Below are 57,671 nucleotides of genomic sequence, written 5' to 3'. Positions count from 1 at the left end.
ATATGAAGCGACCGGCTGGAGCAGATCCCTACGATCCATTTTTCTCTCAATTGAATAAATATAACTTTTGCCAACCGGAAACCTTGGAATTTCTTAAACCAATTCGGGAATTGATGGATCAATATCCCGGAACAATGACGTTGGCGGAAATTAGTTCGGCGGAAGATACGATTATCACCTCCAGTGAATATGTTAAAGGCGAGAAACGTTTACATACAGCCTATAACTCAGTCTTGATGCATGATGAACCTTTGAGTTATGAGCGAGTGCGCGAAATGATCGAGCAGGTAGAGACCCATTTTCAAGAGGGGGTGATTTGCTGGACAGGGGGTACCCATGATTTTCCCCGACTCAAAAGCCGCTGGCTGAAGTTTCTCATTGATGATAAATTCACTCATGCCATCTTTGACCATCTGTTTATCGCGCTACAGCTTTCGCTACGGGGAAGTTGCTGTATTTATCAAGGGGATGAACTAGGTTTAACCCAAGCCACGATTCCCTTTGAAAAAATGCAAGACCCCTTTGGACTAGCCGGGTATCCATCAATTGTAGGTCGAGATGGCTCACGCACCCCCCTACCCTGGCTCAAAGATGCGCCTAATGCTGGCTTTACCGCAGCAGCAGAACCCTGGCTACCCATTGCAGAGGAACATCGCGATCAGGCGATTGACCAGCAGGATCATGAAGCCATGTCTCTTTTGAATAAATATCGCCGTTTGATTCATTGGCGCAAGCAACAACCGGCTTTACTTAAAGGGAATTTAACGCTGCTGGATACAGATGAACCGCTAGTGGGATTTACCCGCCAATGTGAGGAACAAAACCTCCTTTGTCTGTTTAATTTGAGTCCACTACCTGTTCATTTTGATTTATCGCCCTACCCCAATTGTTTGAGAGCCGATGAGTCTGATTTTATCAACAGACGGTATAATGGCGTTGTAGAAGTTCCCGGCTATGGCGTTTATTTTGGAAATTATTCAACTGAATAACGTTTAATTTTCAAAGCCTAGAGGTTTGGGCATCATTGATTAACAAAGGGGGGATTTGGTAGGATTCTCCCTTTGTCCTAAGCCCCCCTTGAGATCGGGCGATTTTAATCGCGGTTACACAAACCAAGTCCGCCTGCGCGGACTGGATGATAAAGGGGTTAGTCAACCCGGATTTAGTTCACAGAATCTGGACTTCAGCGACTTCTAATCACACTTATGATGCAGTACAGACGATTTGGGCGTACCGAACTACAAATGCCAGTACTCTCCTGCGGCGGAATGCGGTATCAATTTAAATGGAAAGATATGCCCGCCTGGTTAATTCCTCAAGATAATCAACACAACTTAGACGCAACGATTCGTCGAGGGATTGAAGTCGGCATTAATCATATTGAAACGGCGCGGGGTTACGGCACGTCAGAAATGCAGTTAGGCAAGATTTTGCCTACATTTCTCCGTGACCAATTAATTGTCCAGACAAAAGTTAGTCCTAAATCAGACCCCAAAGAATTTCGGCGTCAGTTTGAACAATCATTGAAATTCCTGAAACTGGACTATGTTGATTTACTCGGACTTCATGGAATAAACACGCCTCAATTACTCCATGATAGCATTCGTCCTGGGGGCTGTCTGGATGTGGCTCATCAGTTGCAAGCCCAAGGAAAAGTGCGGTTTATTGGCTTTTCTACCCACGGCGCTACTGATTTAATTATCAAAACTATTGAAACGGATCAATTTGATTATGTAAATCTGCACTGGTACTACATCAATCAGTTTAATTGGTCGGCGATTGAAGCCGCCACCCGTCACGATATGGGCGTTTTTATTATTAGTCCGTCGGATAAAGGAGGAATGCTGTATAAACCGCCGCAACGGTTAGTTGAACTCTGTCAACCGTTGAGTCCAATGGTATTTAATGACTTATTTTGCCTTTCCCATCCCCAGGTACATACCTTAAGTTTAGGTGCATCCCGCCCCAGTGATTTTGATGAACACCTGAAAGCGGTTGAATTATTGGATCAGGTTGATGAACTATTACCCCCCATTGTCGCACGATTAGAAGAAGCCGCGATCGCACGACTCGGTGAAGACTGGTTCAAAACCTGGCACATCGGTTTACCCAGCCACGAGGAAACCCCTGGTGGAGTGAATATCCCGGTAATTTTGTGGCTGAGAAATTTAGCGTTCGCCTATGATATGGTTGAATACGCTAAAATGCGTTACAACCTCTTAACCAATGCGGGACACTGGTTTCCGGGTGCTAAAGCCGATAAAATCGGAAAATTCGATCTTCAGCCATGTTTACACCGGAGTCCCCATGCTGATACAATTCCTACTTTACTCGAAGATGCGGATCAGCGCTTAGGAGGTGCAACTGTTAAACGCTTATCCCAACAATAACCTATAGCGATTCGACTGGAGTCGGAAGCATTTCGGTGAGTCAAACGAACTCTTAACTGGCAACAGAAGATTTCCTAACTCATTTAGGATTGCGACATCAGTTTGTTTCTCCCCTCATTCACGCTTAATTGTTATCCCTATCACCTGTTCTATAACCACCTTTCTGGTAGCATTGGGGTAAACAGAAGCAGGTGGCAAATTGGAGGTGAAAAATGTGCGAGAAAATCTCTGTCAAGAATCAACCAGTAGTCAAGCATTACGAACTGCCCTTATAGAAGATCGTTTTTGCTTATACTTTCAACCGATTTTCCCTCTCCGTCAGGGTGAAAACGAGGGTCATGTTCACAAGGAAATTTTAATCCGAATGGTGGGACAAGATGGCAGGATCATCCTACCCAACTATTTTCTTCCCTGTGCCGAAAAATCAGGATTAATGCCATCTATTGATCGTTGGGTTCTGGAATCATTTTTCAATGGCATTTACCACCCTAGCAAATGTATGGGCTGTTGGGCAAGGGATTATTATTGTGGGTGTATTATTGCATTTAACCTTTCCGGTTCCAGTGTTAACGATGACAGCTTTCTGAACTTTCTCGAAAATGCCGTCATCAACCATCCTGTTCCCCCCAGCAGTTTAGTCTTTGAGATTACCGAAACGGTAGCATTAACCAGCTTGGACAAAACCCGGAAATTTATCCAGCGCTTGCAAAACCTAGGTTGTCAGTTTGCCTTGGATGATTTTGGTACAGGTATGTCGAGTTTAGCCTATCTCAAGGAATTACCCTTAGATTTTGTCAAAATCGACGGTATGTTTGTGCGGGATGTAGTGTACAATCCCATCTCTGAAGCCATTGTCTGTGCTATTGTACAAATGGCTAAGGCGAAGCAAATTAAGACCATTGCCGAATACGTCGAAAATGTAGCGATTCTGGAACGATTGCAGGTGTTAGGTGTAGATTATGCCCAAGGGTTTTACTTAGGTAAACCTACCCCTATTCTCAAGAGAACGCCTATTTTTTAGGTAAATCATAAAATAGAGGAACTTCTATTTTATGTTCCCTGTTCCCTGTTCCTGACTTTCGCCCTGAAGTTGACGAAGTAACTTATAATGATTGGATAGCATTGTTTCTACATTCGGCGGTAAAAACGTAAAGTGAATATAAAACGAATTATCATCACTGGGTTTATCTAACACTTTGGCATAGATATCCTCATTCACCGAAATTAACCGATCATCAACAAGTAAATTAATCTTGATATTTGTCAAAGGAGCCATGACTTGTTCTGAGCAAATCTCGCCACCTTTGGCAGAAAGTTTTACTAAAGTTCCCCTAAAAAATAGATCACTGACATGCTTGCCATCCAAAAAAGTGTAGTGTAAAGGAATCGGCTCGACCAACGGCATAAATTGTTCTTCAGGTTTAGTCAAAAACAAGGAGTAAGGTTTGCCGATTCCCCCCACTTCATAAATCGGAATGGGCTTGGGCAATCCCTTGGGTTGAACCCGCATCTTTCCATCAATTCTCACCCCAGATCCAGCCGCATTTAGAGTAGACTGAGAAATCAGAATTTGACTGTCTGTCGTATAGGATTCGATGCGATAGGCTAAATTAACCTGAGAGCCCACCACTCCATATTTCGTCCGTTTCGATGACCCAATATTGCCAACGATAACCTCCCCCGTATTAATACCAATGCCCATAGTCAACGGCGGTAAACCCAGAAGCTTCATTCGTTCATTGACAGATGTCATTGCCAACTGCATCGCCACTGCACAAGCAATCGCGCGGCGGGCGTCATCTTCACGAAGCGTCGGCGCACCAAACAGAACTAAAATTCCATCCCCAAGAAACTCATCAATTGTGCCTTGGTATTGAGTAATCACATCCGTCATCGTGCCAAAATAAAAGTTGAGAATGTTCACCACCTCTTCTGGCGTTAAACGTTCAGTCAGGGCAGTAAACCCCCTTAAATCCGACGTTAAAATAGTAACCGTGCGCCGTTCACCACCGAGTTTAGCCCCTGAAGGGTTTTCTAAGACATTCGCAACAACTTCAGTAGTGAGATAGCGTCCAAAGGTTTCGCGGATTTTAGCCACTTGATGGGCAAGGTAACTGGTGATAGCCATCACTGAACCCGATAAAGCCAGCAGAGGCGGAACCACGGGAATCCACCATCCGATTAAAAACGCTCCATAACTACTACCCGCCACGATACCCCCTGCCAGGATCAGTCCCGAAAATCGTTGTACAGATGCCCGTCGCCGGTTCACCTGATACCGTCCCTGCCAGGTTAAAATAGCGCCTACAGTAGACCAGAAAAAAATCCACAGGTTTTCTTTGAGTTGGGAGAATGTTTGAATTAGAGGACGCCCTTGTAGCGCCGCACTCAGGATTTGACTGGTAAGATTGGCATGCAACTCTACTCCAGACATACGTTCGGGCAAAGCGAACCAACTGCTACTGTAGGGTGTAAAAATCCAGTCTTGGAAACTCTCACCCACAAAGCCGATCAGAATAATGCGATCGCGTCCCCAATCTGGAGGGATACGATCCTCAAGCAGATCATGCAATGAGATAGTCTCAAAGTGTTCCTTGCTACCTCGATAATTCAATAAGATTTGGTAGCCACCGTCATCCGTGCGGACATAACCCCCATCATTTTTTTTGAAGCGAGAAAACGTGCTTTTTCCTAACTGCCAGGTATTGGGTTCGCCTGGTATTGGTTGGGGGCTAATTCCTTGAGCATCAAGATAGAGAAGTGCTAGATAGAATCCGAAACTGGGAATCACATTTCCATTGGCATTTTCAACTTGTAAGAGTGCGCGTCGGACTTTAGTATCGGCATCAAAGATGACATCATTAGCGCCCACTTGCCCTTTCGCTTTCAACACTGGGGGGGCGGCGACAGCATCCTGACGCTTATCCCCAACCACTTTCTCAATCCCCACCAGATTGGGGGTTGTTTCAAAGATGCGAACTAATTCCTGATGACCCGGTTGTACGGGTAAATCCCGATAAACATCCAGACCAATAGCTTTAGGGTTATGGGTTTTGAGTTTAGCAATAGCTTGGGCATAAATCTGATCCGGAAGAATCGATCGAGAAAGTTGCCCAATTTTTTTCAAATCCGCCTCATCAATCCCCACGATCGCAATTCGTTGATCCAAGGGTGCGGAAGGACGCCAACGCATATATTGGTCATAGCATGCCCATTCCCAAGTTTGCAGCATCCCAATCCACCGCAGGAGAATGATCAAAGCTGTAACCGTTGGGCTAACTATCCAAACGCCACGCCATTGCCAAAGCCACCGCTTACAGGATTTGTACATCTAAACTAATAGATTCTGAGTGGGATATATTCGACTAGCTGGAATTTAGAGGCTTAAATAACTGGTAGGGAATCCCCCGTGCTTTCAGCTGGGGGAGGATGTCAATCTTTGAACTCTCTCATCGCCTCAGCATCTTGAGTTTCCTGAGCATCTTGAGTTTCAACCGCACAGGAGTGAACCAAACACTCAATGGGAATATTGTCCAACTCCACCGATGTTAACAATTCTTGTATCTCATCTGCGATCGCGGAGTCATTGGGAAATTGTTGATAGAGTCGAGCTAAAATCATCAGCGTTTCTGCCCAAATCATTTCTTTGGCATAGTTAGAGGCTTCGTCTTGAAGATGTTGTTTGATCCGTTCGGGTTGATTTACGAGTGCATCAAGAAGGGTTTGCAGTTCTGCGGGTGGGGTGGTTCCGTTCTGAATCGGTTGACGCTGGATTAAACCTCGAACAACATGATCCTTACTGCGATCATCAGGGTTACACACTAATGCCAATGTCCAACTATACCTTGTGTCAGTTGCCAGAGAGATGTGATCAGGAAGCTTGAATTCTAAAATACCGGGAATTTGGGTTAGGGGTATTTGTGTATAGTAGTAAACTTCCTGGTTTTCCTCGTCCACAAGCAGAAAATCGGCTGACTGCGCTTGTGTGGGGGGAATATACCAAAACAAGCTGGGGTTGGAAGATATGGTAGTCGTTAGATTATTCATTGGCGTTAGCGCCGTTAATCGTGTCTTTCCGGTAACACAAGCTATACCCCGTTGTCCGCCCCCGCCGGTTCTCTGGGGTGCGCCAATATTTTCTCCTGGAGGAAACTTTAAACTAATATCGAATGACTGGGCTTTGATTCGAGGTGCAGCGAAAGCCAACGCCAACCCGAAGATTAGCGTAACCGTACCGAGATAGGTAAAATGCTTAAGACCACCCATGGTATAACCTTCTTCTAATCTAGTCTTGAGATCTATTGCCACAGTCGCTTTCAATCTAAGCCATGACGATTGTCTTCAACGCTAGTTCCTGTCATCAGTTACGGCAAGACTAATGACTAACGACTAATGACATGTTAGCTTTCTTCGCCGGAAGCCCCGCGCTGTACCCGTAGGGTACAGCGTCGGGATGGATAGGCGGACAGCCGAAGGTACGGAGGCTGTCAATCCGGTGTATCTTGTCCTTCGACATACTTCTTAAGAACAGAAACAGTAACACCACCACACGAAGCGATAAAGTAGGACTTGTTCCAGAACACATCTTTCCCGTAAGTGGCATTTACTTCATCCGAAAATTCCTGCCGAATCCTGCGGCTAGAAACGGACTTAAGGCTACCCTTCAAATTTCGGTAAAGACATTTGAGGGTAGTACTGAAACAGAAGATGAACGATAAACAGTTGCACATTTATTTGCTATAATCAGTGTAGCCAAAAACAAACACCCCGATGAAGACAACGTACCAGTACCGCATCTATCCGCAATCTTCTCAGAAAGTTCAGCTAACTGAGAGTTTGCGGATTTGCCGTTATTGGTACAACCGAATGCTAGGTGAGCGGATAAATTGGTGGGAGCAAAATCGTTGCTCGGTTAATGCCTGTCCCTTAGTTTGTCATCTTCCGGAACTCAAAGACCGCCCCAATTACTACAATCAAAAACTTCAACTTCCAGTCATTAAAGAAGACTTGGTGCTGGTGAAGTGGTCGGGTGAGTTATTGAACTTCAACGGGGTCTACTCTACTATTTTGCAAGATGTTTGCAAACGAGTTGAGAAGGCTATGACCCGGTATATTCAAGGAGACAAAAACGGAAAGCGTTCGGGAAGACCCAGGATTAAGAACGAGTCTCGCTACCGGACAATGGTGTTCGATGGGGCTAAAAATGAGTGGCTAAAGTTTTGCACAGTTAATGGTAAATGGCTTTATCTCAAGCTACCCAAAATTGGGTTGGTTAAAGTCAGAACTCATCGCCCTCTCCCAGCCGGATTTAATCTCAAGCAAGTCAGCGTCACCAAGAAATCGGATGGATGGTACGCTAACTTTGTGTTAGACGCTCGATCCGTTCCTGAGTTCAAACCTGAAGAAATCGTCCCGACTTGGGACAACTCAATGGGAATTGATGCTGTCCTAAATGAGGATATTTACCTGGCAACATCAGAAGGAAAAAATCTCCCTTCTCTTAAACCGTTGAGGAAGAGCCTAGGTAAGCTAGGTAAGCTTCAAACCAAGAAGAATGCGAGGAAAAAGGGATCGTCGCGGCGCAGAAAGCTAGCCAAACATGAAGGTAAGTTGCATCAACAAATTGCGCGTTCTCGTAAAGACTTTCAGTACAAAACTGCCCATAAGTTAGTAAGAACTGGTAAAAAAGTCTTCTTCCACGAAGCTCTAAACATTGCCGGATTAACTAAGCGCAATGCCCCTAAACAGGATGGGCAAGGGAAGTATCTTTACAACGGACAAAGCGCCAAGTCCGGACTAAATAAATCCTGGCTTGACGCTGCTTATGGACAATTCTTTTCAATCCTCGGTTACATAGCTGGAAAAGCTGGGGCTAGTGTAATTGAAAAGAATCCGGCATACACATCCCAGCTCTTGAGCTATAAGGATGAATTCGTATTCACCGACTGCTCTATTCGTAGCTACTGGGATGAAGAGCTAAAACTCTGGGTTGACAGAGATGTTAATGCCGCTATCAACCTCAAACGTGTGGGGCTGGACGTGTTCCCCACCATAAAACGCCGTCGCGGGAATCCGGTAGTAGTTTCCTCTACTACTAATAGTACCGCTAAGGAAGTTCTGACCGTCTTATTCAAGGCATCAGTTGCCCACGCTCTCCCGTAGGGGAGCGTTGGGTACGTCACTTTGAACCTAGCCAGCCTATTGAGTGTCTCTGATGAAACTTGCGATCGCACAACTCAATCCCACGATTGGCGACTTAACCAGCAATGCCCAAAAAATCCTTGATGCGGCGAATCAGGCGGCGCGTCAGGGTGTCCGCCTCTTATTGACGCCTGAACTATCCCTGTGTGGATATCCGCCGCGAGACTTGCTATTAAATCCCAGTTTTATGGAGTCCATGACAGAATGTCTGGACACCTTAGCCCAACAGTTACCCTCAACCCTAGGGGTTTTGGTGGGAACAGTGACAGCGAATCCCAAAGCTGAGAGTTCGGGAGGTAAACCTTTATTCAATAGTATTGCCCTGTTGGAGGGCGGTAAGGTACAGCAGGTGTTTCATAAGCGCCTGTTGCCAACCTATGATGTCTTTGATGAGAACCGCTATTTTGAAGCCGGAGTCCAGACTAATTCATTTACATTAGAGGCACACTCAGCTACCCCAATTAAAATTGGCGTGACGATTTGCGAGGATCTGTGGAACGATGAGGAGTTTTGGGGGAAGCGTACTTATCAGTTCAATCCTATTACCGACTTAGTCCAGCAAAAGGTTGATTTGATCGTCAATCTCTCCGCATCGCCCTATAGTGTGGGCAAACAACAACTGCGGGAAGCTATGTTGCAACATAGCGCTAGGCGTTATCAGCAACCGATTCTCTACGCCAATCAGGTGGGGGGAAATGACGACTTAATCTTTGATGGGAGTAGTGTGGGATTTAACCGCGCCGGGGAAATGGTTTGTCGCGCCCCTGCCTTTGAAACCGATGTTTTGCTGGTAGACTTTGATACCCTCCAACGGGATTTACGCCAGAGTGCGATCGCACCCGCCCCAAAGAGTATAAATGCTCAAATATGGTCGGCTTTAGTTCTAGGGGTGCGAGACTATGCCCGCAAATGTGGCTTTAAACGGGTGGTGATTGGTTTGAGTGGGGGAATTGATTCATCCCTAGTTGCTGCCCTTGCCACAGAAGCCTTGGGGTCAGAAAATGTACTTGGTGTTCTCATGCCATCCCCCCATTCCTCTAAACACTCCATCGATGATGCCCTAGCTTTAGCCAAGAATTTAGGGATTAAAACTCATACCTTGCCCATTGGCGACTTGATGCAGGGGTATGACCAAACCTTAGAACCCCTATTTGCCGGCACCGAATTTGGCACAGCTGAGGAGAATATTCAAGCCCGGATTCGGGGAAACTTGTTAATGGCGATCGCGAATAAGTTTGACTATCTGCTAATCTCGACGGGGAATAAGTCAGAGATGGCGGTGGGGTACTGTACTCTCTATGGGGATATGAACGGTGGATTAGCCGCGATCGCGGATGTTCCCAAAACCCGCGTTTATTCCCTCTGTGAGTGGCTTAATTCTACCCAAGCTAAGGCATCGCAAAGCCAAGCTACCCCAAAGCCCTTATCGGATACCCAACCAGAAATTATTCCCGCGAATGTCTTAGCCAAACCTCCAAGTGCTGAACTAAAACCGGATCAAACTGACCAAGACTCCTTACCTGAATACACCATTCTGGATGATATCTTACAACGCCTGATTCATGACCATCAATCTGCCCACCAAATCATCGACGCCGGACATGATCCAGAGATTGTCCATAAAGTGATGCAAATGGTAGCACGGGCAGAATTTAAGCGCCGCCAAGCACCACCAGGATTAAAGATTACTGATCGGGCATTTGGTACCGGTTGGCGGATGCCCATAGCTAGTCGTTGGGTCGCGGTTAAGAAATCTATCTAAAGGTAGATAAAGAATTTTACACTGAAAATGCTGTATAGCAGCCAACCTATCATACTATAGATAGCATAGCAACCTTTTCACTAACGACCACGGAAACTAGACTATGCATCTCAAAACAACCTCAACTATTCTCGGATTAGCCGTTGGCAGTGCGTTAACCCTATCTACCATGCCAGCCAAAGCAGCGACAGTCGAGTTTGGCAATAACGGTATCTTATTTGATACGGATACCCAAATAGATTTTGACTTCATTCGGTCTCAAGGCGCTTTCAAGTCCACCTTATTTATTGTAGAAGCGGCTAATCCGACCGACCCAGTATTTACTCTGTTTAAGGAGAATGAGCCGTTTGATGATACAAGTCCCGATTTTATTGGGACTTGTCCAACCAGTGTAACAGTACCTGGTAGCTCTTCTTGCACAAATTTGTTCACCTTTGAAGCTGGTATCGAATACAGTTTGGCTCTCTTCTCCGGGAATAACAAGCCAGCCGGAACAAATGGGTTCGTTTACTCCACCGATGCTCTAAATACTCCGGCAAATCGTCAGGCGTTTGTTTTCGATGGCGTCGTTCTGCCTCCCTATACTGAACCAGGAGAAGGTTCATCTGATCCGGCTTTAGGTAAAGTGACGATTGCTTTCGATGACAAAGGTGGTGGAAACGATGGAGATTTCCAAGACTTTATCATCACGGCTATGGAAACTAAGGAATCTATCCCTGAACCAGCAACGTTAGCTGCATTAGGACTAGTCGCTGGCTCATTAACTCTAATCCGTCGTCGCCAGCGGTGATATAGCAACCGCCACAACGGTTAGGACACACCTGCGTGCATCGAAATAATAAACGGCATTCATCTGATGTCCTAAGGACTTTGGCGACTGCTATAAGTAGGGGACAATTCATGAATTGTCCCCTACAGGTACAGCATTTTCTTGAATTAATCCTAACTTTTATTGAGGATTGTGTACTTTTCAGTCAAGAATCCCTAAGAAAAAGGTGAAGATCAAAGGGAATACAGAGCAACCCCATTCCCAATTCTCCCCTTTCCCATGAAGATTCTGATAGTCGATGATGATCCAGTGACAGCTTCACCCCTGATTGAAGCACTCACAGCCCATAACTACACCATTGAAGCAGCAACGAATCCTGATCATGGACTGGAACTGGCTCAAACCTCTCACTATGACTTAGCTGTCTTAGACGTCACACCTCAAAAGCTAGATGGCATTCATCTATGCCAAAAACTGCGCCATCAGGGTTCTCAAATGCCGATTATCCTCGTCAGCCCTAAGGGAAGTAGCGCCGATCGCATTCGCGGATTAGAGGCGGGTGCGGATGACTATGTAATTAAACCCTATGATCTGTGCGAATTGATAGCGCGAATTCGGGCATTATTGCGGCGGCGTCACTCCACAATATCAAAGGTGTTGACCTGGGAGAAGCTGCGGCTAGAACCGGATACGGGTGAAGTGATGTATAAAGGAAAATTATTACACTTAACACCCAAAGAATACGGATTGTTAGAACTATTCCTGCGTCATCCTCGACGTATTTTTAGCCGCAGTGCTATCCTCAATCACATTTGGTCGAGTGATGAATTTCCCGGTGAGGAAGCCGTAACCACCCAGATTAAAGGGTTGCGGCAAAAGCTTAAAGCCGCCGGGATAAAAATTAATTTAATTGAAACAGTATACGGCGTAGGGTATCGCCTCAAAGATGCACCCACTCAGGAACAAGAAGACAAAAAAATCCGGGAAAATGTAGAAATCTATCATGACACGTCTGAAGCTAAAGTCATGGCGGCGGTTGCCAAAATTTGGCAAAAGTTTAAAGAAAGCCTCCCGGAAAAGCTAGACGTATTTAGGCAAGTGAGTTTAACCCTAGCGACAGGAACCCTGAATCAGCAACTCTATGAGCATGCCAAAATGGAAGCACACCGATTAGTTGGCTCATTAGGATCGTTTGGTTGTGCAGAGGGTTCTCAAATCGCACGCGAAATCGAACAGCTTTTGCAGACTCAGACAAAAGCAACGCCGCCAGACGCCCAGAAGCTGAAACATTTAATAGACTCACTCCAACAGGCGATCGCAACCAAACCCGCCCTTGTTCAGGTGGCGCCCCCTGTCTGTGATCCGCCAACTTTTTCCACTTCCCCAGCCCAATTATTGGTTATTGACGATGATCAGATCCTCACTCAACATATAGAAATCGAAGCAAAAGCCTGGGGATTGCAGGTGAATAGCGCCCCTCACCTTCAAGCCGCCAAACGAGCGATCGCGCTACATCCTCCTGATGTAATTTTGCTGGATCTCACCTTTGCTGACACCCAAGAAAACGGCTTTGAACTCCTAGCAGAACTCGCTAACCAACACTCAGAAATTCCCGTTTTCATCTTTTCCAGTCAAAATCACCTCAGCAGTCGAGTAAAAGCCGCTCGTCTAGGTGCTGCTACCTTTTTACAGAAACCCATGACTCCCCCAGAAATTTTGCACGCGGTGACTCAAGCGATTAATCAGCAGAAATTGGGGGAAGCTAAAGTCTTAGTCGTGGATGATGACGAGCAAATCCTCGCCCTGCTGCGCCACTTGCTGCAACCCTGGGGACTAAAGGTGACTACCTTGGCACATCCCCAACGCTTCTGGGACGTCCTAGAAGCCGTATCCCCTGACTTACTAATTTTAGACGTAGAAATGCCGGAATATAGTGGCATAGAGTTATGTCAAGTGGTTCGTCATGACTTACGCTGGAATAACTTACCCGTGCTATTTCTCTCCGCCCATACAGAAGTGCAAACGGTGCAGCAAGTTTTTACCGTCGGTGCTGATGATTACGTGAAAAAACCGATAGTAGAGCCTGAACTCATTACCCGTGTGTTAAATCGGCTAGAACGTCGATCCAGTAGTAGCAGTTAGTGGTAGTGACATAAGACAATTAAGCAAAACGTTGTCCGATCGCTTTGAGGGCAAACTGCGGTAAAGCCATCATCCGCCGCCAGCGCCAAGGTTCTTGATAGAGTCGATAGAGCCATTCCAAATGATGATTCCGCAACCAGACAGGCGCACGGGATTTAACCCCAGCCCAAATATCGAAGCTACCGCCAACGCCAATCCAAATGGATCGAGGACACAAATGTCGGTTTTGAGCAATCCACAACTCCTGACGGGGAACCCCTAAACCGACAAAAATTAATGGCGGTTGTTCTTTTGCTAATCTAACTTTGAGTTGATCTTCAGCTTCTGGGGAAAGATAGCCATCTTCAATTCCTGCGATCGCGAGTTTCGGGTATTGTTCTTGCCATATCTTAGCCGCCGCTTGAGCAATACCCGGTTGACCCCCATAGAAAAAAACCGGATAAGACTTACCCCATTCTCCCGCCTGTTGCAGTAACGATTCTGCCAACTCAATTCCTGGACAACGCTGCTGTCGGATACCGTGGAGGAGTAAGTAAAGGATAACACCTGAACCATCAGGGACAACTAATTCCGCTTGTCGGATTGAACTTGCCAAAGCTGGATGACACTCCGCCTGCATTACCATTTCTGCATTCAATGTCACCACATGACACCCCAGGTTTTGCCCAAGGCGATTACCCAACCAGCGATCGTACTCTTGGAGTAGGTGAACAGATAGTCCCATAACAGGGAACGGCTTCGGGGTCTCACACATAATCAGGTTGTTGCTTATTCTCCCATCAAATTAACACTTAGCAGACTATCTGATCCGGACGGTGAACGCTAGTCTTTGGTTAAGATTGATCAAGCTGCTGCGAAAAATGAGAAGAGACGCGATACTTCGCGCCTCTGAAATCTATCTCTACTGGAATTTGCTCACTAGATGGCTCTTTTTACCAAGCGATCTGGGTACAAGCCAAGCGGTGTGAAGGGGCATTCCCACTACCCTTGAACCCACTTGTCTGTTACTTCTGTTATAGGAGAAAATCTGTAAAGATAGGAACAAGTTGGGCTAATCCATTTTAAAGATTGCAACAAGATGGTCTTATGTCCTTTGTCCTTTGTCCTTTCTCATCGATATGTCTGCCTCATATCCCTTTTTCTGGATGCGATCGCACCACGAATGTTAAATTAGTGCTGTTCCCGCTTATCCTTCAACCCAGACATGCTTAAACCTGAACTCCTCGCCCCAGCGAAGAATCTGGAACGCTTAAAAGTCGCCATTGCTTATGGTGCAGATGCGGTGTATCTAGGGGGACAAAACTATGGATTGCGGGCGCGTGCAGATAATTTTACTGACTCTGAGTTAGCTCAAAGTGTGGCATTTGCCCATCAACATGATGCCAAAATTTACGTCACGCTGAACGCTTTTCTCCACGATGCCGACTTTGAGGGACTCATTGATTATTGCCAGTTTCTCGAATCTATGGGGGTTGATGGGGTAATCGTCTCCGATTTAGGGGTTATCCGAGTTGTTCAAAGGAATTCAAATCTACCTATTCACCTCTCCACTCAAGCATCTTGTCTCAATTCCTACAGCGCCCTTCTCTGGAAAAAAATGGGAGTCAAGCGCTTAATTGTCGGTCGAGAACTCAGTATTGCTGAAGCGGGTTTAATTGGAGAACAATCCGGTATTGACGTGGAAATGTTTGCCCACGGTGCAATGTGTATGGCATATTCTGGTCATTGTACCATTTCTAATTTTACCGCAGGTCGCGATTCTAACCGGGGCGGATGTATCCAATCCTGTCGATTACCCTATCACTTACAAAGTCATGACGATAAAGCCGATAATTTGGTCAGCTTCATGTCTTCCAGAGATTTGTGGGGAATTTATCAGATTGGCGATTTTTTTAACCATAATATTTGCTCATTAAAAATAGAAGGACGGATGAAATCCTCGTTCTATGTCGCCCTCACCTGTAAGGTTTATCGTCAATTAATTGATGCTTATGCAGTCGGCACATTAGATGAACAGCTCCTCAGCCAAGCCGCAGCCGAACTGCAATCGATTCCTAACCGAGACTATTTTTCGGGTTCCTTAGAAACACCAGCCGATAAGAATTCCGTATTTGGACAGTTATCGGGAATTAATACAGGAACTCACTGCTATTTAGGCATGGTTATGGATACAACCTCCCAAGAGATTATTTTACGACTCATTGAACCCTTGGCAGTTGGCGATAAAATTGAAATTATCCCTTTTCATGGAGAACCGATAGGGTGGCAAGTTAATCAGATTTTTTCTATGACAGGTGAACGGTTAGAATCGATGCGAAAGGACAGTATTGTTCGCTTACCCAAGCCGGATGACTCCGTGCGATCGCACAATATCGCCCAATTAAATGTCGTTCGATTCACCCATTCCCCAGGGCGAAGCATTCTTGCCAAAAACTTAGTCCGAAGAGTATAAACTTTATCCAAGAATGCTTCGCCCATTCCTCCAAGTTTGACGACAAATTACCATGCAATTTAATACATTTGTTTCATCAATTCAGGATTTAGGGTATTGTGTCAAAGCCCCCAATTTACAAGAAGTATTATTGGAACCAATACTATTAGCGCGACAGGGACAATTATCAAAAGCGAAGGTTCATGATTTAGCCAGACAAGCTTGGGAAAACGAACTGCGCCCGGTACTCGTCTGGGATCTGTTAATGCCAGAACGGGTAATGAGAATTATTTGTAATCATTTAAAGGATTGGGAACTCAGTCACTTTGGCGCCATTCGTGTCTGTGATCCTGGCGCGGCTTATTGGCTGAAAACCCATTTTCCTGAGATTCCTATCCAGTTAATTGTTGAGACAGGGAATCACAATCTGGAGGCTTTGCAGGGATGGTGCGAGATTTTTTCGGAGTCGTTGGAACGGTTAGTGTTATCGATTGAACTACCGGAAGAAAAGCTGATTGAATATTGCCAAACTTTACCCGTTCCCTGTGAATTGCTGGGTGTGGGACTTATTCTCTTATTTTACTCGCCGCGATCGCTCTTAGTAAACCCGTTGCTGGAAAGCCAGCATACAGAAGGAACAGAGGAAATCGATTCTCTATACCGATTTAACCCAGACTCCCCTCTTTATCTAGAAGCGACGGCGGCTTTTGCTGATAACCCTAATCGCCATTTTCCTACTTTAGAAACTGCCCATGGAACGTTCATGTTCTTAGACAAAGATCAGTTTATTCTCGATCGTTTAGATGGGTTGTGTGAGGCGGGTTTACATACAGTACGATTAGACGTGCGACATCTGAGTCAGGAGGATAATGTCGCCGTTGATATTGATAAAATTTGTCGCCAAATATTAGAAAATCCGGCAAAATTACGGGAAAACTGGTTCCGAGAAACACGCGCTCCTTTTTTCAAAGCGAATCGCACCACCGCATTGTTCCCCCGGATGAAATCAAAACTATCTGAATACCGAAATGACACCTGTTTAGCGGAAGTTCTGGCTGGCGAAAGTGGCAAATATGTGGTTTTTTACACCTGGCGTTCCTTCGAGATTTCACAGATTCAAAGTATGGTTTTGCCAACGGGTGAAGCGATTGTTCCCCAAGATGTTATTTTTCGCACCATAAACGGCGAACCTCTGGACAGCTTTGAACCCGAACAACTTTTAGTTACCGACTGGATAAAAAAAGCCGTACCAGGATCATTACTTTTGGGTAAGATATCTTGATTGATACAGGGGTGTAGGGGCGGGTTTTACAGATAACAGTTTGCTACAAACTGATAACGTGACTAAACCCGCCCTTCTAGAGTGCGATACCTTGATAAGGGCGCAAGGATGGTGCCCCTACGTTCGGGTGTACCTCATCTGGGTCATATCTACTAAAAATCTACTAATTTCTACTAAATTAGTAGATTAAGGTGTCAGCTATTCATGATCAACGACTGAGAATGTCTAATCCATACTTTCGCTTCAAACAATTCACCGTCTTTCATGATCGCTGTGCGATGAAGGTCGGCACGGATGGTACACTGTTAGGGGCATGGACGGATATCACAGGCGTGCAAAGCATTCTGGATATTGGCACAGGAACGGGTTTGGTGGCGCTGATGTTGGCACAGCGATCGCAGGCGCATATCGACGCCGTGGAAATTGACGCAGAGGCTTGCATTCAGGCGCAGGAGAATGTGGCGCGATCACCTTGGCGCGATCGCATTCAGGTGTATCAGGGTTCTGTGCAAGATTATGCCACGACTTGCTCTAAGCGGTACGATCTGATTGTGTCTAATCCCCCCTTTTTTGACAATGCCAGTAAAGCGTCACAAAAGGCGAGAACCGTCGCACGACATAGTGATTCTCTTAGGCAATTGGATCTATTACAAGTGACAGAAAAGCTTTTGTGCGAGAATGGTAGGCTTGCTGTCATTTACCCTACTGAAGCAGCCCAACTCTTCCAAGAAAAAGCCGAATCATTCGGTTTTTTTTGCCAGAGGAAACTCTCTGTTAAACCAACCTTAGCCAGTCAAACTAAACGAATTATACTGGAACTAGGTAAATATCAGTTACCCTCTCAAGAAAACATCCTTACGATAGAAGCCAGCAGACGGGTTTATACCCCTGAATTTATTAGCTTGATTAAAGAGTTTTATCTAAAGTATTAATAATATTACCTCATACCAGCGAGCAAGATGCTCGTTCACTAAGTACAGGAGAGTCATCCTGGATTGTGAAACTCGTTGCCGAGAGTTAGTCTAACTTTAGGCTGATGAGAATTCTGCAAATAATAATCAAACTAGAGATATGTGGAATAATCAAAATCCCCCAGAATTCGAGCATGACGGTTTTCCCCATCCCCAACGAGATGGGGTGGATGAGAAATCTCCAGACACTGAACAGGAAAGCCTTGACCCTAATCTATCGCCAGAGCATATAAAATCGACCAAAAAATCTTTGAAGCGCATCTATATTACTCTCCTAATTATTGGTTTACTTTTAGGAGGAGTGGTATCTGTAGGAGTTGTTATCGCCCTTGATCGCATGGGATTGACAGACGCCCCAGCAGATGTGGAAGAGACTGAAATGCCCTATTAAGCCGAATGGCGCTCAAATAAGCATTTTTGGGTCGCCGAAATCCTTGATATACCGTAGGGTGGGCATTGCCCACCAGCCAAAATTTCAGTACTATTCCTATTCAACCTGTCGCGCCTCAAATTGGATAGTTGTGCGATCAGTACTTCTTACGCCAGATAAGGTAATATAGCATAATCCCACCGAAAAAAACTAAACCTGCCCCTACATGAATAAGGGCTGGTTTTGCTGCTCAGTTATCGGTGATAAGTTAGCGTGAGTCCCTAAACCTGCCTCTACAATTCCTAAACCCGCCTCTACAATTGGCTGATGAATTACGACAAACTCAATCCAGAACTTTATCCCACAAAACTTTATCTGAGTCCGGAAAAAGATGAACTCTTTGAAAAAGAAGTGTGGCCCAAGCCGTTTGTTTTTAACCAGGATGTGGTCAATGTTTTCGATAATATGATATTTCGTTCAGTGCCTCTGTATCAAGAGGTGCTAACCTGTGCCGCTCATTGGGCGAGAGAGTATTATCAACCGGGAACGCGGATTATTGATGTTGGCTGTTCTACGGGAACATTTCTGGAATTACTGGGGCGTTTCTTGAAGCAAAACGCTACGCTGGTTGGGATTGATAATTCTCAACCCATGATAGAGAAAGCGGAGCAGAAGTTGGTTCAGATTAAACAGATACATCAGATTCAATTCATCTGTGACAAGGCAGAAAACTGTTCCTTTGAGAATAGTAGCGTTGTTGTGATTAACTACACCCTACAATTTTTGCCGCTACAGGTGCGTCAACTCTTGCTCCGAACTATCTACGAGGGATTGGTTCCAGGTGGCTTACTCTTCGTAAGTGAAAAAGTAAAGTCACCCTATCCCCAATTTCAAGAGACAATCACCCGACACTACGAAGCCTTTAAAGCTCATAATGGTTATGCCCGTACTGAAATTGAACGCAAAAAGGAGGCGCTAGAGAATGTGTTAGTGCCTTTAACAGAAGATCAGCAGGTGCAAATGTTATATGATAGTGGCTTTAATAGCGTTGATTCACTAATTAAATTACATAACTTTGTTTCCTGGGTGGCTCTCAAGTAAGAGGAATTTGGAGGAGGAACCACAGCAATCCAAAAATCCTCTGTGTTCTCTGTGCCTCTGTGGTGCTTTATTTCAATAAACAATGACAAATTCTGATATTGGTTATATACCCCCTGATTACCTAGAGCGCTACCCCGAAACTTTAGCACGAGAGGCGATTTTATCAGTACGCCAAGAGCGACAATCCAAATTATTCGCTCCTCAAGTGAGTCAATATCGGGAAGCGGTGCAGGCGGTTCAGGACATCCACAGTGATTGGTATGACTTCTCTGATGCTGTGGTTAAAGTGGGTCATGCTGAGGAACTCACAACCGAACAAAAACAGCGATTTTATCACTCGTTGCAAGCCTTTTGCCCTTGGAAAAAAGGACCCTTTGAACTGTTTTGGATTACCATTGATGCAGAGTGGCGTTCTGACTGGAAATGGGCGCGAATTTTACCCCATATCCATTCCCTGAAAAATCGTCGGGTGGCGGATATTGGCTGTCACAATGGCTATTTTATGTTTCGCATGGCTGATCAGGAGCCGGAGTGTGTGATTGGGTTTGAGCCAGTTCCTAAGCACTTTTGGAACTTTCAGCTTATCCAAAATATTGTTCAGCAACCAATGCTGACATTTGAGTTATTGGGGGTTGAGCATATTGATTTTTATCCTGATTTCTTTGATACGATTTTTTGTCTAGGGATTCTTTACCATCATCGAGATCCGATTAATTTATTGGGTAAACTGCGACAAGCCCTAGCACCTAAGGGAGAAATTGTGATTGATTGTCAGGGAATTCCAGGGGAACTTCCTGTTGCGTTGACTCCTCGCAAGCGCTATGCTAAAGCACGCGGAATTTGGTTTTTGCCGACTCAATCTTGTTTGGAGAATTGGCTAGTACGGGCTGGCTTTAATCACATTCACTGTTTTTTTGCTCAACCCTTGTCTGTGGAGGAACAGCGCCGCACCCCTTGGGCAAATATCGATAGTTTACGAGAATTTCTGAATCCTGATAATTTATCTGTAACGATAGAAGGCTATCCCGCACCGTGGCGCTATTATGTAATGGCTTGTAAAGATTAAACGTGATTTTGCTTGTTTTTATGAGTGCAGAAAACATAAATCATAAAATGGAGTATTTAGTAGCGAATGTTACTTTTTTGGGTAAATACCAGTAGATGATTTGATGGCTGAATCAGTGGTCTAGGGATTCTGTTGAATATACTATAAACCTCGTGCGATCGCGCCTGCCATTTCGTTCTGATCCGTGGGTATAGTGTCTTGCGGATTATCATCTTATCATCTCGTCCTGTAGCGAAACCAACTGGCACGAGAGAGTGTAAAATACTACCGTGACTAGTGTGAGCGAGGCGCTCACTATTAGTGTAATAAACCACATTATTGAATACTGAATCGATGTTCTATGTCTATTTTATCGACTTATTTAAATAAACAGCAATTTTTGATCCCACCCTTTGATCGACTCAAATTTGTGATTATTTTTGTTCTCATGACTGGGCTGAGTCGATTGGCAGTTGGATTTTTGTTTCGCTATCTACCCACTTCAGTATTTGTTGAACAGGAGGTGAGAATTGGGAATGCAATTATTAGTGGCTTCGTTACAGGAACTGTGGTAGGAGCAACTCAGTGGCTAATACTACGTAAATACCTATCGAGTTGGTTGTGGATTCCTGCAACGGCGGCAGGTCAGATAATTTTGAGTACTACTTTTCAAGGATGGCTGTACTTTCTCTCCACTACTTTGCCATTGGCTACTTTTGATGGGGTATTGATGGATATGAATTATATAACCATATATAGTGGTTTTGTATTTGCTTTTTGCATTATTTGGTTGGGGTTAACTCAATGGCTGGTACTGCGTCACTCTGTAAAATCTGCTTGGTGGTGGATTGTGTTTAACTTTATGGCTCCATTCTTCTCTGTCTGCCTGATAATATTAGTTAGTTTTCCGAATTATTTTATCCGAGGATTACAATTCGATTCAAGAATCATTGCAACATTTACTGTGGCAGCGACTCAAGCTATCGGATTTTGTACCTTTCATAAAAAAAATAGTATCGTAAATGACAACATGCAGTTAGCCTTAAGTTCACCTTTTTTTATGGCGTCAGAAATTAAAAATTATCGTAAAGTTAAAGCATTATCCACAAGGTTATACAGCCAAATTAATCAAGCATGGCAAGCAGATATGACAACTAACAGGACTTTAAGTTACTTAGTGGGGGTAGGCGATGATGGAAAAATTTTAGCTTATCAACCTATAAACCCAGCATCTAGGGATTTTATTTCTCAGACTCCATTACCGAATCTAGTTGATACTTATAATTTGGAAACGGAAGCAGAATATAATCACCAAGCCCTCGCCCCATTTCGGGTAATCTTTGTTCCTCCAGGTCATATAGAGGTTCATTCGTTGAGAAGTGTATCGCTATTGTGGCTAGGTATCATCTTGGCTGTTGTGATTATTTTGATGAGTAGTTATCCAACTTTAGTTGCTCAATTTGATTAAATTGTAGTGATTTTATAGCTGGATCAAGTAAAAATTAAAATAAAGAAAGGATGATTGGGTCGCCTAAATCACTGTTTTTCGCAATTTCAGGAGATGATTCGATTACTAGACTGCTGTTCTAGGGGTGCGATCGCGTGTAATATCGCTCGCTCAGAATAACCAATCCGTTTAACCGAGGCGACAATCGTCTCTATCCCTTGCACCACAACCATTACAGCCGATAACGCTAGACGGTGCGATCGCGGTTTTGAACTCCTATACCTGAGATTAATGACAAGGGAAAGAACTAAGCTTCAACAGCCTTGATTTAAGATACTACAAAAACACTACAGGTATCTCAGGTTTTGCACCCGACTCAGTAGAATAGAAAAAATTGAGATTACCATATCAGCCATAGATGAGAGGAGGTTGCGATCGCGAAGTCTGGTTGTAGTACAACTCAAGACGCGCCAAACTCTTCCTGTAATGCTTCATCATTATCATCCGCGATCGTGGCAACGATAGTAATCGCCCGAGAAATTTCTCCTGGCGATAATTCAGCCACCGTGCGCGACGATAACACCACCACTTGATCATCCACAATGCCAAAACGGGCTTCAAAGGTATCTGACCAGTTCATTTCCAGAAGTCTACGCATCAATTCGGCTTCTTTTTCAGCCGGGAGATGCAGCACCGAAGACCAAACGGTAAACGTATCCTCATCTGTAGAACCCGTCAATTGGACAAAGACTTCAACGCTACCATACTTAAACTTCCAGAGATAACCTTCATCGTTATGGCTTACCATCGCACTGTCATCTTGCTCCAGGCTGGAGATGACTGTTTCGATAGTTTCTACATAGTTGACGGTAACCTGATCTTGGATAAACTCAGTGGAGATGATCTCTTCCGTTGACAAGCTTTCTGTAGACACCGTTTCTGGATTCGATTTTTTAGTGGTCATAGACGTTTCTCTATAGCAGTTGACAATTGTATATAACACAAGGCGTGGTATTTACCTAATCTGGCAATTCATCTCACGCCATAATCTTGATTTGGCGTCTTGATAGGTGGGAGTAGCCCCAAGCTTATTTTATCGGTTAATCCCGATGACTTACCCCCAAAGACCCAGATCCCCGACGTCTTGAAGAAGTCGGGGATCTTAATTGCCGAGAACGATTCTACACCGTAGCGTCTTCAGGCTTATGAGCAATCCAGTACTTGCTCATAAAGTGGTTTTGAGTTGTAATTGCCTCAAAACCCGCCTGAGTCAGGCGTTCGACTAAATCATCGGTAATGTAGTGTCTGTAGTAGGGTTCGTGGAATATAGCAGGGAAGTTTTCCATCATTGGCATGAATTGGGGAAAATCAATCGCCTGAATAGAGTCACAGATAACAAACACTCCTCCCGGTTGAATGACGCGGAAGCATTGCTCAATGATGCGCTGACGTATAGAAGGTGGTAGTTCGTGGAAGAGAAACACGCAAGTGATACCGTGGAAATAATTATCCCGATACGGCAACTCCTCCGCCTTAGCCTGCATCAGTTGCGGTAATTCCCCCGGAATCTCCGATAAGAGTTGATTGGCTTTACGCAAATAAGCTGGGGATAAATCTGTGCCAAATAGAGACGCTTTTGGCAGCATTGCCCGAATCATCCTTAAAGTCCGACCCGTTCCACAGGCTACATCAAGAACCTTAATTTGTTGAGCAGGAACGGTATCAAACGCCTTGAGTCCTTCCTTTAACGGTGCAAGTACACGCCGCCGCATCGGATCAGCCCCACCATTAAACAGAAGTTCTACCTGCAAATCATACAGGTTGGCTGAGGTATCACTCAAGTAGCCATCGGTTTGGTAATGGAAGTTGCGCCGATAGTAGTTTGGATAATTTTCGATATCAATCTCTGGCGAGAACTCCTGATATTTATTCTGATTGACCCTCTCCCAGATGTTCAGTAAATCCAGGCAAATCTCTGGATAGTAGCGCAAGAAGTCTTCCCAAGGGTTATCAAACAGCAGGCTTTTAGGATACACGCCCCGCTCCGCATCCTGCCAATCGGTTTCCAGAATCTGCTCGAACTTTTGCCAAAGTAGTTGCAGGATTTCTGGAGAGAGGGATTTGGCTCTAAGCTGGTTGATTGGAGGATTAATCAGATTCCGTAGTTGTGATCCTGTGTTTTTGTGTGCGAGTGCAAACGCCGCTTTTCCTTGCTGGAATGTTTGATATGCCAGTTTTGTCAAAGTATCAGACATGAGTCGTGAAGCTGGTTGTTACCTGATTGTCATTTGTTAAGTATTGTAACTAAAAAAATAAAAAAGTTCACAGAGTCAACCCTAGAGTTGAGGGGAGATGTAGGCAAAAAAAAGCCACCCCTAGGGATGGCTTTTTTTCTCATTTTGTGCTATTTTCTGAGACTAGACATCGTAGTAGAGGGAAAACTCATAGGGATGAGGACGCAACCGCATCGGGTTGATCTCATTATCGAGTTTGTAGGCAATCCAGTTGTCGATAAAGTCTTCGGTGAATACACCTGTACTGGTCAAGAAGCTATGATCCTTCTCTAAATGCTCTAAAGCGGCTTCCAGAGAACCAGGAGTTGACGGGATTTTGCTCAATTCCTCTGGTGAGAGGTCGTAGATATCCACATCTAAGGGTTCGCCTGGATCAATTTCGTTCTTAATCCCATCCAAGCCTGCACACAACATCGCCGCAAAGGCAATATAGGGATTACAAGTCGCATCAGGACAACGGAATTCCATCCGCTTCGCCTTGGGATTGTCACCAGAGAGGGGAATCCGGATGGAAGCTGAACGGTTTCCTTGAGAGTAAGCTAAGTTCACAGGCGCTTCAAAGCCTGGCACCAAGCGCTTATAGGAGTTAGTCGTTGGGTTGGTCAAAGCTAGCAGCGCTGGCGCATGTCTGAGCAAGCCGCCGATATAATGCAGCGCCATCTTGCTCATTTGAGCGTAGCCATCGCCGAAGAACAGGGGTTTCCCTTCTTTCCAAATCGACTGGTGGGTGTGCATCCCAGAACCGTTGTCATTAAACAGGGGTTTGGGCATAAATGTGGCAGTTTTGCCATACTTCTTGGCAACATTTTTAACCACATATTTGTAAACCATCAAGAAGTCACCGGCTTCGACGATTGGTGCAAAACGGACACCGAGTTCGTTCTGTCCCCCTGTAGCAACTTCGTGGTGATGCTTTTCAATAGGCACACCACATTGAGCCATGGTTAGCAGCATTTCGGTACGCATGTCTTGCATCGTATCCGTAGGCGAAACGGGGAAGTATCCTTCTTTGTAGCGAGGTTTATATCCCAAGTTCCCGCCGGCTTCTTCCCGTCCTGAATTCCAACGCCCTTCAACGCTGTCTACATAGTAGAACCCTTTGTTCTCAGTTTGATCAAAGCGAACATCGTCGAAGATAAAGAACTCGGCTTCTGGACCAAAGAAGGCAATATCCCCAAGTCCAGTAGATTTCAAAAAGTCCAATGCTTTTTGGGCGATGGTGCGGGGGTCACGGCTGTACCATTCACCAGTACGAGGCTCTTTAATCGAGCAAATCATGCTCAGGGTTTTTTCTTGCATGAATGGGTCAATCCAAGCCGTTTTCGGATCGGGAACCATTGACATGTCTGATTCGTTAATGGCTTTCCAACCGCGAATACTTGACCCGTCGAACGCTACCCCATCTTCAAAAGCACTTTCGTCAATTTGATCGTAGTAAAACGAGCAGTGCTGCCAGACCCCTGGCATGTCAATGAATTTGAGGTCAATAATTTGAATGTTTTCGTCTTGAATCATTTTCAAGACCTCTTGGGGCGTTTCTGGCATGAATGACTCCTTTTGTCAATTGGACTATTGTTTAGAAAAGTTCAAATAGTTGAACGATGGAGGAAGACTTGTTCAGGTTCTCACCGGCTTAGACAGACGGTCATGCCTGTTCTCAACCTGACGCTTAGGACTACGGGGGAGATTAGGAATCAAGTGTCGCACAAACATACTAGACATGTGATTAACCAGGAAACGATACGGTTATCAGTGGCAGGAGCTGCAAACATGGGTAGACCCGTCAGTTTGTCCCCTGAGTGTGAGAAACGAGACAAGATACATTGGTGCGAGCTTTCTCCCTAAGCCGGGGAGCCGTTGTCGTACCATCTCAGGTTTACCTCAACAACCTGATTGGGCTTGAAACCTGTCTCCTTTGTATCTGACTCATCCTAGGGAGAGGCAGAGGGAGCTTTTGTATCCAAAGTTACAGAATCTAGTTTCCTGATTCTGGGTATCCTCAGAAAACGATTAAATTGTCTCAAATGTTACAAAATAATAAGGATTACCCATCTCCTATTTGTCAATCCGCTCAACCATGACGTATTCTAGTGCAGATAAGCCAAGTTGCCTTGGGAGCAATACTTGGGTGAGTCCAGCTTATGTGATCAAAGAACAGGGTTCAGCAGGCGGGTCACATGTGGATGGGGATGGAACGCCAACAGTATAAACATACAAGGCTAGGTTTTGTTCCGTTATGTCCATTTTGTTTGTGGGAATTTTTTGTAGCCGTGCTGCAATAACTGGCAAGATAAATAGATAAAGATATACAGATTTGGAGAGCCGACTCATGCGGGATGCGATTACAAGCCTGATTAGAAATTACGACATCACTGGTCGTTACCTCGATCGCGATGCGATCGATTCACTCAAATCTTACTTTGACAGTGGTACAGCCCGAATCATGGCAGCCGCCGTGATTAATACTAATTCAGCCTCAATTGTCAAGCAGGCAGGATCGCAACTTTTTGAAGATGTCCCGGAACTGATTCGTCCGGGTGGCAATGCTTACACGACTCGTCGCTATGCCGCTTGTTTGCGGGATATGGACTATTATCTGCGCTATGCCAGTTATGCACTGGTTGCTGGGAGTATGGATGTGCTTGACGAACGAGTACTGCAAGGTTTACGGGAAACCTACAATTCCTTGGGGGTTCCCATTGGTCCGACTGTTCGCGGTATCCAAATTATGAAAGATATCGTGAAAGAGCAAGTCGCCGCCGGGGGAGTTGCTAATACGGCATTTGTGGATCAGCCATTCGATTACATGACCCGTGAATTAAGCGAACGCAATATTTAACCTAACTCGCGGAATTCCCCACCCGCCTGTACGGTGGGGATCTATTCAATGTTCCTTCTGGATAGTCGCGAGTACTAAAACTGATGCAAAAACTCTGAAAATACTTAATGTGACCCTCTTTGGGTGCGTATTTTAATCGTTGTCCCAGATAAAGGATTCACTTCTGGGATAATATGTATATTCCCAGACCAATTAGTCCCAAGGCGATAACCTGTCTAATGCCAAAAGGTTCTCCCCAAATTAAGTGAGCCAAAAAAGCGACCGCTACATAGCTAATCGAAACGCTGGGAAAAGCTACAGAAACAGGAATTTCCCTAAGGGCAAAGATGTAAAAAAGGGAAGCACAGAAATAAGACGACAATCCCACAATAATGTAGGGCTCAAGAAAGAAAAGCTTATTGCCAATACCCTGAATAGCACCAGCTTTAAGGCTTAGCTGCCCACCGATACCGATCATAATCGAAATAACTAAAGCAAAATAAGCGTTCATGAAAAATTCTCCACTCCAGTAGAACTATCTTAATCTGAATGTCACAGAAATAAGCCTTTGTTGCTCAACAGATTTAGGATTAAGCCGCGTGACATCTATCTGAATTAACTTGAGCCATCTTGAGTGAGAGCCTGACTTATTCCGAGCTAATCCGTGCTTTATTCCTGACTTTTTCCCATTGAATCTGCCAAAATTTAGAGAGAAACTTGCAGATACCCACTAAAAATGAGAGCGTGAGTGAGAGTAGACCTACGGCATCTGGGTTGATTCATGGATGCGGTGACATCTGTAAAAACCATAACTTTACAGAAACCCGCGCAAAAATGTTACATAAAGTACAACAAATCAGCCGCTAGCATAGTGAAATGGAATAGGTCGATTATAGGTTATGAGTAAACGCGATAATCCGCTAGTATTGATTTTAGCTTTAGCCGCTACCTTGGGTCTGATTGGAGGTGGTCTGTGGGTGTTGAATAAGGCGGCACCTGATCTAGTTCCTAATCTGTCAAGTCAGACTCAAACCAAAGCCGCCAAAGGTGAACTGAGGATTCTGGGAGATACATTCAGCGGCTATAGCACGTTTCGCAGTCAGCCGTTTCAAAAGGCATTAGAAGAGGTTGGGCTCAAACTGCGCTATCAAGATGAGTTTGATCAAGCCAAACGGGCTGAATTATTGAATCAGGGAAAAGCAGATTTATTAGTCACGACATTAGATCAGTTCCTGCAACAACAACCCGAAGGACAAATTATTGGCTTGATTGACCGCACGGTAGGCGCTGATGCCGTTGTGCTGAATACGAAGAAATATCCAAATCTTAAGTCACTCTTAGATCTTAAGCGATTAGTTGAGCAGGAGCGATCGCAAGGACGACAGTTAACCCTCACCTTTGCGGGGGATACCCCCAGTGAGTACCTGGCGCTGGTGTTGAGTACCAAGTTTGAGGCGTTTAAGCTGGCTGATTTTCAAGTCAAAAAAGTCGCTGATGCGTCTGAGGCGTGGCAACTTTTACAAGATCCCAATCAGAATGTGGCGGTGGCGGTGATTTGGGAACCCTATGTCACCCAAGCCAAAAAACAAGGGCATACTGTCGTTTTATCCAGTCAGGATGCACCCCAAGCCATTGTGGATGTGATTGTGGCATCCAATCGCTTGATTGAGTCTCAACCTGAGAAAATTTCAGAATTACTGGAAGCCTACTATCGCCGGATTGACGCTAATGTTCGCGAACCCTCCCAATTAAAAACGCAAATCGCAGAAGATGGGGAATTATCTTCTAGTGAAGCTAGTGCCGTTTTACAGGGAATTGACTTTTTTACTGCCTCTGAAGCCCAGCAATGGATGAGTGATAATATCCTAGAAAAACGGATTGGTTCCACCGCCGCTGTATTAGTTTTAGCGGGTCGATTAAATGATGTTCCTCAAGCCCCCCAGACCTTATTTTCACCTCAGTTTCTCACCAAAGCCACAAATAATACCGAAACCTTAATTAGCTTAGTGCGTGCCGATAACCCAGAACTGGCAGACCGACTATCGGGCAAGGGAGAAACCATTGCCGCTGTGCCTCAAGTCTCAGCCCAAAAGATTACTGCTGCCCCAGATATTGGCAACTTAGAAGTGCGAGGAGAAGTGCAATTTGGTGTTGGCTCAGCAACATTAACCAATCAAGGGCAACAAACCCTGAATCAGTTAACCAATGAAATTCAAGAGTTTAATCCCCAAACTGTAGCCGTGCGAGTGATTGGTCATACCTCGAAAACAGGGACAGCAACCCTGAACCAAACCTTAAGTCAACAACGCGCCCAAGTTGTTGTGAACTACCTACAAAATCGTGGTCTTAAGCATAACTTTGTCGCAGAAGGCAAAGGCTTTAATCAACCCCTGTCTGGAATTCCGCCGACAGATCCCCGTCAACAGCGTACAGAAATCCGCTTAGTTCGAGTTAACTAAGAAAGTTTTGAGTGTGTAGGGGCGGGTTTCACTACTATCCTCTCTTCCTTTACCCAAATGTAACTAAACCCGCCCCGACCAAGTGTTAAATTTTGAGTTTAAAAATATGAAAATTCGGACTATTGTTACCTGCTTTACCTTATTTTTTGTCAGTTTAACTATTGCGGTTAGCTGTACTCCTGCTACTGATGTCTCCACCTCTGAATCCCCTTCAACACCAGCCGTTCAGATGGGATTCAGTGCGTGGCCCGGTTGGTTTCCCTGGCAAATCGCCGAGGAAGAACAACTCTTTGCCGCCAATGATGTGAAAGTAGATTTGAAGTGGTTTGATGGCTATCTGGATTCAATTAATGCCCTAGCCGCAGGTCAGTTAGATGCCAATACCCAAACCTTGAATGACACGATTAGCTCTGTTGCGGCTGGCTCAGATCAAGTCATTGTTTTGGTCAATGATAATTCAACCGGAAATGACAAAATTATTGTTCGTGAGGGAATTAATGCCATAAAGGATTTGCAAGGAAAAACGGTTGCTGTAGAAGCGGGTACAGTTGATCATTTTCTTTTACTCTTAGGATTAAAAAAAGCTGGATTATCTCCAGATGAGGTGGAAATCAAACCCTTAGAAACAGGGGCAGCCTCTGCCGCATTTGTCGCCGGACAGGTTGATGCTGTGGGTGTATTTGCACCGTTTACGACGAAGGCACTTGAACGTCCTGGAAGTAAAGAGTTGTTTAGTTCTAAGGACTTTCCCGGTGCGATTCCTGATCATCTAGTTGTGAGTCGGCAAATGCTTGAGGAACGCCCGGAAGCGGTGCAAGCTTTGGTAAATACTTGGTTTGATACGCTGGATTTCATGAATGAAAATTCGGACAAGTCTTTGCAAATTTTAGCCAAACGAGCAGGAGTTACGGTTGATGAATATAAGGAATATGATGCTGGAACGACTATTTTTAGTATCGAGGATAATTTAGCCGCGTTTGAACCGGGAGATGACATGACATCGCTGCCTTATGCGGCTCAAGAAATTAGTACATTTTTAGTAGAGAATGGTTTGATTGAACAAGCCCCTGATTTGGATAAACTCTTAGATGATCGCTTTGTAAAAGCCTATGCGGAAAAGCAGAAAACCTAAATCTATTCAGGGCTGATTCGCTCTCGTACACAATAGGGTTTGTCGTTATTCATTGTGAATGTTTATCCACAAGAACCAGTTGTGTATCGACCTAAGAAGATGATGTAGATAATCACAGCAAATAGTTTCTGGTAAACCCTAATGACTCGGACTCCTGAAAATTTGTGTACAAGAGAGATAAAATCTTCTCCTCAAACACTGAAACCCACCCTATTTTGGCGCATTGCCGAAGATATTCCCAAATCCTTGACCTGGCCATTGATGGTGTTGTCTATCGGTATTCCGTTTGGGTTATGGTGGCTAATTTCTCATTCGGGGTGGGTTGAGCCTCTGTTTTTACCGACACCAGAGAATGTTTGGCAAGCGATTGTGTCACTTTGGATAAGTGGCGATTTGCCCCAGGATATTTTAGCAAGTGTATTTCGGGTTCTCTGTGGTTTTATTCTCGCCGCGTTGATTTCTATTCCCTTGGGAACTTTCATGGGAACCTTTGCCAGTATTCGGGCGCTAATGGAACCGATTATTGGAATTGTGCGGTATATGCCTGCGCCAGCATTTATTCCTTTACTCATCTTATACTTTGGCCTCGGAGAAACCCCGAAGATTTTGCTTATTTTTATCGGAACGTTATTTTTCAATACACTGATGATCATGGATGCGGTTAAGTTTGTCCCCAAGGAGTTAATTGAAACATCTTATACGTTAGGGGGGAAACGCCTTCAAGTTTTACTGTATGTTATTTTTCCGTTTATTATGCCCAGTATTATCGATGCTTGTCGGGTCAATATTGCCGCCTCTTGGAATTTAGTGATTGTGGCAGAATTAGTGGCAGCAACTGAAGGCTTGGGACGCAGGATTAGTGTGGCGCAGCGGTTTCTGAGAACTGATCAAATTTTTGCTGGACTCATTGTTATTGGATTAATCGGTCTAAGCTTCGATTTACTATTTAGATTGTTGCTGCGAGTATCCTGTAAATGGACTATAGATTAAGGATTAAAATAACTAATAATCAACAACAAATGAAAAAGACAAAATTAACTGTTTCTCAACTTTATAAACAATTCTCAAGTCGTAAGGGCGTCACGGTTGCCCTTAAAGATATCAACATGCACATTGAATCGGGAGAATTTGTTAGTGTAGTTGGTGCATCGGGTTCTGGTAAATCGACGTTATTACGTCTAATTGCTGGGCTGGAACAAGCAACGGCTGGTGAAATCCGCGTGGATGGTGTGCGAGTGACTGGACCCGGTTCGGATCGAGGGATGGTGTTTCAAAGTTATACTCTCTACCCCTGGATGACGGTAGCTAATAATGTGGGATTTGGTTTAAGGTTACAGGGACTATCCGCAGCACAACGACGGCAGCACGTATCGTATTATTTAGAGGTTGTGGGATTATCAGAGTTTGCTAAAGCGTTGCCCAAAGAACTATCCGGCGGAATGAAACAACGAGTCGCGATCGCGCGGGCGTTAGCATGTCAACCTAAAGTCTTACTCCTGGATGAACCCTTTGGCGCGTTAGATGTGCAAACCCGCGAAGCCATGCAGCAATTCCTGCTGCAATTATGGCAACGAACGGGTACAACGATTTTGATGATTACTCATGATGTAGGGGAAGCGGTGTTTCTCTCCCAACGCATCTATGTGCTGACGACGCAACCGGGTACAATTCAAGGGGAACTGACGATTGATTTACCTCGCGATCGCGTAACTGATAATTCTGATGGATGTAGGCTGAAAATTAAGAGTTTGTCGGCGTTTCAAAACTACACCGATCAGATTATTGACTTACTCACAGATCAACCAGAAACTGCGCTTTTGCGGAGCTGATTGATCATTAATAGTTAGCTAAAAGACTTTCCACGTTTCCTAATTTTAATCTAACCAATCATCGATGGGATTGGTTTTAAAACAAATCGATGGTCTCCTTGTATTAACAGTTCGCGGATCATTTTTTTGTGGCTTCCGTTGGGTTGGTGATTTGGATAAACCCGGAGATGGTGAACGACGAGGTGGCGGTGGTGATGCTGAGTATTTTGGCTTACGACCCATTTTTCTACCATTAGCCGCCGATTGAGAACGCAAGCATTCATGGGCTTCATTGAGTTCTTGCAACTTGTACTGGGCTTTCTGTTGTAGGCGGGGATGACCCACAAAACGGTCAGGATGCCATACCCACGTCATATCTAGATACCCTTGGTGGACTTCCTCGGGTGAGGCATTGGGTTCTAAGTCCAGGACTCTGTAGTATCGTTCTACGTCTAACATATACACCATCCTCACGACTGACAGCACTATATTGATAAAAATAGTAATTCAAGTTCTCCAAGGTTGTGGCTGAAACCATGCAAAACAATACATCAGTTTAGGAAAGATATCGTTTGTCAGTTTTCGTTAACGTAAGTTTACAATTTTAAATCCTAGGGTTGACTAAATTGTTGAGAGTTGGAGCGTTTTTATAGCGATATATGTCATATCATATCAAGTTACCCGTTCTTAAGTTGAACGAACATCCCTAATCTAGAGACGTTTGAAAAATAGGTAATTAGACGGAGATAAAGTAGTATATTTCCAAGAGAGCGTGTTGAAAAAGGTGTCTGCACAGAGGAGGGGCAGGTTGAGATATCGCTATAATGCCTTGAACCTTTCGCCTAAAATCAAAACCTGCCCTTACCCTAGCTTCTCAGGTGCTTTTCAAACACCGTCTAGTTGTTCAAGTTGAGTAAAAATGCAGTTAGCAGCACGAGTTGGTCAAGTCTCTCCCTCTCTCACCCTCGCTATTTCCGCCAAAGCCAAAGCGATGAAAGTCGATGGCTTGGATGTGTGCAGTTTCAGCGCCGGGGAACCCGATTTTGATACCCCGGCTCATATTAAGGCGGCGGCGAAACAAGCTTTGGATGACGGGAAAACCAAATATGGACCCGCCGCTGGGGAACCGAAGTTACGCCAAGCAATAGCGAATAAACTGCGCCAAGATAATGGGTTAGAGTACCAGCCGGACAATATCATTGTCACCAATGGCGGTAAACATTCCCTATTTGGTTTAATGCAAGCGCTGATTGAACCTGGGGATGAAGTGATTATTCCCGCCCCCTATTGGCTTTCCTATCCGGAAATGGTCAAATTGGCAGGGGGTACGCCGATTATTGTGCAAACGGATGCGTCAAGGGGTTATAAAATCACCACAGAGCAACTCCAGGCGACGATTACCCCGCAAACTAAGCTGTTTGTGCTTAATTCTCCCTCTAACCCCACCGGGATGGTGTATACCCCAGAAGAACTCAAAGCCCTCGCCCAAGTGATTGTAGAACGGGATATTTTAGTCGTCTCGGATGAAATTTATGAAAAGATTCTTTACGATGGCGCTCAACATTTGAGTATTGGTGCTATTGGATCAGATATCTTTGATCGCACAATTACCAGTAATGGGTTTGCCAAAGCCTACTCAATGACAGGTTGGCGTGTGGGGTATTTAGCGGGTGCTGTGGATTTAATTAAGGCAGTTACCACGATTCAAAGCCACAGTACCTCTAATGTTTGTACCTTTTCCCAGTATGGCGCGATCGCAGCCCTGGAAAATTCCCAAGATTGTGTAGAACAAATGCGCCTTGCTTTTGCTAAACGCCGACAAGTCATTTACGAACGCCTGAATAGCATTCCAGGAATTAGTTGCCCTAAACCCAATGGGGCGTTCTATGTATTTGCCGATATCAGCAAAACTGGACTTAAATCCCTGGAGTTTTGTAACACCCTTTTAGAAGCTGAGAAAGTGGCGACAGTTCCTGGTATTGCCTTTGGTGTCGATAACTGTATCCGTCTGTCCTATGCTACTGATATGCCAACTATTGAAAAGGGTATGGATCGATTGGAGAAATTTGTTCGCCGGTTGAGTTAATTGTCGGGGAAGAGGGGGAGATGAGAGAGGTAGGGAAGATGAGGGAGATGGGGTGTTCCACAGGTAACATGCTACGTCTGAACACTCAGGGCGGGTTTAATATCCTTAAGGTGACAAAAAAAGATAATCTTCAACCCGCCTCTACACCCATTAAAACTCAAAACTCAAAACTCTTTCCCTGTTCCCTGTTCTCTGAAAAATTAGGAAGTAAAACTGATGACCTATAAAAGAATATTAGTAGCGCTTGACCATTCCTCTCAAACGGAGGGTGTCTTTAGCCAATCCTTAGATATAGCTAAACAGGACAATGCAGCGTTGATGATCTTTCATTGCTTACCTATAGAAAACCAAGGCGTGGGTTTTTATGGAGATATGTTTGGCAGAGAATTGATTGACTTCTCACGTCGTATGCAAGACAAATTGAAAAAGGAAAGTGATGAAACTCAGAAATGGCTAGCTGACTATTGTAAAAAGGCAACAGACCAAGGAGTGGCAACAGAATGGACGTGCAAAATGGGAGATGCAGGAAGTGCGATTCGAGACCTTGTAAACAGTTGGGACGCTGACTTAGTTGTCATTGGTCGTCGAGGTCGTCGGGGTTTAACTGAAGTGCTTTTAGGCAGTGTCAGCAATCATGTTCTCCATCATGTTCCCTGCTCAGTTTTAGTGGTGCAAGGTGTGGCAACTGGAGCGTCAGAGAAATAGTTTATCATTGGTCATTAGTCACTTGTAAGAGCTTGAGGAATATTGACAAAACCTAATATAGTTGGGTTTATTTTCACCAACTTACTTAGGCATTCAATTGAACTTGATATCCTAGAGTTCGGACAAAACTTTAAAGTTAATCAGCATCTATGAACAATAAATTTAGACTGAGAAATTGGGTTAATTTCAAAAAACAGATTCTCAGTTTAACCCAGGGGGTAAAATTAGCTGGAGATCACGGTTATCAAACAAAGACGTTGATACCTTGGAGAACATTGAGGTGGCAAAATTTAGTCGGTTTTCTCAGTGGTTTGTTCATCGTCGTGGTATTGGGATTGCACAATGCGCCAGCATCCGCACAAAGAGTTAGTCAAGCCAAAATTGTAGAAATTTTAGGGGGAAATGAAGCTTATATCCAAAACCGACCCGTTAAAGTTAATGCGGTTGCAACTCTGGGACAAACGGTTAGTACGAAACAAACACGGGCGAATTTGCTCTTTAATAACAATGCGGGTGTAAGATTAGGAGAAAATTCGGCACTCACCGTGGGGAGTCGCTGTGTGCGGCTGCGAAGTGGTAGAAGTGTCGTGTCAGGAACGCAAGGATGTGTGGGTTCGATTACCGCCGTGACACGCGGAACTGTTTATTTGATGGAGTTAGATGAAAATGAACAAGCGCAAGTGAAGGTTTTACAGGGCGAAGTCGAATTGAGCGAACGGTATAATCTGTGGAACCCTCAGCCCGTTTTGTTGCGTCAAGGTCAAGGGATTAATATTAGTCCAGAGGGGGTGTTAGGGACGGTAATAGAATTGTCAAAAGCTGAAATTGAAGACATTGTTACCGGGGCTTTGTTTAAAGGGTTTGATATTGAAATTCCGGGGATTGATAAACTCGAAGAAGTTTTGAATGAGCAGTTTCCGCAGATTGAAATTCCGGATGTATTAAGAGACAATTTGCCTTCAATTCCTAATCCCTTTTAAACTTGGAGTCAGGGCGATGAATCACTGGTGGCAATGGCTGGACAAACAACGACGAAAACGCATCCGACGGCGGCGCCGGAATCAATCCCAACCGTTTTGGCGTCCAGAAGGAATTGGCTTGATGCTAATGGGATTTTGGACGGTTTTGGGTGCTTTTGTAACGGTTTGGCAGGGGACGCCTGTACAGCTAGCTGAACGGCAAAGCCAAAAGTGGTTCATTGAATTACGTGGACCTATTACACCTCCGGATGATATTGTAATCTTGGCGGTCGATGATCAATCGTTGACCGCATCGGGGCGCTACAGCAATCCGGTTGATCCGAATAAAGCTTTGGTTGTCGATTTGCTAGCGCCACCGTTTCCTTGGAAGCGAACGGCTTATGCTGAAGTGATTGAGCGTTTAATGGCGGCGGGTGCTAAGTCAGTGTCGTTAGATTTACTGTTTGATCTTCCCAGTGGGTATGGTACTGAGGATGATCAACAGTTTAAACAAGCATTAACAAAATATAGCGATCGCATCGTGCTAGCGGCTCTCTACGAAGATACCATCGATGCCCAAGGTTTTATTACTCATGAGTTGTATAAACCGTTACCCGAACTTTATCCGGATTCGGTGTCACTGGGTTTAGTCAACTTTTTACCCCCAGAGGTGGATGGGAATGTGTATCGGCTAGGGAGTGAATACAGCAAGCAAATTCTTCAGCCGTTGGGATTAGAACGGATTCCTTCATTTGCCCAAACTACGTTAAACGTGGCAAATGTCAGCTATCCACCCCCAAAAGGGAGCCAGGTTTTCTTTTACGGAACACCGACTCAAAATCGAGATGTTTTTACCACAATTCCATTTTGGCAGGTGCTGGCATCTGATATATGGGACGTGCATTTACGAGAGGAAACCTTTAAAGACAAAATTGTCTTGATTGGCACAACAGCCGATGAGCAAAATATCGGTGATTTTGTTCCCACACCTATCCAGTTAAACATGCCAGGGGTTGAGCTTCATGCTAACGCGATCGCCACCTTAATGCAAGGACGCTCAATTGCTGTCGCCATCCCCAATCCGAGGCTAGAGGGATTGTTTGTTTTTGTCTTGGCTGGGGGAACCGCTCTACTATTGTATAAACTACCCCTGCGTACTGCGGCAAGCTTGTTTTGGGGATTGGGGATGGCAGGGGTTTGGCTAGGATTAGCATTTTTTGGCTATAGCAGCGCCAGATTGATTTTCCCTGTTGCTGTGCCTGCGATCGCGATTACTCTAAATAGTTTCTCGTACTTTACCACACTCTTTATTAGTGACCAAATTCAAAAACGCCGCTTCCGCAGTACATTAGAGCGTTATGTCGCCGCACCCGTTGTGCAGGAAATCCTCAAGCAGCACGATGATTATCAGGAATTGCTCAAAGGACGCAAATTAAAAGCCGCTATTTTATTCTCCGATATTCGCGGTTTTACCACCCTCTCCTCCCAAATCTCACCGGTACGATTAGTGCGACAACTTAATCGGTATCTCAATGACATGGTTGAGGTCATTTTAGATGCTGGGGGTACGGTGGATAAGTTTATTGGAGATGCGGTAATGGCAGAATTTGGTTGTCCGGTATCGGAGGGGGAAAAAACCGATGCGATGAATGCGATTCGTGCAGCATTAGGAATGCGAAAAGCCTTGCATCAGTTGCGTGAGGAATGGCGTCAGGAAGAACGAATCCCGTTATTTAATGGGATTGGAATTAATTATGGGGAATTGATTGCCGGAGATATTGGTTCTCAGCGTCGTCGAGAATATGCGGTGATTGGTGATGCGGTGAATGTGGCGAGTCGGGTGGAGGGTTTGACGAAAAAATTTGGCACAGATATTTTAATTACCGATTCTCTTTATCAGGTTGTTAAAGATGAGGTTGAGGTGATCCCAGTGGGGGAAGAAGAGGTGCGAGGGCGGGCGGGGACAGTGAAATTATATAGTTTAATTGGGTGGAAGGGAGAGTCGCCGCAATTGTATCAGCAGGTGCAGAGGGATTTACAGGAGTTTTTGCAGGAAAAAGAGTGAATGAGGAAGCACCACAGAGGCACAGAGGATACGGCGGATTTGGTGGTTGTGTTAGTTATTAAGGAAGCGTCTGATACCGTTTTTGAGGATGGGGACATTGCCTAGGGGCGGGTTTTATGACTATCGTTTTTAACCTCACCCAGATACCACTAAACCCGCCCCGGTCAAATTGTGAAATTGAACCAGAGAACTCCTCTATTTGGCTGACGAATGACGAATGACGAATGGCGAATTATTGACAGTGATCACAGACCCCATACACCGTCACCTCATAGCTTTCACCTCGCATACTAGAAGGTAGGCGATTCAAGTCAAGGGGCTCAAATGTATCCCAAGGAATATCCTGAATCGTACCGCAACAGCGACAACGAAAATGATGGTGGCGAGCGACATTTGCATCGTAACGACAGATGCCCTCTTCTAATAAAACTTCCCGCACCAGTCCCACTTCCCGGAGTGCTTGTAGCGCACTATATACAGTCGCTTGGGAGGACGTCGGTCCATGGCGATTGAGATCACTGAGGATTTGATCTGCCGTCGGGTGATCATAACGAGTCAGCAGATTGGCATAGACAGAAAATCTCTGGGGGGTAACCCGCAACCCCTTAGATTTCAATAGTTTAACGACGTCTTCTGCTTGCTTCTGCATGGCATTAACCGTTTTCATAAGCAGTTCCTTAATTATAACACTCTTTTGTAGGAGTTATACTTGTCTGGCAGTTAAGCCAACAAGTAAGTATTTATAACTATTGACGCCTTCTTAAATAAGAATTATTCTGATTTACAGTTAGATATAGCTAAAGCAAACAAAAATCTAGTCGTCTGTAAAACGAGGTAAATATGGGAGTTATCGAGCGTGTACCCGACGTTGTTTTCAAGACTCGCGTGCGTGATGAGTCTGTAGGTGGTCCGAATCCCTATCGTTGGCAAGATCGGACAACCCAGGAAATCTTTGGTGGCAAAAAAGTTGTCGTGTTTTCGTTACCGGGTGCATTTACACCCACCTGTTCGTCCAACCACCTACCCCGCTATGAGGAACTCTATGACGAGTTCAAAGCACAGGGTATTGATCAAATCATTTGCCTGTCGGTGAATGATGCGTTTGTCATGTTCCAGTGGGGTAAACAGCAAGGCGCTAAGAATGTGTTATTGCTACCGGATGGCAATGGTGACTTTACCCGCAAGATGGGAATGCTAGTCGATAAGTCGAATCTCGGTTTCGGGATGCGTTCTTGGCGCTATTCGATGCTGGTGAACGACGGCAAGATTGAAAAATTCTTTGCAGAACCTGGTATCGTTGACAACTGCCCAGATGATCCCTTTGAAGTCTCCGATGCCGATACGATGCTCGCATACCTGAAGGGAAATGAATCCGCAGGTGTATCTGAGCCGCGTATGGCATTTGTTGGCTAATCTGAACCACCATGGGGGCACGACATGTCGTGCCCCTAATGTTTGTGTCCGATGGTGTTGGGGTTCCAGCCGTTTTTCCACCCGACACCCGATTTCATTAGTTGAATAACTCAAAGACTTGTCGGCAGAAGAGTTTAAGCTTGTCATTCACCTCTGGCGCGGGCTGATAATTACCGACACATTGCCAATTCTCAACCGTCGAAAGTCGCCAAGCTTCTCCTTGATGATTAAACCCTGCGGCATCTAAACCGATCAATCGATGAGACTTGTCTAAGGGATCTTGATAAAACCGAATTTGTAGTAAGATACTGCGGCTTTGTAATTTTCTACTCCATCCAGGAAAGTGAAAACCGATATCTATTGAGTCGGGATCAACCAGATTGCGAGTATCTGGGTCATTTTGCCAAGGGTTCAAGTCTGCCTTGGCATCAGGGAAGTGTGACTTAAATAAGTTGACAATCGCGGCAATTTTGGTCGTTACCTCTAAACCAGTGGCTTGTTCAGCGGCATTCATTACTAAACCTCCTAGGGTTAACGTTTATTTACCAGGTTGCTTAATTATTTATTACAATTAGCGAGTCAAGTTGGCTATCTGTTTAGCAGACCGGGGATATGTTGTGATTCGTTGACAATTTCCGGAGATGGGAAATTAGGGGTAAAACTTGCTCAAAGGTCTACAGGGCGGTAAGCTCAAAGCACGGTCAAGGTGTAGGAAAAAAAGCGTGTCCATTCAGGAAAATTCAATTCAGGTCGGGTCGCTACAGTGGTTTTATCGGGAAGCAACCCCGGTTAATCCCAGTACAAAACCCCCTCTACTGCTGCTTCATGGTTTGCCATCCCAGAGTTACTCATGGTCAGCGCTGATGCCCGATTTAGCCGAAAAAGGATTCCGTGCGATCGCGCCAGACTGGATTGGTGCTGGTTTATCAGCTAAACCCGATCGTCGAGAGTTTGCCTATACGCCAGATGCTTTTATTAAAGCCCTAGCCGAATTTATCCAACATCTGCAAATCGAGCGATTTTACCTGGTTGTCCAAGGGTTTCTCGGTTCAGTGGGACTGCAATACGCCTTACGTTACCCCGATCAGGTTGAACGCTTAGCCATTCTCAACACCCCTGTCTCATCGGCGACTCAATTACCTTGGAAGATCAAGCAATTGGGGTTACCCTTTATCGGTGATATGTTGACCCAAGACCCCTTGTTGGTCGATCGAACCTTAGAAGGGGGTAGTCGCTATCGAGTGTCAGATAAAGATTTAGATGTATATCGCCGTCCCTTTCTCACCAGTTCTGACGCAGGGCGTAGTCTGCTGATGACGGTTAAGAACCTGCAACTTAAACCGTCCATGGCAGAAATTGAAGCTGGGTTTCGCAACTGGAATCAACCCACCTTAATTTTATGGGGAATCCAAGATCCCTGGCTTCCCTTTGTCCAAGTCCAAGAATTTGCCAAAATGCTCAAGAATGTGGAACTGGTACAGCTAGAAGAAGCGGGACATTATCCCCAAGACCATTGGTCTGAGAAAATTAGTAACAACCTGCTGCTATTTCTGCGCCGCCAACCTGTTTGAATACACTTTTAGTGCGATCGCGTCTCCAGAGAATGGCTGATCTACAGTCGCGATGGCGGCGCTACAATGAGAATGGCTTCACCTCCGGAAAAACAATGGCTTTAGAACCTTGTCAGGTTTGTGGTTCCCTAACCAGCACCAATGATGAAATCTGCATGATTTGCGGGTATCCGGCGAAAGGACGTCCTCAGACAATTTGGTTCAAGTGGATTGCGCTGATTCTATCACTGGCTATTGGTTTACCTTTGATTATCGCTACATTTCAAAATATAGTCAGTTCAGAGACGCCGATTCAATCGTTACCCTCTCAAAGTGAGTAGATACGCGCCACGAACCCAGAACCCCTATTTCTTGAAGAAGTCGGGGTTCTAAACATCTACTACGGGAGCATCCCGTTTTTGCATAAAGAGCAAACCCCACCCTAACCCTCCCCTTATTAAGGGGAGGGAATAAGAACGATTTCCCCCCTTAACAAGGGGGGACTAAGGGGGGTGAAACGTGTAAATTGACAAATTTGGAATGCTTCCTCTACTACTCCATGAGAAGCCGATGAGTTCTCAAAGTTTTCAGTCATAAACTCCGATAACTACCCCTTTGAATGAGGATGTTGAGTCAAATCAGTCATCCTCTAGGTACTAATGCACATCTGTGAATATCTCTACACAAAAGCACTACTCTCTCTATTCTCCCATTACAACAAAAATATAGACAGGATGTATTTGGCTGTTGATTCGCCTAACGCGATCGCCAAATAGTCCATCACAGAGCAGGAGAATAGGATGCATTATCCCAACTGTACTACTAAATCCCCAGGGGTTGATACCCAGGATGTCAACAGATAAATGACATTATTCCTTGCTTACACAGATGAACCAGACGGTAGTCTGGATGAAGGACAATGAATGAACCTCATTATTATATTGGTTTACTACTGATTTTGCTGGTATTCGGTTTTGAATTCCTGGTTCAGCCAACAGATATGAACACCGGACAACGAGTGCGATCGCGTTCGTCTCGTCAGGAAGATAGTTTGTTAGTTAGTCGTTGATATAGAATCGGATGAATAAGCGTTACTACCAGAGTTTAGGATTAAGTAGTATGTGTGGGACTTCTGCTATGGACGGGTTTGAACCTAACTTTCGGTATTGAATACCAATCCGTCGCGATTCCGATCAACTCCCAACAGAATCTAAGGCTAAAGCCTTTACTACAAACTCCCAAAAAATGAAGTCGAGGAGAAGTCGATAAGTTCTAAAACTTCTCCGTCAATATCTCAAAGCGATCCCCTTAGCGATATTTTCCAGATACAGGTGAAATCCACAAGCTGGAATCAGGATAAGATGGCGCACTATAAAATCGCGCTCATTTTGAAATCGGGGAAGCACTTGTCTATCCCATCGGGAGAAACATCACTACAGCAAAAGCTGGAGACAGTCAACCTCATTCGCCAATTCCTCGGTATACCACCGCAAAAATTAGCAGATTGATCTCTGTTGTGCTTTCTGCCTTCTTAAAACCTTCGTGTATGCTAGCAATAGCACAATCATCGAGGAAAGGATCATGAGTGCAGTAACCTCAAGCCCGAATCAACCCGCTTTAGCAGAATTACAATCAGGATTACCCACTATTTGTGGGTGGGAAGAAAACATTCGGGCAGTGGTGCAACAAGACGAACCTGTATTTTTGCCCACAACTAATCTGCGCCTCGAGGATATCACTTCAGGATTCGCTTGCGCCTTACACATGCACCAACCCACGATTCCGGCGGGTGCGAATGGTGAATTGATTAGCAATCTCCAATACATGTTTGAACATCCCCAGGAAGGGGATAACCATAATGCCGAACCCTTCGCTGGGTGCTACCGTCGTATGGGTGATTTTATTCCTCAACTGGTTGCTGAGGGGTGCAATCCTCGGATTATGCTGGACTATTCGGGTAATTTGTTGTGGGGATTCCAGCAAATGGGGCGGGAGGATATCCTCAACAATCTTAAGCGGATTACCTGCGATCGCGCTTATCAGCCTTATGTGGAATGGCTAGGAACTATGTGGAGTCATGCGGTTGTTCCCTCTACCCCGATTCCAGATATTAAACTCCATATTCAGGCATGGCAACATTATTTTGCGGCTATTTTTGGCTACGATGCACTAAAGCGGGTGAAAGGCTTCTCTCCACCAGAGATGCATTTACCCAATCACCCCGATAGTTTGTATGAATACATCAAAGCCCTGAAAGACTGTGGCTATCGCTGGTTGATGGTGCAGGAACATTCTCTGGAAAATTTGGATGGTTCGGGATTGTCACAGGATCAGAAATATGTCCCCAATCGTTTAGTCGCTCGCAATTCCCAGGGAGAAACAATTTGGATCACAATTTTGGTTAAAACGCAAGGCTCAGATACCAAATTAGTGGCACAAATGCAGCCCTATTTTGAGGCAAAGGGGCGGGGTAAGCAGTCAATTGGCAGTCATTCTATTCCCTCCTTAGTCACGCAAATTGCCGATGGGGAAAATGGGGGAGTGATGATGAACGAATATCCCCGTGATTTGTTTCGCATTTACCATGAAATACGTGACCAAGGGGGCGGAAAAACCGGTGTAGTGCCGATGAATGGGACGGAGTATTTAGAGTTACTTGAAGCATCGGGTGTTAATCCAGAGGACTATCCTCCTTGTCAAGCCGTTGGTCAGCACAAAATTTGGCAACGAGTCGATTTGGATAACATTACACCTGACGCGGTAGCAAATGCGATTGAAGAATTGACAGCCACGGATCATCAATTCCATGTCGATGGGGCATCATGGACAAATGATTTAAGTTGGGTTAAAGGCTATGAAAATGTATTAGAACCCATGAATAAACTTAGTGCGGCGTTTCATCTGAAGTATGACCCCTTAGTGCAGCAAGATCCCTCAGTGACTAAGCGGAGTGATTATCAGCAAGCGTTATTGTACACGTTGTTACTAGAGACCAGTTGTTTTCGCTATTGGGGACAAGGAATGTGGACAGATTATGCCCGTGAACTCTACCAACGTGGTGAAGCGGTTATTCGGGATTAGTCATTTCCCTCGGCTCCCTCGTTCCCTCGTTCCCAGGCTCTGCCTGGGAATGCTCATCTTGAAGCGCCAGGGACGGCTAATTTTAAGCATACAACTGTGCCACATATTCCCCATACCCGTTATAGGGAAGCGTTTCCCGTCTTTCCCAGGAAAAATTAGGTCCTGCACCAACAAACTTTTCCGTCGCTTGGGACCAGCGAGGGTGTGGCACATCCGGCTCTACATTTGCCTCAAACTCGTACTCGTAGGGAATTAACGTATTCCAAAATGTCGCCGGTTGAGTCTCAACAAATTCAATCTTGACAATAGACTTAGCCCCCTTAAACCCATACTTCCACGGCACAACCTCTCGAATCGGCGCCCCATGCTGTTTCGGCAGAAAATGACCATAAATCCCCACGGCAAAAAATGCCAAATCATTCGCCATTTCCTCTACCGTTAATCCTTCCGTGTAGGGCCATGGTAGTTTACCACTAAATGACCACGCCGGACTGATTCTAATTTGAGGATTGTCGTAGGAGGTAAATCTGACAAATTTCGCTTTAGACGTGGGTTCAACCTCTGCCATTAATAATCGCATCGGAAATCCCAGCCATGGCAATGCCATTGACCAAGCTTCTACACAACGGAAGCGATAGATGCGTTCTTCTAAGGGGAATTTTTTACGTAAATCGTCTAAATCGTAGGTGCGGGGGTTTTTCACCAATCCTGTGACTTCAACCGTCCACTCATCTGTGGGTAAAGTTTGCGCCGCTTGCCATATCGATTTGCCACTGCCAAATTCATAGAAGTTATTATATTGTCCCGCCAGTAACTCATTGGTGATGGGACGCTCAACGCTGGCAAATGCAGGATTGGTGTTAAGAGGTTTTACCGTCGGTTGATTTAGGGTAGCGGCTAGGGCTTGATTGGTTTCTGAATCGGCGGCGGCTTGACATCCCAGGATGGGGAGAATACTCGCACCGACTAGGGTTTTAAGAAAGCGACGCCGATTGAAGTAAACGGCTTCGGGGGTGATTTGGTTTTCGGGAATTTCCCAGGATTGGGGAACGCGGATAAGGGTCATTGGGAAACAATGTTGACGGCGCTGCGGCGTGATTTAAATAACGCCTGTATGAAAATATTAACCTGTTTATCATCCAATCTTATTATCCAATCTTATTATGGTGGTAAAGAAAAGACAATGGCGGCAATTGAGCGTTATAAAACTTCACAGTGATGCGTCATCATGAATATTATAGACGAATTTTGCCGATTCGGATAGTTCACCTGATTGAGCCGTGATAACAACAGAGGTGATAATCAGTTACGAGAGATAATCTACAGAGCCATAGGATTGTTAGCCAGGGATGTGACGGATAAATCAGGAAGGAGTCAATTATGTTAAGTGCAGGACAAGCTTTACGCGATCGCTATCAGCTACAACAAAAATTGGGACAGAATGCGGGGCGACAAACTTGGTTGGCTACGGATACGCAAGCCTCACCACCAACAGATGTTGTGGTTAAATTGCTGGCGTTTAATCCTCAGATGCAGTGGGATGACTTAAAGTTGTTTCAACGAGAAGCTCAAGTTCTCAAAAATCTTAATCATCCTCGCATTCCTAAATATCTAGATTATTTTTCTGTGGATGGTGTCGGAGCGAGTTTAGAAGCATCTTCTGCTGATAATAATAGTGATCAATCTAACGTCACCGGATTACCGTGGTTTGGTTTGGTGCAAGACTATATTCCCGGTGACTCTCTCAAACAGTTATTAGAGCAAGGGAAACCGTTTAGCGAAAATCAGGTGCGTCAGTTTGCTGAGGATTTGCTCAAGATTTTAATCAATCTACACGAATTGAGTCCACCTGTTCTCCACCGCGATATTAAGCCAAGTAATCTGATTTTAGGCAAAAAGAACCAAATCTATCTAGTAGACTTTGGTGCTGTGCAAGACAAAGCCAAAGCTGAAGGGGCTACGTTTACAGTGGTAGGAACCAGTGGTTATGCACCACCAGAACAATTATGGGGAAAGGCTGTACCTGCATCGGATTTATATGCCTTGGGTGCAACGCTGATTCATTTATTAACAGGGATTCCGCCGGCGGAATTGCCCCAGCAGCGAATGCGGATTAAGTTTCAAGATAAAGTTCAGATTAATCCGAATTTTGCCCACTGGATTAACCAGTTAATTCAACCCGCACCGGAAAAACGGTTGAGTACGGCACGTCAAGCGTTGTCTTCGTTGCAATCCGGTTTTATTGATCACCCAAGTAAATTCTCTGTTCAAGAATCAATTAGCCGTTTATCTGACACCGATAGTGGGTATGGTTGTGGTTGTTTAGCCTTGCTCGGACTAATTGGCTTGGGGGGACTAATTTCTCTATTCCTTTCAAATGCGGCTCATCAAGCTAAGCAGTCAGAAACTAAACAATATGTTGGTGAAATGAATCGCGCCCAGCAAGCCTACGTTCTCGAAAAAAATGCCTTTATCGAAAATGCATTTATCGAAAGGACACAAGCGATCGCACTCAACTTAACGGATGCTGGTGAGTATACCCAAGCCCTGACAGTGACTCGTAGTATCCCCCATGACTCGATTCGCAGTAATACCATCCAAGCGATCGCACCTTATTTAACCACGGTGACTGAGTATGAGCAAGGGATTCAGGTGGCTAAAACGATCACCGACTACGAACAAAAAGCTAAAGCCTTGGATGCGATGGTGCGTCGGTTAGTGGCTATAGGTGAGCATAAACGAGCGGTTCAGATTACTGAAACTATTCAATTATACTATGGCGGTAAAGACAAAGCAATGGCGGCAATTGAGCGTTATAAACCTTCACCGTGATGCGTCAAAAATCATGAATCTGATTCATCTTCTATGGAGTAGTTTTGCCGATTCGGATATTTCACCTTATTGAGCCGTTATAGCAACAGAGAGTTATGAGAGATAATCATTTATTTAATCCCAATCAATCGTTAAAAGAACGTTACCAACTGCAACGTCAGTTAGGGAATAATGCAGGGCGTCAAACCTGGTTAGCTCACGATTTACAGTCTGGCGAACAGGTGACGGTTAAATTACTAGCGTTTAATCCCCAGATGGAGTGGGATGAATTTAAGTTATTTGAACGGGAAGCGGCGGTGCTGAAGCAACTGAATCATCCCCGGATTCCTAAATACCGTGATTACTTTTCGTTGGATCAACAAATAGGCGCGGGGTTGTGTTGGTTTGGCTTGGTACAGGATTATATTCCCGGAAAATCCTTACAGCAGTTACTGAATGAAGGAAAGCGGTTTACGGAGTCACAAGTCCGTTCGTTTGCTAAACAAGTGCTGGAGATTCTTGCCTATTTACATGGGTTAAATTCCCCTGTATTGCATCGGGATATTAAGCCGAGTAATCTGATTTTAGGAGACGATAAGCAGGTTTATTTAGTGGATTTTGGTGCAGTGCAGAATAGTGCGGCGGTAGAAGGAGTGACGTTTACTGTGGTGGGAACGAGCGGATATGCACCCTTAGAACAGTTTTGGGGACAAGCGGTTCCTGCGTCTGATCTCTATGCTTTGGGCGCGACGTTAATTCATTTGTTAACGGGTATTCCTCCGGCGGATTTACCCCAACGGAATTTACGGATACAGTTTCGGAATCAGGTGAGTATTAATTCTCAGTTGATAAGCTGGATTGAAGCCTTAACGGAACCTGACTTAGGGTTACGCTTGAGTTGTGCAAATCAGGCACTTGATGCACTAGAAACGGGGCGATCGATTCCTTATCCATTGGAAACTATTCAGCCTCTGTTTTTGACTCGGATTCAGATTCATAAATCGCCTAAAGAAATTATTGTAAAAATTCCTCAAAATAGACTATTATTTGGGTTAATTTTGATGGAAACTGGATTGAAGTACGCTTTATTTGTTAGCTTATTTTTTGTTTGGGTATTGCTGATATTACTTTTAGTATCTGCTGCCGGTGGAGTTGTGATTGCTACAATTGCTGTGATCATGGTTATGATATTAGAACAAATACCTTTAATTACCGTTAGAGTGTTTTTGGGGCTTGCATTTATTAGCGGAATAATCTTTTTTGTTTCATCTTATTTAGTCTCACTAGCTCACCAAAAAATAGGCAAATATTTGCAAGATATAAAAAAAATAAGTATTACCAACTTTTTGGGGTACTCCTTAAAAATAAATTCCCATAATTTTGTCATTGGTTATTTATATTTTCGGGGAAATACTTCAGACATTAAAGACGTATTTATAGGAAATAAGGGGTGTGCTATCTATCTCGAAACTAGAATCAACAACTCTTATAGTAGCAAACGTTTAGGTCAATCAATTTATTGGCAGGCTGGAGTTAAAACCTATTGCTTGGCAAACTACTTAACTCAATCTGAAGCGAACTGGCTGCGTCAAGAAATTCAAGATTGGCTAGCGGACTATGCGTAACGGATGTAACCTATAAATAAGCGGTTAAAGAGATCAAACTTAATCGGCAATGTACAAAACCCTCTACAACCTGAAATGAAAAGGAGGTAACGCACCAGACTCTTTCGCTGTACCCAGGAAGATAGGAACGTTATTATCGAGAAAAACGAGGTAATCTTGTGTTCAATCCTGATCAATGCTTAAAAGAACGTTACCAACTGCAACAAAAATTAGGACGCACGGCAGCAGGGCGGCAAACCTGGTTAGCAAAGGATTTACAGTCAAATGAACAAGTGACTGTTAAGCTATTAGCCTTTAGCCCCGAAATGCAGTGGGAGGAACTTAAACTCTTTGAACGGGAGGCACAAGTTTTACAAGCACTCAATCATCCCCGTATTCCACGCTATCGGGATTATTTTTCTTTAGATCGAGAAGCGGGGTTAAAGTTGCCGTGGTTTGGACTGGTGCAAGACTATATTCCGGGTGCTTCTCTTCAAGAATTATTAGATAAAATTATAGGGAAATATTATGTTCAACCCAGAGCAACAGTTAAAGGAACGTTACCAACTGAAACAACGATTAGGACGCACAGCCGCAGGGCGACAAACTTGGTTGGCAATGGATGTACAGTTCAATGAACAAGTAACTGTTAAGCTATTAGCATTTAGTCCGGAAATGCAGTGGGACGAGCTTAAACTCTTTGAACGTGAGGCACAAGTTTTGCAATCACTGGAGCATCCTCGGATTCCGCGCTATCGGGATTATTTTTCGTTAGATCGGGAAATGGGTTCGGGAATTCCTTGGTTTGGGCTAGTGCAAGACTATATTCCGGGTGCTTCCCTTCAGGAATTATTAGATAACGGCAAACGTTTTAGTGAGAAACAGGTTCGTAGTATTGCTAATCAAATTATCGACATTCTAATTTATTTACATGAACTAAGTCCACCAGTATTACATCGAGATATTAAACCCAGTAATCTCATTTTAGGTAAAAATAAACAAGTTTATCTGATTGATTTTGGCGCGGTTCAAGCTCAAGCAGCCGTTACGGGAGTCACGTTTACTGTGGTTGGGACAAGTGGTTATGCGCCTTTAGAACAGTTTTGGGGACGTGCGGTTGCAGCTTCTGATTTATATGCTTTGGGCGCTACTTTAATTCACCTGCTAACGGGTATAGCCCCGGCTGATTTACCCCAGAAAGAAGGGCGGATTTATTTTCGCGATCGCCTCAGTCTCAAATCCAATTTTATCCCTTGGATTGAGCAGATGACTGAAATCCTGTTAGAAAAGCGTTTTAGTACGGCAAAACAAGCGATGGAATCACTCCGATATGGGCTGATTCAACAGTCTACCTCTACCTCACTTCCTGTTCGTGGCAGACTATCTAAACCTTCAGGTAGCTTAATTCAGCTTAAAGCAAATAAGGACAAATTAGGAATTACTATCCCGTCTCCTGGCTTAAGAAAACTCACACAATATAACTGGCTTCTCGCTTTGATCGTTGTCTGTTTTTATCTGGGCTTGGCTTGGACGCTAATCGATTTATTATTTATTTCTAAAGAACTACTAATAAATGTACTGCCCATATTACTGCCTTTAATAGGTATAGCTAGCTTGTGGATACATCACCTAGGCACAAAAACTCATGTTTTTTTTGATCGCAACCGTAACAGTTTAGAAATAGAACGCCAAGTGTTGTTTTTTAAATATGGTTATCAGCGGCTAGATATTACAGATATTGGTAATGCTTTTTTAATGGGTCGAGGTTCAACTTACGAAATTAGAATTCCATCGGCTAATTATATTTATAAACTGGGTGGGGCTTTGGGTGAAAAAGAAAGTACATGGTTATTACAAGAAATATTGACTTGGCTATATTTTAAATAATTTTTTAACTCAAGTTTAACGAATACTAGCAGTAATCATGTCTAATTTGACTTGCCAAATTGGTAGTCAATTCCTGGAGCAATGGTATGGTGGTGTAACCTATCAGTTATTGAATAGCTTTATGTTTGGAAATAAAGTTCTTTCAACTCGTCCAAAGATACATCATTTTCAGGTCGCGGATCAAGGAAATAGGGATGAATCGGCAACAATTCATCAGCACGACGAGCATTAGGTGAGGCGACAATCTCCTCAATTAACTTCAGATAATCTATCGCTGCCCTCTCCCAAGTATAATACTTTAATACATGTTGGCGACAGTCTTGGTGCAACCTCTCCCACTGTTGAGAATCACTGAGAACGTCTTCTAAACCTTTAGCAATCGCTCCTGGATTCTCTGGATCAATGAGAATACCATACACCTGATCTCCCTCTTGTAAACTCTCCATTAAACCACTGTTTTGGGTAACCACTAAGGGTAACCCAGCTAAGGCGGCTTCTATCGGACCTAATCCAAAAGGTTCGTGGTGAGAAGTGAGGGCAAATACAGAATGACGTTGGGCAAAAAATCGATAAGCGGCGGCGAGGGCGGGTTGATCGGGGACGCCAAAAGCGCTAATCTTACCCCATAAGTTATTTGTGTTGACAACATCGCGTAGGGGAATAAGTACCTCCTGTTCGGCTGTCTCATCGCTAACAGGTTCCCGCAGTGGGTTGTCTTCCCCCTGAGTAAAAATAACTAGGTTGGCTTGTTCTTGCAAGGTTTTACTCTCAGCAAAAGCTTGGACTAAACCCAGATGATTCTTTTTCGGTGCTAATCGACTCGCCGCAATAATTGCAGGCAAATCTTGCCGCTTTTCATCAATGTCTCGCCCTAATCGTTCTTGAATCAATTGATAGGTTTCCTCTTCATTTGGCGAACGGGTTTCAATATCGAACAATGAAGGGTCAACTCCCGGTGGAATTTCGGCAAAACGAGCATCATTGTTAACATCAACTGCCCAGTGATAGGCTGGATGAGCATACTGTTTAAACCGTTCCTGAGCCGTTGTACTGGTAATATTGACAGCCGAGCGATTCATACTCAAGCGTTCAGCCATAAGGCGGCGTCCGAAGTGATAATACTCATCCATTTCTGAGAGATTTTCAGGCGTGATTTCGAGTTTATCCATCTTCAACGCCCCCAGAGAATGAGCGGTAAATGTGAAAGGAACACCCACTTTGGCTTCAATTAAAACCCCAGATATGCCACCATCAGCATAATGACCTGTCATCACATCCGGGAAATTACCTTCTTCTTGATAAAATTCCAGGATATTGGGTATCCAGTCTCTGACTAAATGCGACCAGAGTAATTCTTTGCGGAGAAATTCTTTAGGTCCAGCAGGTAGGCGGATAATGCGAACATTAGGCGCATCGGGATATCCATCAAATTTCTCGGAAAATTCAGACCATTCTGGGTCAATAATCTGGCGAGTGATAATGTCTACTTTGTGACCGTGCTTTGCCATCTCCACCGCCACATTTTTCACATAGATTAGCTGACCCCCGAAATCCGGATGCTCTGTCCAGTAACTATCATGGCGATCAAAGTTACCTTGTGGGTTAAGAAATCCTATATGCATAATCAAAAATTTCTCAAATTAAATGAATTTGATGGATATAAGAGGGAAAATAGTTATCCAAAAAGCTTCCTTTCACGCAGAAAGGAAGCTTAACCTGTGGATTACGATAACGCTAGTTTGCGACTATTTTACTCGCTGCGCCAGTAACTCTTGGGCTTTATGGGCGCACTCTGTACTCTGCTTTTTGACATTTTGGAAAAACTGAGCCAGTTCCTGATCGCCAGATTGCTGTGCATCCTGGATATACTGATCGTAACTAGCGACACCATTGAGCATGTGATACAACACGCTGACTAGGTTATAGTTTGTGTTCTGTATTCCTGTGGATTGTTCGGTTTGAGTCGGCATTTTAATTCTCCTTATTTTTTATGGTTCAATTTCATGGGCTGATTAATGCAAGTTTTTTAACTTAAACTCCGACTTGCACCACTGAAGCCTTCACTAGGTTAAAACTCCTCAGCGAAGATATTCGTCACTCCTAAGATAGATAAAATATCAACGCCATTTTTATGCCATAAGGCAGACGTAAAGCAGGATTCAAATTTATTAAGGTTATGGTTGCCCTAGTCAGGACTGATACCGAGTTGCGCTCAAACATAGTAGATGGGAAAAGCAGGGGAGGCAGGGGAGGCAGGGGGAGAGAAAGTTATATCTTTGAATGCAACTTGGTATGAAATATTAGAACTTGGCTCAATCAGCAATTCCTTCTATAGTTTGGATAATCTGATTCTGATTATTGATGTGAATCGTTTAGGTCAACGATGCCATAGTTGAAGCCGCGCGATCGCTGGTTAAACAACCCGTTGGCGCTTAAGCTCAATAATTTTCATAGACTGACTGTATCAGGGGAGTGGTGTTGTAAAAACGCTGCTCTTGCTGTATTATGATCACTGGAGTGGCACAGGGATAATAGTGGAGTTGAAAATTCCTAGAAGCTTTAATTAGTCATGAATGTAGCATATTACAACATTTACCTGTAATAAAATTTTGGAACAATGGATATAATTGAGAAACAACTAAAAAAACACTCGCTAATGTTTGTATCGATACCAATATTGTTGAACTGATAAACAAGGAGCCACCCCTACCGGAACTTGAATCAGCACTTCCTGAAAACACGGATTCGTCGTGGTCACTGTTCCCTATTGCCTCTCCCCACCACAAGACTTATTCAGCAGCCCCTATTTATGAGGTTTTAGTTGCCATATTCATTTTTTTCTCTCGCCATTTTGCTACACTTTTTTTAACCGCTTCTATTTCCTCAAAATCTACCTGCATCACAGCCGTCTCAAATTCCACACCTAACGCTGTGCTAACTTCTAGGATTTCTACAAAACTGGCACATTGATAATCGGTGTCTTCATACTGCTTAACTCGTTGCTGCTCAATTCCTAACAAATCAGCCAGTTCTTCTTGGCTCATTTTGGCAGCTATCCTGGCTTTAATCAAAGCATCGGGCAGCTTATTCAAACTCTCAACTTTAATTTTTATCGGCTGGCTATTGTCACAATTAATCAGTCTTTCATATTCAGCAATTTCAGCTTGTAAAGCCCTGAGATGCGATTGTTTTACATCACGAGAAAGCTGCCAACCATCCGGATCTTTATTCTTGAGTGCTTTATCTTGATCTAACATCTTGATGGAATATTCAAATTTTCTGGCACATTCTTGGCTGTATTCATACTGCTTTTCATTTTTAATCATGATTCCCACCTAAATAAATCTATAGCAATAATACCTTTAGGATTGAACTGTCTATCTCGCTGAAAAAATTCTAGAGAAGCTAAACCATAATCTCCTACGGGTTGATCTGAACGAAAAAGTTCACCTTTATACGTTGATTTCTGGGAGCTACGATCTAAATGATTTAGTAATCTAGGGGCATTTTTGCGGAGATAATCGTAATCCATATCTTCCGGCTCCCAACAGGCATCAAAATCACCTGGATTGGGTTTACTGGTGACAAAACTACCATCAATATAAATAGTTCGACAACCTGCGGCTTTTAATTGGGTCATTGCCAGTTCCAAACCATCTATCATGTTCTGTCTCTTCAAGGTTGTACCAAATCTTTCCTGAAACTCCTCCCACTCGCAAAAATGAACTCCTAGTGGTAGATTGCCGTTTTCATCGAATTCTGGAATCACATCCTCACATCCACGCCACAAATTGAGTGTCTGGCTTTTAAGGGTAACATAATTATCTTTATACCTCAGACACGCTCCTAAATGGGTATAACCCAACAACCTTTTCAACCAGAGATAATAGGGTACGGCAATGTTCCCTACTTAGGGATAATTGATTGGGTATGGACACGATACTATCGTGCCTTGGTCTAGCTTTTTCCTGAAAACCTTCTGCATTCTGCCTTGTCTGCGGTAGTTAACCCGGATTTGGTATGATTTGCTGAATCGGAATCTCGATCCAAAATTCAGTTCCTTTCCCTGGTGTGGATGTACAGTTGAGAACGCCGTGATGATGTTCGACGACAATTTGATAACAAATTGTCAATCCTAAACCAACCCCTTGTCCAACCGCTTTGGTGGAAAAGAACGGATCAAATAGCCGTGCTTTTACCTCATCCGTCATTCCCGGTCCATTATCGGCAATTTGAATCACGATCCTTGGACAGTTCGGTAATGATGGTTTCCCGTCTTCTGTCTGAGTATCCGGCTGAGATGCTGGCTGGTGAGAGGAATCCGTGGAGCGTTCCAATAACCTTGTGCGAATGGCAATAATCGGTGCCGGATTATCGGGATTATCTTTAAAAGACTGCTCTAAAACATCGATCGCGTTGTTGAGAATGTTCAGAAACACCTGGTTTAGCTGCCCAGGATAACATTCCACTTGAGGTAACTCTCCATACTCGGTGAGTACTTTAATCTCCGGTTGGTTCCCTTTGGGTTTGAGGCGATGTTGCAAAATCAGTAAGGTACTCTCAATTCCCTGATTTAAGTCAGCCTGTTTCATCTCGGCTTCATCCAGGCGGGAGAAGTTGCGTAAGCTGAGGACAATGGAGCTAATCCGATCCGTTCCCCGTTGCATGGAGCGCAGCAGTTTGGGTAAGTCCTCGGCGATAAAATCAACATCAATAAGTTCCGCTTGCTCTGCAATCAGAGCCGCCGGATTGGGATAATTATCTTGATAAAGACGTACCAGACTCAAGAGGTCATAAAAATAGGCACTGGCGTAGGTCAGGTTATTATGAATAAAATTAACTGGATTATTTAGTTCATGTGCCACACCTGCCACTAATTGTCCCAAACTGGACATTTTTTCACTTTGTACGAGTTTGGCTTGGGTGGCTTGAAGCTGGTTTAGGGTTTGTTCAAGTTCTTGGGTTTGGGCTTGGGCAATCTCAGCGCTTTCACGGGCTTGGGTGTAGAGGGAGGCTTGATCGAGTGCGATTGTTAGTTGAGCGACAACGGCTTGCAACAGTTCCACCTCGCTATTATCCCAGGGACGTTGTTCTGTTCCATGAATACAGCTAATCGCGCCAATGTCTCCCGCCCGGGTTTTAATCGGTAGGGACAAGATTGAGGTATACCCCTGTTGGGTTAAAAACTGTTTTAAGATCGGGTCATCACAGGTTTCCACATTATCAACCTGAACCACCTCGCGCTTAATAATCCGCTGGGCGAGGGGGGCTATTTGCTCAGTTGAATGTTGACCGATAGAGCTGGGTAAATGAGGCGTTCTGGCTTCTTTGACGACATCCCAATGGGGGGTTTGGGCTTTGAGTCGATACCAGAGAAATTGACAGCGATCGATTTTGAGCAGGGTGCGAATCGATTCTACCGCCGTTTCCAGGATAGTATGGAGTTCTAGAGAGTTGCGAATTTGATTGGCAAGCCCAAAGAGCAAGGATTCGCGGCGGCTGAGTAGTTCCGATCGCGCCCAATATTGGTCAATAGCAACGGCAATGGCATTGGCAACCCAGCTAAAGGTGCGGCGAGATTCTGAGTTGAGGGATTGATTCCCTAATAACATCATGCCACTCATCAGCCGATCTTCTACCACCGCCGCCAGTGCGGAAATCCGACTGTGGCTGGGTGGGGCGGGGGTTGTGGGCATCGCCGGGGTAGGGGTAAATCGGGAAAGGCGAGATCTTAAGCCCAAGGGTTTAAATGGGTTTGCCTGTTTTGCCACGGCTAAGGGGTTCATCTTCAAGGTGTCAGGTGTGGCTTTGGGGCGTGATTCGGCGGCTCTCTTGGGTTGGCTCATCTCCCGCGAGACAACGACAAGTTCGGTTACTTGATTGGTTTGAGGATGGCGTATCGGGTTGATCGTGCTTTCTAGCCACCGATAGTCGCCGCTTTGATGACGGATGCGGTAGCGAATTGGCTGCTGTTGTTGGCAATCAATCGGGTTTGAGAAGATCGGTTTAATCGTGGTTATATCTTGAGGATGCACAAACTCATAAATGACATGTCCCACCAACTCATCTGGTTCATATCCTAAGAGAGTGCGACTAGCAGGAGAAGCATATAAATAGACTCCATCTGTTCGATGTTGAGAAATTAGATCCGCCGACGTCTCAACCAGTATCCGGTAACGGCTTTCTCCTGAGTTCAACTCCTGCATTGCCTGTTGATGATGCCATTGATCCAGTCGCAGGGCGATTAAATTCGCGATCGCGCTGGCAAAGGTTTTATCTTGGGGTGTCCACTCCCTCAGACTGGATACCCTTTGTTCGTAGCTGAGAATACCGATAATCTTTTCGTTCTGCCAGATCGGCACATCCAATCGCCCCAGGGATAGGGGACTGGTGAGACAACAACACTTGTCTGGTAATACAGGTGGACTGATGTCCTCTCCCTGGCTTTGCCCTGTGGTTTTGTCCCAGCCATGATCGTGTTTTCCCTCATAGTACCGTTCCACACAATTAAGCTGGGAACCTGCATCATTGTACAACCATACGCTGACTCGCTCAACGTCTAATGCATCGGCGGCGGCTTTTGTCAAGTCGCGGATTACGGTGGTCAAATCTCCTGCGTTGAGTCTCTCAGATTGAGTCAACTCGAACAACGCCATCGTTTGGTTTTGCCAACGTTTGATGCTGTTAATTTGAGCATCGTTTACCAATTCTTTTGAACCCCTACTCTGCTTTCTAGTTGCGATCACTTCACCTATCTTGTACTAGCAGTAGCGTGCGTTATGAGTAATCCTTTTGCTGATCTGGGAGTTGATTTCAGTGAGATAGCCACGTTCCCTCAAAAAATTGGCTAGCTCCGAACCTACTCTTTGTCGGATTTTCAGCCGCCGTTTTTTGGTATTCACGCATAGATATTCTCTCTCCCATGTTGGGCGGGAGCTGCGTGTTTTACTCATTAGAACTCCTCCGTTGTGGGAAACCCCGTGTCCCTTCGCTTCGCTTATCGGGCAAGCTTCAGACCGGGGAGGAACGCGCGGTAGCGGTTTAAGAAGCATACCCCTTTCGGGGTGGAGGGGTATGGTTGCCCCTCC

Annotated in this window: 50 protein-coding genes and 2 pseudogenes (1 of these 52 running past the window's edge); 34 read left to right on the top strand and 18 right to left on the bottom strand. The window is 44.6% G+C overall.

The features are described from left to right. From RID09_RS26395 to RID09_RS26385, 3 genes are all read left to right on the top strand, one after another. On the top strand, positions 1–989 hold the 3' portion of the coding sequence (locus tag RID09_RS26395; RefSeq protein WP_446338889.1) for an alpha-glucosidase family protein. Its footprint begins 730 nt before the window's first position; only the last 989 of its 1,719 coding nucleotides appear in the window; its start codon lies beyond the left edge, outside the window; its stop codon occupies positions 987–989. A gap of 219 nt (positions 990–1,208) precedes the next feature. Then, positions 1,209–2,390: an aldo/keto reductase gene (locus tag RID09_RS26390; RefSeq protein WP_446338926.1), complete on the top strand. Its 1,182-nt coding sequence runs from the start codon at positions 1,209–1,211 to the stop codon at positions 2,388–2,390. Positions 2,391–2,604: 214 nt separating this feature from the next. Next, complete coding sequence (locus RID09_RS26385) at positions 2,605–3,411, top strand: EAL domain-containing protein (protein ID WP_446338888.1); 807 nt, start codon at positions 2,605–2,607, stop codon at positions 3,409–3,411. A 24-nt stretch (positions 3,412–3,435) separates the two neighbouring features. Here RID09_RS26385 and RID09_RS26380 read toward each other — a convergent pair whose 3' ends face one another. From RID09_RS26380 to tnpA, 3 genes and pseudogenes are all read right to left on the bottom strand, one after another. Beyond that, entirely contained in the window at positions 3,436–5,721 is a 2,286-nt protein-coding gene (locus tag RID09_RS26380; protein WP_446338887.1) for a CHASE2 domain-containing protein, read from the bottom strand. A gap of 101 nt (positions 5,722–5,822) precedes the next feature. Beyond that, positions 5,823–6,698, bottom strand: a complete 876-nt coding sequence (locus RID09_RS26375; protein ID WP_446338886.1) for a DUF928 domain-containing protein — start codon at positions 6,696–6,698, stop codon at positions 5,823–5,825. Positions 6,699–6,877: 179 nt separating this feature from the next. Continuing rightward, positions 6,878–7,103, bottom strand: a pseudogene (gene tnpA / locus RID09_RS26370) (IS200/IS605 family transposase); the annotation flags it as partial. A gap of 57 nt (positions 7,104–7,160) precedes the next feature. Here tnpA and RID09_RS26365 point away from each other — a divergent pair. The 4 genes from RID09_RS26365 to RID09_RS26350 all read left to right on the top strand — a co-directional run bounded on the left by RID09_RS26365 (position 7,161) and on the right by RID09_RS26350 (position 13,264). Then, a complete protein-coding gene (locus tag RID09_RS26365) occupies positions 7,161–8,552 on the top strand; it encodes an RNA-guided endonuclease InsQ/TnpB family protein (protein ID WP_446338885.1) in 1,392 nt (463 codons plus the stop codon). A 52-nt stretch (positions 8,553–8,604) separates the two neighbouring features. Continuing rightward, positions 8,605–10,353 carry an NAD+ synthase gene (locus RID09_RS26360; protein ID WP_446338884.1) on the top strand — a complete coding sequence of 583 codons (1,749 nt, stop codon included), beginning with the start codon at positions 8,605–8,607 and terminating at the stop codon, positions 10,351–10,353. A 103-nt stretch (positions 10,354–10,456) separates the two neighbouring features. After that, positions 10,457–11,143, top strand: a complete 687-nt coding sequence (locus RID09_RS26355) for a PEP-CTERM sorting domain-containing protein (RefSeq protein ID WP_446338883.1) — start codon at positions 10,457–10,459, stop codon at positions 11,141–11,143. A gap of 258 nt (positions 11,144–11,401) precedes the next feature. Beyond that, complete coding sequence (locus RID09_RS26350) at positions 11,402–13,264, top strand: response regulator (RefSeq protein WP_446338882.1); 1,863 nt, start codon at positions 11,402–11,404, stop codon at positions 13,262–13,264. Positions 13,265–13,283: 19 nt separating this feature from the next. Here RID09_RS26350 and RID09_RS26345 read toward each other — a convergent pair whose 3' ends face one another. Beyond that, on the bottom strand, positions 13,284–14,018 hold the full coding sequence (locus RID09_RS26345; protein ID WP_446338881.1) for a WecB/TagA/CpsF family glycosyltransferase: 735 nt from the start codon (positions 14,016–14,018) through the stop codon (positions 13,284–13,286). A gap of 450 nt (positions 14,019–14,468) precedes the next feature. On the opposite strand from RID09_RS26345, the gene RID09_RS26340 reads away from it, so the two are divergent. The 7 genes from RID09_RS26340 to RID09_RS26310 all read left to right on the top strand — a co-directional run bounded on the left by RID09_RS26340 (position 14,469) and on the right by RID09_RS26310 (position 21,932). Further along, positions 14,469–15,716 (top strand): U32 family peptidase, encoded by a 1,248-nt coding sequence (locus RID09_RS26340; RefSeq protein WP_446338880.1) that lies wholly within the window; start codon positions 14,469–14,471, stop codon positions 15,714–15,716. Positions 15,717–15,768: 52 nt separating this feature from the next. Next, positions 15,769–16,977 carry a U32 family peptidase gene (locus RID09_RS26335; RefSeq protein WP_446338879.1) on the top strand — a complete coding sequence of 403 codons (1,209 nt, stop codon included), beginning with the start codon at positions 15,769–15,771 and terminating at the stop codon, positions 16,975–16,977. 221 nt (positions 16,978–17,198) lie between these two features. Then, the gene (locus tag RID09_RS26330) at positions 17,199–17,909 is read left to right on the top strand and encodes a tRNA1(Val) (adenine(37)-N6)-methyltransferase (RefSeq protein ID WP_446338878.1); all 711 of its coding nucleotides are present in this window, start codon (positions 17,199–17,201) and stop codon (positions 17,907–17,909) included. Positions 17,910–18,048: 139 nt separating this feature from the next. After that, positions 18,049–18,339, top strand: a complete 291-nt coding sequence (locus RID09_RS26325; RefSeq protein WP_446338877.1) for a hypothetical protein — start codon at positions 18,049–18,051, stop codon at positions 18,337–18,339. Between the two features lie 306 nt (positions 18,340–18,645). Beyond that, on the top strand, positions 18,646–19,419 hold the full coding sequence (cmoA, locus tag RID09_RS26320) for a carboxy-S-adenosyl-L-methionine synthase CmoA (protein ID WP_446338876.1): 774 nt from the start codon (positions 18,646–18,648) through the stop codon (positions 19,417–19,419). An 82-nt stretch (positions 19,420–19,501) separates the two neighbouring features. Then, the gene (gene cmoB / locus RID09_RS26315) at positions 19,502–20,485 is read left to right on the top strand and encodes a tRNA 5-methoxyuridine(34)/uridine 5-oxyacetic acid(34) synthase CmoB (RefSeq protein ID WP_446338875.1); all 984 of its coding nucleotides are present in this window, start codon (positions 19,502–19,504) and stop codon (positions 20,483–20,485) included. Between the two features lie 340 nt (positions 20,486–20,825). Then, on the top strand, positions 20,826–21,932 hold the full coding sequence (locus RID09_RS26310) for a hypothetical protein (RefSeq protein ID WP_446338874.1): 1,107 nt from the start codon (positions 20,826–20,828) through the stop codon (positions 21,930–21,932). An 86-nt stretch (positions 21,933–22,018) separates the two neighbouring features. Here RID09_RS26310 and RID09_RS26305 read toward each other — a convergent pair whose 3' ends face one another. The 4 genes from RID09_RS26305 to glnA form a co-directional block, all read right to left on the bottom strand. Further along, complete coding sequence (locus tag RID09_RS26305) at positions 22,019–22,144, bottom strand: hypothetical protein (RefSeq protein WP_446338873.1); 126 nt, start codon at positions 22,142–22,144, stop codon at positions 22,019–22,021. Positions 22,145–22,371: 227 nt separating this feature from the next. After that, complete coding sequence (locus tag RID09_RS26300; RefSeq protein WP_446338872.1) at positions 22,372–22,875, bottom strand: YbjN domain-containing protein; 504 nt, start codon at positions 22,873–22,875, stop codon at positions 22,372–22,374. A 217-nt stretch (positions 22,876–23,092) separates the two neighbouring features. After that, the gene (locus tag RID09_RS26295) at positions 23,093–24,166 is read right to left on the bottom strand and encodes a class I SAM-dependent methyltransferase (RefSeq protein WP_446338871.1); all 1,074 of its coding nucleotides are present in this window, start codon (positions 24,164–24,166) and stop codon (positions 23,093–23,095) included. Between the two features lie 162 nt (positions 24,167–24,328). Beyond that, complete coding sequence (gene glnA / locus RID09_RS26290) at positions 24,329–25,750, bottom strand: type I glutamate--ammonia ligase (RefSeq protein WP_446338870.1); 1,422 nt, start codon at positions 25,748–25,750, stop codon at positions 24,329–24,331. 532 nt (positions 25,751–26,282) lie between these two features. Here glnA and RID09_RS26285 point away from each other — a divergent pair. After that, positions 26,283–26,414, top strand: a complete 132-nt coding sequence (locus tag RID09_RS26285) for a hypothetical protein (protein WP_446338869.1) — start codon at positions 26,283–26,285, stop codon at positions 26,412–26,414. Positions 26,415–26,534: 120 nt separating this feature from the next. Next, complete coding sequence (gene apcB / locus RID09_RS26280; protein WP_446338868.1) at positions 26,535–27,044, top strand: allophycocyanin subunit beta; 510 nt, start codon at positions 26,535–26,537, stop codon at positions 27,042–27,044. A 157-nt stretch (positions 27,045–27,201) separates the two neighbouring features. Here apcB and RID09_RS26275 read toward each other — a convergent pair whose 3' ends face one another. Continuing rightward, positions 27,202–27,534: an EamA family transporter gene (locus tag RID09_RS26275; protein WP_446338867.1), complete on the bottom strand. Its 333-nt coding sequence runs from the start codon at positions 27,532–27,534 to the stop codon at positions 27,202–27,204. A 388-nt stretch (positions 27,535–27,922) separates the two neighbouring features. Here RID09_RS26275 and RID09_RS26270 point away from each other — a divergent pair, with 388 nt between their 5' ends. The 4 genes from RID09_RS26270 (at position 27,923) to RID09_RS26255 (ending at position 32,443) form a co-directional block, all read left to right on the top strand. After that, on the top strand, positions 27,923–29,482 hold the full coding sequence (locus tag RID09_RS26270; RefSeq protein ID WP_446338866.1) for an OmpA family protein: 1,560 nt from the start codon (positions 27,923–27,925) through the stop codon (positions 29,480–29,482). A 106-nt stretch (positions 29,483–29,588) separates the two neighbouring features. Beyond that, on the top strand, positions 29,589–30,614 hold the full coding sequence (locus tag RID09_RS26265; protein WP_446338865.1) for an ABC transporter substrate-binding protein: 1,026 nt from the start codon (positions 29,589–29,591) through the stop codon (positions 30,612–30,614). 141 nt (positions 30,615–30,755) lie between these two features. After that, positions 30,756–31,604, top strand: coding sequence for an ABC transporter permease (locus tag RID09_RS26260; protein WP_446338864.1), 849 nt, complete (start codon positions 30,756–30,758; stop codon positions 31,602–31,604). A gap of 29 nt (positions 31,605–31,633) precedes the next feature. Then, the gene (locus RID09_RS26255; RefSeq protein ID WP_446338863.1) at positions 31,634–32,443 is read left to right on the top strand and encodes an ABC transporter ATP-binding protein; all 810 of its coding nucleotides are present in this window, start codon (positions 31,634–31,636) and stop codon (positions 32,441–32,443) included. Between the two features lie 45 nt (positions 32,444–32,488). Here RID09_RS26255 and RID09_RS26250 read toward each other — a convergent pair whose 3' ends face one another. Then, complete coding sequence (locus tag RID09_RS26250) at positions 32,489–32,881, bottom strand: J domain-containing protein (protein WP_446338862.1); 393 nt, start codon at positions 32,879–32,881, stop codon at positions 32,489–32,491. Positions 32,882–33,341: 460 nt separating this feature from the next. Between RID09_RS26250 and RID09_RS26245 the strand changes: the two genes are divergently transcribed. The 4 genes from RID09_RS26245 to RID09_RS26230 all read left to right on the top strand — a co-directional run bounded on the left by RID09_RS26245 (position 33,342) and on the right by RID09_RS26230 (position 38,237). Further along, positions 33,342–34,508 (top strand): pyridoxal phosphate-dependent aminotransferase, encoded by a 1,167-nt coding sequence (locus tag RID09_RS26245; protein ID WP_446338861.1) that lies wholly within the window; start codon positions 33,342–33,344, stop codon positions 34,506–34,508. A 216-nt stretch (positions 34,509–34,724) separates the two neighbouring features. Then, positions 34,725–35,213 carry a universal stress protein gene (locus tag RID09_RS26240; RefSeq protein ID WP_446338860.1) on the top strand — a complete coding sequence of 163 codons (489 nt, stop codon included), beginning with the start codon at positions 34,725–34,727 and terminating at the stop codon, positions 35,211–35,213. A 149-nt stretch (positions 35,214–35,362) separates the two neighbouring features. Then, complete coding sequence (locus tag RID09_RS26235) at positions 35,363–36,193, top strand: hypothetical protein (RefSeq protein WP_446338859.1); 831 nt, start codon at positions 35,363–35,365, stop codon at positions 36,191–36,193. A gap of 16 nt (positions 36,194–36,209) precedes the next feature. Further along, positions 36,210–38,237: a CHASE2 domain-containing protein gene (locus RID09_RS26230; RefSeq protein ID WP_446338858.1), complete on the top strand. Its 2,028-nt coding sequence runs from the start codon at positions 36,210–36,212 to the stop codon at positions 38,235–38,237. Between the two features lie 232 nt (positions 38,238–38,469). Here the strand turns inward: RID09_RS26230 and RID09_RS26225 are convergent, their stop codons facing one another. Continuing rightward, positions 38,470–38,886 (bottom strand): Fur family transcriptional regulator, encoded by a 417-nt coding sequence (locus RID09_RS26225; RefSeq protein WP_446338925.1) that lies wholly within the window; start codon positions 38,884–38,886, stop codon positions 38,470–38,472. A gap of 191 nt (positions 38,887–39,077) precedes the next feature. Between RID09_RS26225 and RID09_RS26220 the strand changes: the two genes are divergently transcribed. Beyond that, positions 39,078–39,650 (top strand): redoxin family protein, encoded by a 573-nt coding sequence (locus tag RID09_RS26220; RefSeq protein ID WP_446338857.1) that lies wholly within the window; start codon positions 39,078–39,080, stop codon positions 39,648–39,650. Positions 39,651–39,747: 97 nt separating this feature from the next. Here the strand turns inward: RID09_RS26220 and RID09_RS26215 are convergent, their stop codons facing one another. Then, complete coding sequence (locus RID09_RS26215) at positions 39,748–40,164, bottom strand: hypothetical protein (RefSeq protein WP_446338856.1); 417 nt, start codon at positions 40,162–40,164, stop codon at positions 39,748–39,750. 208 nt (positions 40,165–40,372) lie between these two features. Here RID09_RS26215 and RID09_RS26210 point away from each other — a divergent pair, with 208 nt between their 5' ends. From RID09_RS26210 to RID09_RS26190, 5 genes are all read left to right on the top strand, one after another. Next, a complete protein-coding gene (locus RID09_RS26210; protein ID WP_446338855.1) occupies positions 40,373–41,221 on the top strand; it encodes an alpha/beta fold hydrolase in 849 nt (282 codons plus the stop codon). Continuing rightward, positions 41,218–41,541, top strand: coding sequence for a hypothetical protein (locus tag RID09_RS26205; protein WP_446338854.1), 324 nt, complete (start codon positions 41,218–41,220; stop codon positions 41,539–41,541). The genes RID09_RS26210 and RID09_RS26205 overlap by 4 nt, the downstream gene beginning before the upstream one ends. Positions 41,542–42,119: 578 nt before the next feature. Next, entirely contained in the window at positions 42,120–42,269 is a 150-nt protein-coding gene (locus RID09_RS26200) for a hypothetical protein (protein WP_446338853.1), read from the top strand. 262 nt (positions 42,270–42,531) lie between these two features. Beyond that, positions 42,532–42,708, top strand: coding sequence for a hypothetical protein (locus RID09_RS26195; RefSeq protein ID WP_446338852.1), 177 nt, complete (start codon positions 42,532–42,534; stop codon positions 42,706–42,708). Positions 42,709–42,781: 73 nt separating this feature from the next. After that, positions 42,782–44,281: a glycosyl hydrolase family 57 gene (locus RID09_RS26190; RefSeq protein WP_446338851.1), complete on the top strand. Its 1,500-nt coding sequence runs from the start codon at positions 42,782–42,784 to the stop codon at positions 44,279–44,281. Positions 44,282–44,363: 82 nt separating this feature from the next. Here RID09_RS26190 and msrP read toward each other — a convergent pair whose 3' ends face one another. Continuing rightward, positions 44,364–45,347, bottom strand: coding sequence for a protein-methionine-sulfoxide reductase catalytic subunit MsrP (msrP, locus tag RID09_RS26185; protein WP_446338850.1), 984 nt, complete (start codon positions 45,345–45,347; stop codon positions 44,364–44,366). 314 nt (positions 45,348–45,661) lie between these two features. On the opposite strand from msrP, the gene RID09_RS26180 reads away from it, so the two are divergent. The 4 genes and pseudogenes from RID09_RS26180 to RID09_RS26165 all read left to right on the top strand — a co-directional run bounded on the left by RID09_RS26180 (position 45,662) and on the right by RID09_RS26165 (position 50,583). Then, the gene (locus tag RID09_RS26180) at positions 45,662–47,113 is read left to right on the top strand and encodes a protein kinase domain-containing protein (RefSeq protein ID WP_446338849.1); all 1,452 of its coding nucleotides are present in this window, start codon (positions 45,662–45,664) and stop codon (positions 47,111–47,113) included. 95 nt (positions 47,114–47,208) lie between these two features. Continuing rightward, the gene (locus tag RID09_RS26175; protein ID WP_446338848.1) at positions 47,209–48,717 is read left to right on the top strand and encodes a serine/threonine protein kinase; all 1,509 of its coding nucleotides are present in this window, start codon (positions 47,209–47,211) and stop codon (positions 48,715–48,717) included. A 158-nt stretch (positions 48,718–48,875) separates the two neighbouring features. After that, positions 48,876–49,208: pseudogene (locus RID09_RS26170) on the top strand (serine/threonine protein kinase); the annotation flags it as partial. Positions 49,209–49,224: 16 nt separating this feature from the next. Further along, the gene (locus RID09_RS26165; RefSeq protein ID WP_446338847.1) at positions 49,225–50,583 is read left to right on the top strand and encodes a serine/threonine protein kinase; all 1,359 of its coding nucleotides are present in this window, start codon (positions 49,225–49,227) and stop codon (positions 50,581–50,583) included. Positions 50,584–50,702: 119 nt separating this feature from the next. Here RID09_RS26165 and RID09_RS26160 read toward each other — a convergent pair whose 3' ends face one another. The 5 genes from RID09_RS26160 to RID09_RS26140 all read right to left on the bottom strand — a co-directional run bounded on the left by RID09_RS26160 (position 50,703) and on the right by RID09_RS26140 (position 57,290). Beyond that, complete coding sequence (locus RID09_RS26160) at positions 50,703–52,205, bottom strand: glycosyltransferase (RefSeq protein ID WP_446338846.1); 1,503 nt, start codon at positions 52,203–52,205, stop codon at positions 50,703–50,705. 123 nt (positions 52,206–52,328) lie between these two features. Continuing rightward, positions 52,329–52,553, bottom strand: coding sequence for a hypothetical protein (locus tag RID09_RS26155; protein WP_446338845.1), 225 nt, complete (start codon positions 52,551–52,553; stop codon positions 52,329–52,331). An 837-nt stretch (positions 52,554–53,390) separates the two neighbouring features. Further along, positions 53,391–53,909 (bottom strand): helix-turn-helix transcriptional regulator, encoded by a 519-nt coding sequence (locus RID09_RS26150; protein WP_446338844.1) that lies wholly within the window; start codon positions 53,907–53,909, stop codon positions 53,391–53,393. After that, positions 53,906–54,352 (bottom strand): DUF6932 family protein, encoded by a 447-nt coding sequence (locus RID09_RS26145; RefSeq protein WP_446338843.1) that lies wholly within the window; start codon positions 54,350–54,352, stop codon positions 53,906–53,908. Before RID09_RS26145 ends, RID09_RS26150 begins: the two co-directional genes overlap by 4 nt. A gap of 235 nt (positions 54,353–54,587) precedes the next feature. Further along, on the bottom strand, positions 54,588–57,290 hold the full coding sequence (locus tag RID09_RS26140) for a GAF domain-containing protein (protein ID WP_446338842.1): 2,703 nt from the start codon (positions 57,288–57,290) through the stop codon (positions 54,588–54,590). Positions 57,291–57,671: the final 381 nt, after the last annotated feature.

Origin of the sequence: Coleofasciculus sp. G1-WW12-02 (genome assembly GCF_040219735.1) — a bacterium.
Taxonomy (GTDB): Bacteria; Cyanobacteriota; Cyanobacteriia; order Cyanobacteriales; family Coleofasciculaceae; genus Coleofasciculus.
Note: the sequence above shows the minus strand (reverse complement) of the source record. Positions and strands in the feature narration are given on the sequence as shown.

Coding starts and splice junctions, on each gene's coding strand:
- RID09_RS26175 (WP_446338848.1), top strand. CDS start 47,209: ATGAGAGATAATCATTTATTTAATCCCAATCAATCGTTAAAAGAACGT.
- RID09_RS26285 (WP_446338869.1), top strand. CDS start 26,283: ATGACGTATTCTAGTGCAGATAAGCCAAGTTGCCTTGGGAGCAATACT.
- RID09_RS26275 (WP_446338867.1), bottom strand. CDS start 27,534: ATGAACGCTTATTTTGCTTTAGTTATTTCGATTATGATCGGTATCGGT.
- RID09_RS26305 (WP_446338873.1), bottom strand. CDS start 22,144: ATGGTTGTGGTGCAAGGGATAGAGACGATTGTCGCCTCGGTTAAACGG.
- RID09_RS26350 (WP_446338882.1), top strand. CDS start 11,402: ATGAAGATTCTGATAGTCGATGATGATCCAGTGACAGCTTCACCCCTG.
- RID09_RS26215 (WP_446338856.1), bottom strand. CDS start 40,164: ATGAATGCCGCTGAACAAGCCACTGGTTTAGAGGTAACGACCAAAATT.
- RID09_RS26235 (WP_446338859.1), top strand. CDS start 35,363: ATGAACAATAAATTTAGACTGAGAAATTGGGTTAATTTCAAAAAACAG.
- RID09_RS26330 (WP_446338878.1), top strand. CDS start 17,199: ATGTCTAATCCATACTTTCGCTTCAAACAATTCACCGTCTTTCATGAT.
- RID09_RS26310 (WP_446338874.1), top strand. CDS start 20,826: ATGTCTATTTTATCGACTTATTTAAATAAACAGCAATTTTTGATCCCA.
- RID09_RS26360 (WP_446338884.1), top strand. CDS start 8,605: ATGAAACTTGCGATCGCACAACTCAATCCCACGATTGGCGACTTAACC.
- RID09_RS26180 (WP_446338849.1), top strand. CDS start 45,662: ATGTTAAGTGCAGGACAAGCTTTACGCGATCGCTATCAGCTACAACAA.
- RID09_RS26300 (WP_446338872.1), bottom strand. CDS start 22,875: ATGACCACTAAAAAATCGAATCCAGAAACGGTGTCTACAGAAAGCTTG.
- cmoB (WP_446338875.1), top strand. CDS start 19,502: ATGACAAATTCTGATATTGGTTATATACCCCCTGATTACCTAGAGCGC.
- RID09_RS26230 (WP_446338858.1), top strand. CDS start 36,210: ATGAATCACTGGTGGCAATGGCTGGACAAACAACGACGAAAACGCATC.
- RID09_RS26270 (WP_446338866.1), top strand. CDS start 27,923: ATGAGTAAACGCGATAATCCGCTAGTATTGATTTTAGCTTTAGCCGCT.
- RID09_RS26265 (WP_446338865.1), top strand. CDS start 29,589: ATGAAAATTCGGACTATTGTTACCTGCTTTACCTTATTTTTTGTCAGT.
- RID09_RS26260 (WP_446338864.1), top strand. CDS start 30,756: ATGACTCGGACTCCTGAAAATTTGTGTACAAGAGAGATAAAATCTTCT.
- RID09_RS26255 (WP_446338863.1), top strand. CDS start 31,634: ATGAAAAAGACAAAATTAACTGTTTCTCAACTTTATAAACAATTCTCA.
- RID09_RS26240 (WP_446338860.1), top strand. CDS start 34,725: ATGACCTATAAAAGAATATTAGTAGCGCTTGACCATTCCTCTCAAACG.
- RID09_RS26365 (WP_446338885.1), top strand. CDS start 7,161: ATGAAGACAACGTACCAGTACCGCATCTATCCGCAATCTTCTCAGAAA.
- RID09_RS26165 (WP_446338847.1), top strand. CDS start 49,225: ATGTTCAACCCAGAGCAACAGTTAAAGGAACGTTACCAACTGAAACAA.
- RID09_RS26340 (WP_446338880.1), top strand. CDS start 14,469: ATGCTTAAACCTGAACTCCTCGCCCCAGCGAAGAATCTGGAACGCTTA.
- glnA (WP_446338870.1), bottom strand. CDS start 25,750: ATGCCAGAAACGCCCCAAGAGGTCTTGAAAATGATTCAAGACGAAAAC.
- RID09_RS26295 (WP_446338871.1), bottom strand. CDS start 24,166: ATGTCTGATACTTTGACAAAACTGGCATATCAAACATTCCAGCAAGGA.
- apcB (WP_446338868.1), top strand. CDS start 26,535: ATGCGGGATGCGATTACAAGCCTGATTAGAAATTACGACATCACTGGT.
- RID09_RS26155 (WP_446338845.1), bottom strand. CDS start 52,553: ATGCCGACTCAAACCGAACAATCCACAGGAATACAGAACACAAACTAT.
- RID09_RS26325 (WP_446338877.1), top strand. CDS start 18,049: ATGTGGAATAATCAAAATCCCCCAGAATTCGAGCATGACGGTTTTCCC.
- RID09_RS26150 (WP_446338844.1), bottom strand. CDS start 53,909: ATGATTAAAAATGAAAAGCAGTATGAATACAGCCAAGAATGTGCCAGA.
- RID09_RS26200 (WP_446338853.1), top strand. CDS start 42,120: ATGAATGAACCTCATTATTATATTGGTTTACTACTGATTTTGCTGGTA.
- RID09_RS26380 (WP_446338887.1), bottom strand. CDS start 5,721: ATGTACAAATCCTGTAAGCGGTGGCTTTGGCAATGGCGTGGCGTTTGG.
- cmoA (WP_446338876.1), top strand. CDS start 18,646: ATGAATTACGACAAACTCAATCCAGAACTTTATCCCACAAAACTTTAT.
- RID09_RS26220 (WP_446338857.1), top strand. CDS start 39,078: ATGGGAGTTATCGAGCGTGTACCCGACGTTGTTTTCAAGACTCGCGTG.
- RID09_RS26335 (WP_446338879.1), top strand. CDS start 15,769: ATGCAATTTAATACATTTGTTTCATCAATTCAGGATTTAGGGTATTGT.
- RID09_RS26225 (WP_446338925.1), bottom strand. CDS start 38,886: ATGCAGAAGCAAGCAGAAGACGTCGTTAAACTATTGAAATCTAAGGGG.
- RID09_RS26245 (WP_446338861.1), top strand. CDS start 33,342: ATGCAGTTAGCAGCACGAGTTGGTCAAGTCTCTCCCTCTCTCACCCTC.
- RID09_RS26355 (WP_446338883.1), top strand. CDS start 10,457: ATGCATCTCAAAACAACCTCAACTATTCTCGGATTAGCCGTTGGCAGT.
- msrP (WP_446338850.1), bottom strand. CDS start 45,347: ATGACCCTTATCCGCGTTCCCCAATCCTGGGAAATTCCCGAAAACCAA.
- RID09_RS26345 (WP_446338881.1), bottom strand. CDS start 14,018: ATGTGTGAGACCCCGAAGCCGTTCCCTGTTATGGGACTATCTGTTCAC.
- RID09_RS26250 (WP_446338862.1), bottom strand. CDS start 32,881: ATGTTAGACGTAGAACGATACTACAGAGTCCTGGACTTAGAACCCAAT.
- RID09_RS26160 (WP_446338846.1), bottom strand. CDS start 52,205: ATGCATATAGGATTTCTTAACCCACAAGGTAACTTTGATCGCCATGAT.
- RID09_RS26390 (WP_446338926.1), top strand. CDS start 1,209: ATGCAGTACAGACGATTTGGGCGTACCGAACTACAAATGCCAGTACTC.
- RID09_RS26190 (WP_446338851.1), top strand. CDS start 42,782: ATGAGTGCAGTAACCTCAAGCCCGAATCAACCCGCTTTAGCAGAATTA.